This window comes from Pseudobutyrivibrio sp. JW11, from assembly GCF_900115355.1.
Taxonomy (GTDB): Bacteria; Bacillota; Clostridia; order Lachnospirales; family Lachnospiraceae; genus Pseudobutyrivibrio; species Pseudobutyrivibrio ruminis.
This window is the reverse complement of record NZ_FOWB01000002.1, coordinates 115,343-173,013: the sequence shown is the minus strand read 5'-3', so window position 1 is coordinate 173,013 and position 57,671 is coordinate 115,343. Positions and strand designations below refer to the sequence as shown.

The 57,671-nt window shown below is 37.9% G+C and carries 53 protein-coding genes and 1 other RNA gene (2 of these 54 running past the window's edge); 7 read left to right on the top strand and 47 right to left on the bottom strand.

The features are described from left to right. The 10 genes from BM102_RS03030 to BM102_RS02985 all read right to left on the bottom strand — a co-directional run. Positions 1-478, bottom strand: partial view of an OadG family protein gene (locus BM102_RS03030; protein ID WP_090478816.1) — the 5' portion only. It extends 248 nt beyond the left edge of the window; the window shows 478 of its 726 coding nt (coding positions 1-478); it begins with the start codon at positions 476-478; its stop codon lies off the left edge, out of view. An 18-nt stretch (positions 479-496) separates the two neighbouring features. After that, entirely contained in the window at positions 497-1,831 is a 1,335-nt protein-coding gene (locus BM102_RS03025) for a carboxyl transferase domain-containing protein (RefSeq protein ID WP_090478813.1), read from the bottom strand. Between the two features lie 201 nt (positions 1,832-2,032). Next, entirely contained in the window at positions 2,033-2,605 is a 573-nt protein-coding gene (gene scpB / locus BM102_RS03020; protein ID WP_044934581.1) for an SMC-Scp complex subunit ScpB, read from the bottom strand. Between the two features lie 20 nt (positions 2,606-2,625). Next, on the bottom strand, positions 2,626-3,381 hold the full coding sequence (locus tag BM102_RS03015; RefSeq protein WP_090393911.1) for a segregation and condensation protein A: 756 nt from the start codon (positions 3,379-3,381) through the stop codon (positions 2,626-2,628). Positions 3,382-3,510: 129 nt separating this feature from the next. After that, complete coding sequence (locus tag BM102_RS03010; protein WP_090478811.1) at positions 3,511-4,716, bottom strand: NADP-dependent isocitrate dehydrogenase; 1,206 nt, start codon at positions 4,714-4,716, stop codon at positions 3,511-3,513. Between the two features lie 130 nt (positions 4,717-4,846). Beyond that, positions 4,847-7,252, bottom strand: coding sequence for a leucine--tRNA ligase (gene leuS / locus BM102_RS03005; RefSeq protein WP_090478808.1), 2,406 nt, complete (start codon positions 7,250-7,252; stop codon positions 4,847-4,849). An 88-nt stretch (positions 7,253-7,340) separates the two neighbouring features. Continuing rightward, a complete protein-coding gene (locus tag BM102_RS03000) occupies positions 7,341-8,540 on the bottom strand; it encodes a helix-turn-helix domain-containing protein (protein ID WP_090478805.1) in 1,200 nt (399 codons plus the stop codon). A 110-nt stretch (positions 8,541-8,650) separates the two neighbouring features. Next, a complete protein-coding gene (locus BM102_RS02995; RefSeq protein WP_090478803.1) occupies positions 8,651-9,466 on the bottom strand; it encodes an endo alpha-1,4 polygalactosaminidase in 816 nt (271 codons plus the stop codon). Beyond that, the gene (locus BM102_RS02990) at positions 9,453-10,685 is read right to left on the bottom strand and encodes a hypothetical protein (protein WP_090478800.1); all 1,233 of its coding nucleotides are present in this window, start codon (positions 10,683-10,685) and stop codon (positions 9,453-9,455) included. The genes BM102_RS02995 and BM102_RS02990 overlap by 14 nt, the downstream gene beginning before the upstream one ends. A 21-nt stretch (positions 10,686-10,706) precedes the next feature. Continuing rightward, positions 10,707-11,426 carry a DUF3592 domain-containing protein gene (locus BM102_RS02985; RefSeq protein WP_090478795.1) on the bottom strand — a complete coding sequence of 240 codons (720 nt, stop codon included), beginning with the start codon at positions 11,424-11,426 and terminating at the stop codon, positions 10,707-10,709. A gap of 120 nt (positions 11,427-11,546) precedes the next feature. Between BM102_RS02985 and BM102_RS02980 the strand changes: the two genes are divergently transcribed. After that, positions 11,547-12,515 (top strand): tRNA dihydrouridine synthase, encoded by a 969-nt coding sequence (locus tag BM102_RS02980; RefSeq protein ID WP_090478792.1) that lies wholly within the window; start codon positions 11,547-11,549, stop codon positions 12,513-12,515. On the opposite strand, the gene BM102_RS02975 is transcribed toward BM102_RS02980, so the two are convergent. Beyond that, positions 12,509-12,775 (bottom strand): zinc-ribbon domain-containing protein, encoded by a 267-nt coding sequence (locus BM102_RS02975; protein ID WP_049960262.1) that lies wholly within the window; start codon positions 12,773-12,775, stop codon positions 12,509-12,511. The genes BM102_RS02980 and BM102_RS02975 overlap by 7 nt on opposite strands. Before the next feature lie 137 nt (positions 12,776-12,912). Then, positions 12,913-15,009, bottom strand: coding sequence for an elongation factor G (locus BM102_RS02970; protein ID WP_044934600.1), 2,097 nt, complete (start codon positions 15,007-15,009; stop codon positions 12,913-12,915). A 172-nt stretch (positions 15,010-15,181) separates the two neighbouring features. Between BM102_RS02970 and BM102_RS02965 the strand changes: the two genes are divergently transcribed. Together BM102_RS02965 and aroA are read left to right on the top strand one after the other, a co-directional pair. After that, positions 15,182-16,282: a prephenate dehydrogenase gene (locus tag BM102_RS02965; protein ID WP_044934603.1), complete on the top strand. Its 1,101-nt coding sequence runs from the start codon at positions 15,182-15,184 to the stop codon at positions 16,280-16,282. After that, a complete protein-coding gene (gene aroA / locus BM102_RS02960; protein WP_090478789.1) occupies positions 16,282-17,556 on the top strand; it encodes a 3-phosphoshikimate 1-carboxyvinyltransferase in 1,275 nt (424 codons plus the stop codon). Before BM102_RS02965 ends, aroA begins: the two co-directional genes overlap by 1 nt. 25 nt (positions 17,557-17,581) lie before the next feature. On the opposite strand, the gene BM102_RS02955 is transcribed toward aroA, so the two are convergent. The 16 genes from BM102_RS02955 to BM102_RS02880 all read right to left on the bottom strand — a co-directional run bounded on the left by BM102_RS02955 (position 17,582) and on the right by BM102_RS02880 (position 32,255). After that, complete coding sequence (locus BM102_RS02955; protein WP_044934611.1) at positions 17,582-18,361, bottom strand: ZIP family metal transporter; 780 nt, start codon at positions 18,359-18,361, stop codon at positions 17,582-17,584. A gap of 91 nt (positions 18,362-18,452) precedes the next feature. After that, positions 18,453-18,827 carry a hypothetical protein gene (locus BM102_RS02950; RefSeq protein WP_090478787.1) on the bottom strand — a complete coding sequence of 125 codons (375 nt, stop codon included), beginning with the start codon at positions 18,825-18,827 and terminating at the stop codon, positions 18,453-18,455. 6 nt (positions 18,828-18,833) lie between these two features. Next, positions 18,834-20,111 carry a methyl-accepting chemotaxis protein gene (locus BM102_RS02945; RefSeq protein WP_090478784.1) on the bottom strand — a complete coding sequence of 426 codons (1,278 nt, stop codon included), beginning with the start codon at positions 20,109-20,111 and terminating at the stop codon, positions 18,834-18,836. Positions 20,112-20,300: 189 nt separating this feature from the next. Further along, a complete protein-coding gene (locus BM102_RS02940) occupies positions 20,301-20,810 on the bottom strand; it encodes an SEC-C metal-binding domain-containing protein (protein WP_033154184.1) in 510 nt (169 codons plus the stop codon). 109 nt (positions 20,811-20,919) lie between these two features. Continuing rightward, positions 20,920-21,993: a C40 family peptidase gene (locus tag BM102_RS02935; RefSeq protein ID WP_090478781.1), complete on the bottom strand. Its 1,074-nt coding sequence runs from the start codon at positions 21,991-21,993 to the stop codon at positions 20,920-20,922. Positions 21,994-22,083: 90 nt separating this feature from the next. After that, positions 22,084-23,001 carry a bifunctional riboflavin kinase/FAD synthetase gene (locus tag BM102_RS02930; RefSeq protein ID WP_090478778.1) on the bottom strand — a complete coding sequence of 306 codons (918 nt, stop codon included), beginning with the start codon at positions 22,999-23,001 and terminating at the stop codon, positions 22,084-22,086. A 3-nt stretch (positions 23,002-23,004) separates the two neighbouring features. Next, a complete protein-coding gene (gene truB / locus BM102_RS02925; protein WP_090478775.1) occupies positions 23,005-23,919 on the bottom strand; it encodes a tRNA pseudouridine(55) synthase TruB in 915 nt (304 codons plus the stop codon). Continuing rightward, the gene (locus BM102_RS02920; RefSeq protein ID WP_090478772.1) at positions 23,920-24,897 is read right to left on the bottom strand and encodes a DHH family phosphoesterase; all 978 of its coding nucleotides are present in this window, start codon (positions 24,895-24,897) and stop codon (positions 23,920-23,922) included. Positions 24,898-24,922: 25 nt separating this feature from the next. Continuing rightward, positions 24,923-25,309 carry a 30S ribosome-binding factor RbfA gene (gene rbfA / locus BM102_RS02915; RefSeq protein ID WP_033154189.1) on the bottom strand — a complete coding sequence of 129 codons (387 nt, stop codon included), beginning with the start codon at positions 25,307-25,309 and terminating at the stop codon, positions 24,923-24,925. Further along, entirely contained in the window at positions 25,309-27,936 is a 2,628-nt protein-coding gene (gene infB, locus BM102_RS02910; protein ID WP_090478769.1) for a translation initiation factor IF-2, read from the bottom strand. Before infB ends, rbfA begins: the two co-directional genes overlap by 1 nt. A 15-nt stretch (positions 27,937-27,951) precedes the next feature. Next, positions 27,952-28,257 carry a L7Ae/L30e/S12e/Gadd45 family ribosomal protein gene (locus BM102_RS02905; RefSeq protein WP_102048062.1) on the bottom strand — a complete coding sequence of 102 codons (306 nt, stop codon included), beginning with the start codon at positions 28,255-28,257 and terminating at the stop codon, positions 27,952-27,954. Continuing rightward, complete coding sequence (rnpM, locus tag BM102_RS02900) at positions 28,247-28,513, bottom strand: RNase P modulator RnpM (protein WP_090478766.1); 267 nt, start codon at positions 28,511-28,513, stop codon at positions 28,247-28,249. Before rnpM ends, BM102_RS02905 begins: the two co-directional genes overlap by 11 nt. Next, positions 28,513-29,694, bottom strand: a complete 1,182-nt coding sequence (nusA, locus tag BM102_RS02895; protein ID WP_044934634.1) for a transcription termination factor NusA — start codon at positions 29,692-29,694, stop codon at positions 28,513-28,515. Before nusA ends, rnpM begins: the two co-directional genes overlap by 1 nt. 18 nt (positions 29,695-29,712) lie before the next feature. Beyond that, positions 29,713-30,183 carry a ribosome maturation factor RimP gene (rimP, locus tag BM102_RS02890; protein ID WP_033154192.1) on the bottom strand — a complete coding sequence of 157 codons (471 nt, stop codon included), beginning with the start codon at positions 30,181-30,183 and terminating at the stop codon, positions 29,713-29,715. 155 nt (positions 30,184-30,338) lie between these two features. After that, complete coding sequence (locus BM102_RS02885; RefSeq protein ID WP_090478763.1) at positions 30,339-31,517, bottom strand: phosphoribosylaminoimidazolecarboxamide formyltransferase; 1,179 nt, start codon at positions 31,515-31,517, stop codon at positions 30,339-30,341. A gap of 24 nt (positions 31,518-31,541) precedes the next feature. Continuing rightward, a complete protein-coding gene (locus BM102_RS02880; protein WP_074788974.1) occupies positions 31,542-32,255 on the bottom strand; it encodes an IMP cyclohydrolase in 714 nt (237 codons plus the stop codon). Positions 32,256-32,404: 149 nt separating this feature from the next. Between BM102_RS02880 and BM102_RS02875 the strand changes: the two genes are divergently transcribed. Continuing rightward, a complete protein-coding gene (locus BM102_RS02875) occupies positions 32,405-33,898 on the top strand; it encodes a diguanylate cyclase (RefSeq protein ID WP_090478758.1) in 1,494 nt (497 codons plus the stop codon). A 48-nt stretch (positions 33,899-33,946) separates the two neighbouring features. Here the strand turns inward: BM102_RS02875 and BM102_RS02870 are convergent, their stop codons facing one another. From BM102_RS02870 to BM102_RS02825, 10 genes are all read right to left on the bottom strand, one after another. Beyond that, complete coding sequence (locus tag BM102_RS02870; RefSeq protein ID WP_090478755.1) at positions 33,947-34,723, bottom strand: flagellar filament capping protein FliD; 777 nt, start codon at positions 34,721-34,723, stop codon at positions 33,947-33,949. A gap of 128 nt (positions 34,724-34,851) precedes the next feature. After that, positions 34,852-35,610: an imidazole glycerol phosphate synthase subunit HisF gene (gene hisF / locus BM102_RS02865; protein ID WP_090478753.1), complete on the bottom strand. Its 759-nt coding sequence runs from the start codon at positions 35,608-35,610 to the stop codon at positions 34,852-34,854. A gap of 37 nt (positions 35,611-35,647) precedes the next feature. Further along, positions 35,648-36,253 carry an imidazole glycerol phosphate synthase subunit HisH gene (gene hisH, locus BM102_RS02860; RefSeq protein ID WP_090393891.1) on the bottom strand — a complete coding sequence of 202 codons (606 nt, stop codon included), beginning with the start codon at positions 36,251-36,253 and terminating at the stop codon, positions 35,648-35,650. Next, the gene (locus BM102_RS02855; protein ID WP_090478750.1) at positions 36,250-38,169 is read right to left on the bottom strand and encodes a midas domain-containing protein; all 1,920 of its coding nucleotides are present in this window, start codon (positions 38,167-38,169) and stop codon (positions 36,250-36,252) included. Before BM102_RS02855 ends, hisH begins: the two co-directional genes overlap by 4 nt. A gap of 64 nt (positions 38,170-38,233) precedes the next feature. After that, positions 38,234-39,157, bottom strand: a complete 924-nt coding sequence (locus tag BM102_RS02850; RefSeq protein ID WP_044934656.1) for a chemotaxis protein — start codon at positions 39,155-39,157, stop codon at positions 38,234-38,236. 34 nt (positions 39,158-39,191) lie between these two features. Continuing rightward, on the bottom strand, positions 39,192-39,950 hold the full coding sequence (locus BM102_RS02845) for a hypothetical protein (RefSeq protein WP_090478747.1): 759 nt from the start codon (positions 39,948-39,950) through the stop codon (positions 39,192-39,194). 84 nt (positions 39,951-40,034) lie between these two features. After that, complete coding sequence (locus BM102_RS02840) at positions 40,035-41,546, bottom strand: sensor histidine kinase (RefSeq protein WP_143085454.1); 1,512 nt, start codon at positions 41,544-41,546, stop codon at positions 40,035-40,037. Beyond that, positions 41,524-42,213 carry a response regulator transcription factor gene (locus tag BM102_RS02835; protein ID WP_033154202.1) on the bottom strand — a complete coding sequence of 230 codons (690 nt, stop codon included), beginning with the start codon at positions 42,211-42,213 and terminating at the stop codon, positions 41,524-41,526. The genes BM102_RS02840 and BM102_RS02835 overlap by 23 nt, the downstream gene beginning before the upstream one ends. 28 nt (positions 42,214-42,241) lie before the next feature. Next, a complete protein-coding gene (locus BM102_RS02830; RefSeq protein WP_090478744.1) occupies positions 42,242-42,856 on the bottom strand; it encodes a hypothetical protein in 615 nt (204 codons plus the stop codon). Between the two features lie 67 nt (positions 42,857-42,923). Then, positions 42,924-44,159, bottom strand: a complete 1,236-nt coding sequence (locus BM102_RS02825; RefSeq protein WP_090478742.1) for an MFS transporter — start codon at positions 44,157-44,159, stop codon at positions 42,924-42,926. 106 nt (positions 44,160-44,265) lie between these two features. Here BM102_RS02825 and BM102_RS02820 point away from each other — a divergent pair, with 106 nt between their 5' ends. Beyond that, a complete protein-coding gene (locus tag BM102_RS02820) occupies positions 44,266-45,348 on the top strand; it encodes an endonuclease/exonuclease/phosphatase family protein (protein ID WP_090478739.1) in 1,083 nt (360 codons plus the stop codon). Positions 45,349-45,350: 2 nt separating this feature from the next. Here BM102_RS02820 and BM102_RS02815 read toward each other — a convergent pair whose 3' ends face one another. From BM102_RS02815 to BM102_RS02800, 4 genes are read right to left on the bottom strand one after another with little or no spacing between them, the layout of a single operon-like run. Next, positions 45,351-46,562, bottom strand: a complete 1,212-nt coding sequence (locus BM102_RS02815) for an AAA family ATPase (protein WP_090478736.1) — start codon at positions 46,560-46,562, stop codon at positions 45,351-45,353. 24 nt (positions 46,563-46,586) lie between these two features. Further along, positions 46,587-47,417, bottom strand: coding sequence for a hypothetical protein (locus BM102_RS02810; RefSeq protein ID WP_049960265.1), 831 nt, complete (start codon positions 47,415-47,417; stop codon positions 46,587-46,589). Positions 47,418-47,424: 7 nt separating this feature from the next. Beyond that, positions 47,425-48,660 (bottom strand): DUF5716 family protein, encoded by a 1,236-nt coding sequence (locus BM102_RS02805; protein WP_074788988.1) that lies wholly within the window; start codon positions 48,658-48,660, stop codon positions 47,425-47,427. 18 nt (positions 48,661-48,678) lie between these two features. Further along, positions 48,679-52,188, bottom strand: a complete 3,510-nt coding sequence (locus BM102_RS02800; protein WP_090478732.1) for a DUF5717 family protein — start codon at positions 52,186-52,188, stop codon at positions 48,679-48,681. 163 nt (positions 52,189-52,351) lie between these two features. Between BM102_RS02800 and BM102_RS02795 the strand changes: the two genes are divergently transcribed. Next, entirely contained in the window at positions 52,352-53,440 is a 1,089-nt protein-coding gene (locus BM102_RS02795) for a pyridoxal phosphate-dependent aminotransferase (RefSeq protein ID WP_090478729.1), read from the top strand. On the opposite strand, the gene BM102_RS02790 is transcribed toward BM102_RS02795, so the two are convergent. Both BM102_RS02790 and BM102_RS02785 read right to left on the bottom strand, forming a co-directional pair. Then, positions 53,429-54,427 carry a glycoside hydrolase family 25 protein gene (locus BM102_RS02790; protein ID WP_090478727.1) on the bottom strand — a complete coding sequence of 333 codons (999 nt, stop codon included), beginning with the start codon at positions 54,425-54,427 and terminating at the stop codon, positions 53,429-53,431. The two genes, BM102_RS02795 and BM102_RS02790, sit on opposite strands and share 12 nt — an antisense overlap. 5 nt (positions 54,428-54,432) lie before the next feature. Beyond that, positions 54,433-54,957, bottom strand: coding sequence for a GNAT family N-acetyltransferase (locus BM102_RS02785; RefSeq protein ID WP_090478724.1), 525 nt, complete (start codon positions 54,955-54,957; stop codon positions 54,433-54,435). Positions 54,958-55,089: 132 nt separating this feature from the next. Here BM102_RS02785 and BM102_RS02780 point away from each other — a divergent pair, with 132 nt between their 5' ends. Then, the gene (locus BM102_RS02780) at positions 55,090-55,737 is read left to right on the top strand and encodes an HAD family hydrolase (RefSeq protein WP_090478721.1); all 648 of its coding nucleotides are present in this window, start codon (positions 55,090-55,092) and stop codon (positions 55,735-55,737) included. Positions 55,738-55,748: 11 nt separating this feature from the next. On the opposite strand, the gene BM102_RS02775 is transcribed toward BM102_RS02780, so the two are convergent. The 3 genes from BM102_RS02775 to BM102_RS02765 all read right to left on the bottom strand — a co-directional run. Then, complete coding sequence (locus BM102_RS02775) at positions 55,749-56,879, bottom strand: D-alanyl-D-alanine carboxypeptidase family protein (RefSeq protein ID WP_090478717.1); 1,131 nt, start codon at positions 56,877-56,879, stop codon at positions 55,749-55,751. 123 nt (positions 56,880-57,002) lie between these two features. Beyond that, positions 57,003-57,344, bottom strand: a transfer-messenger RNA (tmRNA) gene (gene ssrA, locus BM102_RS02770). Between the two features lie 7 nt (positions 57,345-57,351). Then, positions 57,352-57,671, bottom strand: the 3' portion of a protein-coding gene (locus BM102_RS02765) for a Maf family protein (RefSeq protein ID WP_044934687.1). The gene runs 223 nt beyond the window's last position; the window shows 320 of its 543 coding nt (coding positions 224-543); its start codon lies beyond the right edge, outside the window; it ends in the stop codon at positions 57,352-57,354.

Genomic DNA, 57,671 nt, shown 5'->3' with positions numbered 1-57,671 from the left:
CAATAAGGATACCCATTACTGTATTCAAAGCAGCCTTCTGCATTGTCTCACCTAAAGTGTATACTGGCTCGATATTCATTGCAGTTGGAGTAGATGCATCTAATGTACTGTAAACAAAAGTCATCTTTAAATCTCTTTTTGAGTAATCTCCAATAAGTGTTGCAGTGATTGTCTTACCAGATTTCTCGACATTAAATTCGCCGATTCCAACATATTCATTGGACTCATCGTAACAGTCCTTGTAATCCTCAAGAAGTGTTACAAGTGTTGCACCATCTTCATATGACGAAATATATGAAATATTGTAGTCAATTGCTGCTTCATCAAGTGTTGAAAGCTGTGTAAGCATGCTAGACAATTCTGATTGATAGTCAGCTTCTGTGCGACCACCTAATGTATCATCCTTTTGGCCGCCACACGCCATCAAACCAAGAGCAAGCGCTAAGGTGCATAAGCAAATCTTTAATTTATTCTTCATATGTTCACCTTCCTGCTCTTAAAAGAACATTTCAAATCCTGCAATAATATATTTTCTAGCATCTGCCATTGAAACGATTCTATCGATATGTCCGTGAGCAGCTGCTGTAAGGGCACTATCCTGAAGCTCAGCGTAATCTTTTTCGATTGCTGCAGCATCTGTACCATTATCTGCAAGAATCTTTGCAGCCTTAGAAGCTTCCATTGCTCCAACAGATGTGCTATCAAAAGCATAAACTAAATCTGCACCAAGTGACTTAGAATTCATAAGTACATAAGGTGTGCCGTAGCCCTGCTTTGTAATAAGATTAATCTTTGGAACGCTAGCATCTACAAAGCGCTGTGTCATTTGTGAAAGAGCTCTTGGAAGTCTCTTTTCCTGACATGTGCAAGACTTGAAAGCTGCAACATTAGTAATTGAAAGAACTGGGATTTCATACATATCACAAAGATCTACGAAATCAGCAGCCTTCTCACAGCCAGCAGCTGAAAGAACAGCTTCGCCATCAACCTCTCTATTACCAACAACGCCGATAGTAACACCATCAAGCTTAATAAGACCTGTTACCATTTCTTTAGCAAAACCAGCCTTAAGTTCAACAAACTGTCTGTTATCAGCAAGCTCTGTAGCAACTGCAGCTGCATCTGTAAGCTTACTCTCAAGGCCTTCTGCTGCTCTATTAAGATCATCACTTGCTTCTACGATGTCGTTTGGAATCATAGAAATAACCTGTCTCATAGATGAAACAACCTCTGCAAGTGAACCATGCATATCTACTGTACCAGCTTCTTCAAACTGGAATGCAGCTGAAGAAGTATCGCATTTATCAGAACTGTTTCCAGAAATTGTATCTGGTGAGTTAATGAAAAGCTTTGCTCCATCAACCATAAATGTGAAATCTGCAAGTGCAGGTAATACTGAAAGACCTCCACCACAGTTGCCAGCTACACAAATAAGCTGTGGAATAACCCCTTTAACATCAGCGGCTCTTTCAATAACAGAACCAAGTGCTTCAAGTGCATCGAACGACTCCTGAAGACGAACTCCACCACAATCAATAAAGCCGATTACTGGTGCACCAACCTTAAGTGCCATGTCATATACAGAAAGAATCTTTTTAGCGTGCATTTCGCCAATTGTGCCACCCAAAACATCGGCATTCTGGCTAAATACGAATACTAAAGTTCCATCCACAAGACCATGTCCAATAATTACTCCGTCTGATGGTTCCTTTTTCGCATCAAGGTTAAAATCAGTGTTGCGACTTGTTACTAATGACTGAAGCTCAACAAAGCTGTTATCATCAAGTAACGCGTTAATTCTAGCCTGAGCCTGACTTAAATCATTACCCATCTTATACCTCCATTTATATAAATTATTTCAAAATTTCTCGCAAGTTTAATGATAACCATTTTTAGCCCCCATTTCAATGCGAATGTGTTAAAAAATTGTCATAAATTTATGTTAAAAAGATTGGTCATTATTTTCCTTGAAAAATAGGCACAAAAATAGCCAATCCAAGGGATGGATTGACTATATAAAACACATGTAAAATTAAATGGTAACTTCTACATTGCTAGCCTCATTTTCTGCCTCGATTTTGAACTCTTCAATTTGAGTTTGAGAAAGCTCTGGAAGCTCTTCAATTGAACTTACACCAAAAGAACGAAGGAACTCTTCTGTTGTTCCAAAAAGCATAGGTCTACCAGGTGCATCGAGACGGCCAAGCTCTGTGCAAAGGCCAAACTCAACAAGCTTTGAAACAGCAAAATCGCAGGAAACACCACGAATCTTTTCGATTTCTGATTTAGTGATTGGCTGTTTGTAAGCAATAATAGAAAGAGTCTCTAGCAAAACATCAGTAAGAACATATTTCTTAGGTTGCTTTGCTATACGAATAAGATATTCGTAAATATCAGGGCTAGTGCACATCTGATAAGCCCCATCGATTTCTGTAATTGTAATACCTCTATTTTGTTCTTTATAGCTATTTTTTAAAGATTCAATAGCTTCAACTACCTGCTTTTCTTCTATTTCAAGAGCCTTTGCTATCTTAGATGGCTCAACAGTGCCACCCATTGCAAAAAGAATTCCCTCAACTATGTTTTCGATTTCTTTTAATTCCATAATACCCCTTCAAAAGCTGTCTAGGCAGCAATCTTTGATTCTATAAGAATATCTGTAAATGTATCTTCCTGAGTAATATTAATCTGACCAGCCTTCATCATTTCAAGAATGCAAAGGAATGTAACGATAACCTCTGTCTTTGAATGAGCTGCCTCAAGAAGATTTCTAAAACTAAATGTATTGTGAGCCTTTGCAAATGCAATGGTCCATTCCATTTTCTGCTCTAGGCTAACTTCTTCTTTTTTGATTTTACCGAATGTAGAACGAATTGGATCTCGGCGATTATCCTGTCTCTTAAGAACTTGATTAAAAATGTCGTTAAGCTTGTTAAGAGTTAAGTCGCTCATGAGCTCCTCTAAATCAACTGGCTGCTCATATTTGAGAACTTCCTCAGGAATAGTAGGCTCCTTGTAGAATACAAGGCTAGCATCCATCTGTCGGTCTCTAAGCTGGTAAGAAATTGTTTTGTACATTTTGTATTCCAATAACTGCTGTACCAACTCTGCACGAGGATCCTCAGCTTCCTCTCCATCCTCTTCTTTTTCTTCACGAGGGAGAAGCATACGGCTTTTGATATCCAAAAGTGTGGTGGCCATGAGCAAGAACTCGCTCATGACATCCAAATCACTTTGGTCCATAGCACGGACATATTCCATATATTGATCAGTAATCTCAACAATAGGAATATCGTAAATATCAACTTTGTTCTTATCTATCAGGTGAAGAAGCAAATCCAGCGGCCCCTCAAATGCCTGAAGCTTAACATTCATTTCCAAGTTTTTCTCTCCCTATAGTCCACAAACATAAAATGGTCTCGTACGCCTAGACCACGTATGAGACCATTATAAAAGACTATATTGTGTATGTCAACACGATATACCACTATATGTAGTTGTCAGACAATTTTAAAGCGACTCTAAAGTCTTGCGGATTTCAATGATGAAATCACGAGAATTCAGGACTGTTGGGTTCTCGATAGATGTGATAAGCGCCAAGTCTTTGGTCATCTTACCATCTTCAATTGTCTTGATACAAGCCTGCTCAAGCTTATCAGCAAATGCTGAAAGCTCTGGAATATTGTCTAATTCACCGCGCTTTCTAAGAGCACCTGTCCAAGCAAAGATTGTAGCTACAGAGTTTGTAGAAGTCTCTTCACCTTTTAAGTGCTTGTAATAGTGACGCTGAACAGTACCGTGAGCAGCTTCATACTCATAATAGCCAGCTGGTGAAACAAGTACTGATGTCATCATGGCAAGTGAACCAAATGCAGATGAAATCATATCTGACATAACATCACCATCATAGTTCTTGCATGCCCAGATGAAACCGCCTTCAGATTTCATTACACGAGCAACCGCATCATCGATAAGTGTATAGAAATATTCAATTCCTGCCTTATCAAATGCGTCCTTATATTCTTTATCAAAGATTTCCTGGAACACATCCTTGAATCTATGATCGTATTTCTTTGAAATAGTGTCTTTAGTAGCAAACCAAAGATCCTGCTTTGTATCTAAAGCGTACTTGAAGCAACTATGAGCAAAACTTTCGATAGAATTGTCAAGATTGTGCTGACCCTGAACAACGCCAGGACCATTAAATGTATGAACAAGAGAACTCTCTTCTGTTCCGTCTTCAGCTGTGTATACAAGCTCAACTTTTCCAGCTCCTGGAATTCTCATTTCAGTGTTCTTGTATACATCACCGTAAGCATGACGAGCAATTGTAATAGGCTTCTTCCAAGATTTAACATTTGGGTCGATGCCTTTAACAACGATAGGTGCACGGAAAACTGTGCCATCAAGGATTGCACGAATTGTACCGTTCGGACTCTTCCACATTTCCTTAAGGTTGTATTCAGTCATGCGTGCAGCGTTAGGAGTAATGGTGGCGCACTTTACAGCAACACCATATTTCTTTGTAGCTTCAGCTGACTCCACTGTAACCTTGTCATCTGTCTCGTTTCTGTGCTCTAAACCTAAATCATAATACTCAGTCTTTAAATCAATGAATGGAAGAAGTAGCTCGTCCTTAATCATTTGCCAAAGGATACGAGTCATCTCGTCTCCGTCCATCTCAACCAAAGGTGTCGTCATCTGAATTTTGCTCATACATTATCTCCTTAACCAAGTCCGCCAGTTACACTCTCAAGCATTGTATTTCTACGCTCAACAACACGTTTCGCTTTAGAAATACAATAGCTTGATAGCTACTGGCTCATTTAACAATTAAAATACAGTATTACTTAACCACGAGGTTTACGATTTTGTTTGGTACGTAAATCTCTTTAACAAGGTTCTTGCCATCGAGAGCTTTTGCTACATTTTCATCAGCCTTAGCGATTGAAAGAGCTTCATCCTTATCGCATCCGTTAGGGATTGTGATTGTAGCTTTAAGCTTTCCGTTAACCTGAACAGCAATCTCAATTGAAGATTCTACAATCTTCTTAGGATCAAATTCTGGCCACTGTGCAAGTGAGCAGTATCCCTCACCGCCAAGTTCTGCATACATCTCTTCACAAAGATGTGGTGCAAATGGGCTGAGAATCTTTACAAGAAGCATAAGGTTATCCTTTGTAATATGACCTTCTGCTACGATATCGTTAAGGAGTCCCATCATTGCAGCAATAGCTGTGTTGAACTTCATAGCTTCGATATCTTCTGTAACCTTCTTTATTGTCTTATGGATTCCTGTTTCAATCTTTTCGCTATTTGCTTCATCTGTAATGATGTCTGTAAGACCAGCAAATCTCTCAAGGAATCTCTTACATCCACGAACTGAAGCATCTGACCAAGGAGCAGCTGCGCCATAGTCACCCATGAATAATACGTATGTACGAAGTGTATCAGCACCGTATGCATCTACGATATCAAGTGGATCGATAACATTGCCACGAGACTTAGACATCTTCTGTCCGTCCTCGCCAAGGATCATACCCTGAGCACTTCTCTTCTTATATGGCTCTGGAGTATTAACAACACCAAGGTCATAAAGGAAGTGATGCCAGAAACGTGAGTAAATCAAGTGACGAGTAACGTGCTCCATACCACCGTTGTACCAATCTACTGGCATCCAGTAGTTGAGCTTTTCTCTAGCAGCAAATTCGTTGTCATTATGTGGGTCGATGTAACGAAGGAAGTACCAAGAAGAACCAGCCCACTGAGGCATAGTATCTGTCTCGCGCTTTGCAGCGCCGCCACACTTAGGACATTTGCAATTTACAAAGCTTTCTACTCTAGCAAGTGGAGACTCTCCATCTGTACCAGGCTCAAACTTCTCCATTACAGGAAGCTTAAGTGGAAGCTCCTCATATGGAACTGCAACATCGCCACATGTAGGACAATGTACGATTGGAATAGGCTCGCCCCAGTAACGCTGTCTATTAAATGCCCAATCCTTCATCTTGAACTGAACACCAGCCTTACCACATCCTAGCTTTTCAAGCTCCTGAATCATTCTATCGATTGAGTCCTTTTTGTTGTTAAGACCATTAAGGAACTCAGAGTTAATCATGTTTCCTTCGCCTGTGTAAGCTTCTTTTGTAACATCTCCACCCTCAATAACAGGGATGATATCGATACCAAACTTAGTAGCAAAATCCCAGTCACGCTGATCATGAGCAGGAACGGCCATGATTGCACCAGTACCGTAGCCCATCATTACGTAATCTGAAATGAATACAGGAATCTTCTTTCCTGTGATTGGGTTGATTGCATCAAATCCCTCAACACGTACACCAGTCTTATCCTTTGAAACAAGCTGTGTACGCTCAAACTCAGACTTCTTCTGGCACTCTGCTCTGTATGCAAGGATATCGTCCATGTTAGAAATCTTGTCTGCATATTTATCAATATATGGATGCTCAGGAGCAATAACCATAAATGTAACACCGCAAAGTGTATCTGGGCGTGTTGTGTAAATCTCAAGCTTATCTTCGATTCCTTCAAGTGTGAAGTTTACGAAAGCACCCTTTGATTTACCAATCCAGTTAACCTGCTGCTGCTTAATATTCTCTGGGAAATCAAGACCATCAAGTCCCTGAAGAAGCTTATCAGCGTACTCTGTGATACGAAGATACCAAACGTCCTTTTCCTTCTGGATAACGTCTGTATCGCAGATATCACATTTACCACCCTGTGAATCCTCATTTGAAAGTACTACCTTACAATGTGGGCAGTAGTTAACAAGAGTCTTATCTCTGAAAACAAGGCCCTTCTCGAACATCTTAAGGAAAATCCACTGAGTCCACTTGTAGTAGTCCTCCTGTGTAGTGTCGATTGTACGACTATAATCAAAAGAGAATCCTACACTCTTAAGCTGAGTAGTAAATTTCTTGATATTGTCATCTGTAATCTTTCTTGGATGAGTGTTTGTCTTTACAGCGTAATTCTCTGTAGGAAGACCAAATGCATCAAAACCGATAGGGAATAATACATTGTATCCCTGCATTCTTCGCTTTCTAGATACTACCTCAACTGAAGAATAAGCCTTGATATGTCCAACGTGCATACCAGCACCAGATGGATATGGGAACTCTACAAGACCATAGAATTTTGGCTTATCAGAACCATCAACAGCTTTGAAAATCTCGTCCTTTTCCCAAGCTGCTTGCCATTTTTTCTCAATAGCTTTAAAATTATGTTTCATTTTCTCACCTCGTAATCTATACAACTACCCGAAATTATAATAAAAGCTGTAGAGTTTTGCAATGAAAACATCTACAGCTTTTTAATAATTATCGCTCTTTTCCTGTGGTGACACGACCTTCTTCCTCGGGGTCATATCCTGTCCAAATGTCGTCACCAAAATTGTAATAATAAATGCTAAATCGCTCTAATGTATTACCCTCAAAAACATATGAAGATAAATCTTTCAATAAATAATCTTTATATTTTACCAGATGCCCTCCATTAACAAGGCTATCCGGATATGATAGATATACATAAACAATTTTATTATCATCGTCATCAAGTAACGCATACTCATATACGCTACTATGACCATCAGATGTGATATACGCAGGATAATTATAAGACTCCTCGTCATACAAAATCTCGTTTATATGATAGTCACTATCCTCCTTAATAGTGTCATAGATAGTACATTTAATTTCAGATAAACGTTCTACTTCCTTATCATAATTCTCATCTGTATACGTGGCCTCTAAAATTATGTCGCCATTTGTATCAAAAAGCCCTGTTTTAAGAAAATACTCATAGTCCGAGGATAACATATCAGACACATCGTCAGGAAATATTAATAAACTACTGTTTATATCTCCTCCGTATTCCTCTAATATGTATTCTTTATCATAGTTTTCAATTCCCGTTTTATGTACATAAGGTTGCGACATTTCATAAAAGCAAAGAACATATATAAATAAAAACACAAGAATAAATCGCAAACTAAATATAGCAAGAACTCCTACAATAACTTTTACAACTAGACCAAAATGCTTTTTCTTCGCCAGCTTCTGCAAAATGCCATTAGTATACAAAGTGGTTATTGCCATACCAACAAAGCCAAGAAAAGAAAAAAGAATAGCCAAAGCCCTCATAAAATTGGGCTCATAATTAATGCATTGAAGCGCTATTGCAAGAGTAAGTAAAAAGGTTCCCACCAAGCTAAAGCCTCTCACCCAATTAAGAAGATTAGTTTTTTCTGCATCTGCATAATCAGCCATTTTCTCAGCAACATCATGTAATTCTTGATTCATCATATCGCTTTTTCTTTCACCTTCAATTATCTCGCGAACATCTACATCAAAGAAGTCAGCAATCTCTACCAGTAAAGATATATCTGGCAAGTTGCTTCCGGTCTCCCATCTTGATATAGTTCTTGAGCTCACATTGAAAACCTGGGCAAGCATTTCTTGAGTCATTTGTTTTTCATTTCTAAGCTGTTTTAAAAACTTGCCAATTTTCTGTTGATCCAAAGTGAATTTCCTCCTTTCGTTGATAATTGAAGTATAAAATATAAGCTAAAAATTAACAGGACACAAAACGAGAGTGCCCTGTTTTAAGCCATTAGACAAGGTTGTCTAACTTATTTTAATTCAAGCGAATGTGATATATATGGGATATAACCCATTTTGCTAGCATAGTTATACGCCTCTTCTTCTACCTCAGAATCATTTGTATATTCCAGTACATATGCATCTTTATTATCATCCAAGACCATATTTAAGTAATCACTAAAATACTCTCTGTCTTCATCGGAATTAACTCCAAAGGAATCGTTATCCCAATCTATACAGGTGTATACACTCTCCTGATTAACTCCATCAAGAATGGCATCCAAAGAATAATAGCGATTATAATACTCGGTTACATAGGAATCCCCACCGTTGATAAGAACATATCCGCCTTTATCTTTTAAATCCTCCAGTATGTTTGATACTCCAGAAAAGATTTCTTCTGTAGGATACTGATAATAAACGTCACAATTATCTACGAAGAATCCGTCTACGCCCTTATCCATAAGCTCATCAGCTTTAGCAGAAATAAATTCCTGCCATTTTACCTGGGATACATCAACCCACTGTTCATCCTCCCAGTTTTCATATGTTCCTAGAGTTATATCTTCATAATCACTGTAATAATCTCTAAAATTCTCAATAGAACCTATATTAAGATACGTATAAACGATATGACCATCAACTTGTAAGCTTGAAATCTCTTCAGAAGAATAATATTGAGCATCGATAACAATTGTAGATGGTAAATCTCTGTCCTCTAAATCCTCAGGATTAGCCCCTATGTATACGCCATATTCATGGGAAGGCTCAATGCTGCCACAGCCAAGAAAACATAATAATGTTGATAAGCAAACAGAAACAATACAAATCTTACTGAACTTCATCTATGTAATATACCTCTACGCCAAAAATATCTTTTGCAATATATAATCTAAGTTCATCCTCATAACCTTCGGTGGCCAGATAATAAATGTCATCAGTAACACTTAATTCTTCATCCTCGAATGATTCAGAATCCACTGTCAAATAGTGAGTGTCAGGCCCTCTATTATTGTGATGAACTTCGGCATCGACAATAGTTAGCTTTTCCGCTGATTCAACCTCTGCTGTAACTACAGATACTGAATCAGATAAAAGCCACCCACTATATACTCCAAGAATTGCCACACAAATATAAAAATACTTTTTATATTCTCTTTCTTTTGGAAGAACGCCAAACAGTAAAGTGACAATAACAGCAAAGCCAATAATTTCAATCGTAAATACGATATAATTTACATGATTAATATTTAAGAATACTTTTAACAAGCCAAACAGAGAAGACACTGCGGCGCACCAGATAGGTACTTCTCCTGATGCATACATGCTTTTATCGTAATTAGTTTTGTCCTTATGCTCGAAAACCATGTAATTTCTAAAGATGATAAAGTATATCCAAGCACCAATAATACAAAAAATATAAATCATGCAGAATAATTTAGTGTCGATAATCAATGAAATGCATGGCACAGCAAACAATACAAATCCTAAAACATAATTTATAGTCTGCAAAATATTTACTTTATTTCTTCTAGAATCCTTTTCTTCTTTTGTAATGGATTTGTCAGTGGACCAATTATCCTCCACGAAATAATCGCCAACTGATTTATTAGCATCCTCTTGGATATGAGCATCTACTTCCTCTGCACTAGAAATCTCCTCGGCAAATCTTCTGGCGTTTACCATATTAAGCTCAAGACCTACAAGCTTTTTACCTTCGTAATCATATAAAACAATACATTCATCCTGTGGAGATAGCTTCACAGGACGAATCTCATATCTAGCTATATCAGATCTACGAAAGCTCTTTGATGAGCCAATAAATGGTCTATATAAATATTCCTGTCCTTCTCTGACGATATATAAGCTACGTCTATAGTATTCTAATATTATGAGTCCGCCTAAAAGCGCTATTATTATAGCAGTTCCAAAACATACTGACTGTCCATTTTCAGGGCTTATAAATAGGCCTAGAATAGCTAATCCAATTGCAGCTATCTCAACAAAAATACCCAAGCCTATGACGATACCAGACTCATGTACTTTATAATCATATTCTGTCATTGAATTATATCCTCCCGCGTATTAGGTGTAATCTCTTACTATGTCTGCAGCCTTATCTACAGCATCTACGTAATATTTTTTGAAATTATTAGGATTCACATAAATATCAATAGAATCTCCAATCTTATAAGAATCCCATGGATTAAAATCTAAAACATTGCTTTTAAATTTATAAATATATCCATCAGTAGGATTCTTATATTTGCAATAAATTCTAAAAGGATGTCTACCATTAATTGTTATGCTGTAATCCTGATCCATAGATTCGATTTCACCATAAATATGCTGGCCACTTTCCAGCAATCCTGCTTTCTTTTTCTTGTTAAGAATACTAACAATAAGAATAATGTAACCAATTAAGGCAAAGAGACCACCCAATCCTACAAACATCAATGTAAAGAATAAATCGCCATCATTTGTATGAACATCAGTAGGATTATCAGGATCAATAAGCAAATCTATTTCTTGTCCCTCATACATACTACTTGAATAGAAATCTAAGTGAACATCTTCGTAATACTCTCCATCATATTCATAGGATACGTATACATCGTAATCAGTTTCATCTGTATGTTCCTCAATAACGATATCTTCAATTACACCATTCACTTCAACTGCGGATTCTTTGAACTGAGACGTTTTAACATTGGTTATAATACCAACAATAATGATAATAGTTCCAACAAGCGCGAAAATACCACCAAAGATGGCCATGAAATACTTTGTCATAAACTTATTCATAAATACATTCCTCCCGTTAAACAAAATATATTTTCGTATAATACTTAAAAGAATTCAAGTATTGTCATATAAAAATTTTATTCTATTGCAATTCCTCCATGTGCCTAATAAAATACCCATATGAAGAAATTATATTTAGCTCCACTTGAGGGCGTAACAGACAGCATTTATAGAAATACTTTTTGCAAATATTATGGCGGCGTAGATAAGGTTTACACCCCATTCATATCTCCTAATTCTACTTTTAAATTTACGACAAGAGAATTCAAAGATATTGATCCTGATAAAAATGATGTCAATATCACCGTTCCTCAATTATTAACCAATAACGAAGATCATTTTTTATGGGCAGCTGCTGAAATAGCAGCTTTAGGCTTTAAAGAAATCAATTTTAACCTTGGTTGTCCAAGTGGTACTGTTGTTGCCAAGAAAAAAGGTTCCGGACTTTTGTATTACCCTGAGGAATTAGATATGATGCTTGATAGCATCTTCAACAGACTTGAAACAGAATGTGCAATCAAAAATGCTAAGGTACCAAATATTTCAATTAAAACTCGCCTTGGCAAGGTAGAACCAGAAGAATTCTATGAAATACTTGGTATTTATAATAAATATCCTATTTCAGAATTGACTATCCATCCAAGAATTCAATCAGATTATTATAGAGAGCCAATCAGAATGGAATTCTTTGATTATGCAATGGCAAGTTCCAAACACCCTATTGTATATAATGGAGATTTGACTTCCGTTAATGACATCAAACTAATCGAGGAAAAATATTCTAACGTAAATGCGATAATGCTTGGCCGCGGTTTGATTTCAAATCCAGAATTAGCGTCAAACTACAATAATCAAATAGATAACCAAACTATTGATTTAGATACATTCAAAAAGTTCCACAATGAATTACTAAATCAATATGTCGAAATCCTTTCAGGTGAAAAGCCTGTATTACACCGTATGAAAGAGTTCTGGTCTTTCTGGCAATCAAATTTTAATAACTGTGAAAAAGCAATCAAAAAAATCAGAAAAGCAAACAAAATCCAGGAATACAAAGATTACGTTGCTCTTCTGTTAAATAATTACTGATTAACTGCTATAGCTTCTGGAGCTACAATTGCTTCTTTAGCTATAGCTTTTGTTATAATTCCACCTCTTTCGCAGATTGGGCAAACCTCATAATATGTTGACGACAACGGAAGAACCGGAACAAAGAATAATGTAAAATACAGCCTATTTCTTACAATCTTGTAATGGGAAACATTGTTACAATGTGGACATTTGTACAACTGACGATTGTCTACTCCCATCTCTTTATTCATTCTTCTTGTACCAAATAAAATTAACATAACTTTTCTCCTTTGAATTGTTTATCTAGGTAGTATAATAATACTTACTATATGCAAAGTCAATACTAAAGTTGCAATTAACTGCTAAAAAAGAGGCTACCATTCGGTAGCCCCTTAGTTTACCTTTTATATGTTATTTATTCCTCATCAACATCCTTAATCTTGTTAGCACGACGCTCAACTTCTTTTGCTTGAACATCTGATGGAACCTGCTCGTAACGAGCTAATTCATAAGAGAATGTTCCATATCCACCTGTCATAGAACGAAGTGTTGTGTCGTATCCATAAAGCTCTGCCATAGGAACCTCAGCAAGTACTTCTGTCTTGCCAGCTGTTTCTGTAGGATTCATTCCAAGCACACGGCCACGGCGTTTGTTCAAGTCGCCCATAACGTCACCTGTGTAAGCATCAGGAACTATAACCTTAAGAGTTTCAATTGGCTCTAACAGGATAGGATTAGCCTTCATAATACCATCCTTGAAAGCACCCTTTGCAGCTACTTTAAATGCCATTTCAGAAGAATCAACTGGATGATAGCTTCCATCATAAAGATTAGCATGAATTCCAACTACAGGATATGCTGCAAGTGGACCAGCAAGTACTGCTTCCTGCAAGCCTTTTTCTACAGCTGGGAAATAGTTCTTTGGAACAGCACCACCAACAACTGATTCTGTAAAGTTATAATGCTCTTCCATATTTCCTGAAGGCTCGAAAGTCATCTTAACGTGTCCATACTGACCATGTCCACCAGTTTGCTTCTTATACTTGTATTCAACATCAGCTTTACCTCTGATTGTCTCTTTAAATGCAATCTTTGGCTGGCTCAGTTCAATATCAACTTTATACTTTTCATTGAGCTTTTGAACAAGCATATCGATATGTCTGTCGCCAATACCATAGATAAGTGACTGACTATTTTCGCCATCGTTAACTACTTTTAAAGTTAAGTCTTCGGCGCAAAGCTTAGCAAGGGCCTGAGCAATCTTATCCTCATCACCCTTATTTTTTGCCTTATATCTCTTGTATGTATAAGGTGTAGATAAAGGTGTTCTGATGTAAAGGATTGGATTAGCCTTTGTAGAAAGAGAATCAGTTGTAGCAACCTTTGAAAGCTTAGATAGAGCACCGATATCACCAGCGTGAAGCTCAGGAACTTCCTCTGCCTTACTACCTGTTAAAATGTAAAGCTTGCCGATTTTCTCTTCTGTTTCCTTATGCTTGTTATAAAGCAAATCATCAGTTTTAAGAACGCCGGAATTAACCTTAATCAATGAATACTTTCCAACAAATGGATCTACGATAGTCTTGAATACGTATGCACTCTTTGGCTTAGCAAAATCATAATTTGCTTCGTAAACCTCATTCGTATTTGCGTTAATTCCAGAAACCTTGCGATCCTCTGGACTAGGAAGATATTTTACAACGTCTGTAAGCATTGTGTACTGTCCGCGATTTGTAAGATTTGAGCCCATCATAACAGGAACAATGTCGCCTGTGCCTACATTTGCACGAAGAGCCTGACGAATTTCATCCTCTGAAAATTCTTCGCCGCCAAAATATCTATCCATGAATTCCTCTGATGTCTCGGCAACAGATTCCATCAAAGCCTCACGATATTTCTCTAAGTATTCCTTGCTATAATCAGGTACATCGCAATGTTCTACAGTGCCATCTGCCTTCCAGCGCTTTCCGATTTGCTGTATAACATTTACATAGCCAACAAACTCTCCATTTTCACGAATTGGCAAATGGAAAGGAGCAATCTTTTTGCCATACAAGCCTTGAAGTTCTTCAACGATTTCTCTATAGCTGGCATCATCTATATCCATGTCAGTTACAAATACCATTCTAGGAAGATTAAACTTATCGCACATCTCCCAGGCTTTTTTTGTACCAACTTCAATTCCGCTTTTTCCAGATATAACAATAATAGCTGCGTCAGCTGCACTAACAGCTTCCTCAACTTCTCCAACAAAATCAATGAATCCTGGTGTATCTAGGAAATTAATCTTGGTATCGCCCCATACGATAGGTGCTAAAGATGTGTAGATAGAAAACTTGTTTTTTTGTTCCAATTTGTCATAGTCACTAATGGTATTACCAGCCTCGATAGTGCCCGGCTTGCTGATTTGACCAGCTAGAAAAGCCATTGATTCGATGAGACTGGTTTTGCCCGCCCCGCTGTGACCAAGTAACACAACATTTCTAATCTTGTCCGTAGTAAAAACCTTCATGTGCCGTACCTCCCAATAGTTATTTGACGCCTTAACCCCGCCGCGCCATGTTGTTTATAAAACTTATAATTATTATATTTAATATTCAGACTATTTACAATGAGTAAATGTGATATTATAAAAGAAAATAATCGCTTTAAAGTGTGAAAGTGAATTAGAGGTGAGGGTAATTATGAAAAGTAAAACAATAGGATTTGTTGGGCTAGGTTTAATTGGAGGTAGTATCGCAAAAGCGATATTGAAAACATATCCAAACACTAGAATTCTTGCAACAGCTTCAAGAGAATCAACTATTGAAACAGCATTTGAAGAACGACTTATAGATAATAACGGATTGCTTAAGATTCACCAGTTTGGTCAGTGTGATATTATTTTTCTCTGCTCTCCTGTTAAAGTCAATTGTGACTATTTAAGAAAACTTAAAGACGTAGTTAAGCCTGATTGTATCATCACAGATGTTGGCTCAGTAAAAGGGGATATTACTGCAGTTGCCAGAGAACTTGAAATGACCAATCAATTTATTGGTGGACATCCAATGACAGGTTCTGAATTAACAGGTCTCGAGCACTCTTCTGCTTCACTTTTAGAAAACGCTTATTATATCCTTACAGCTGATTCAGAAATGAATGCAGATACATACTCTCAGTTTGCAGATTATATAAAAAGCCTTGGAGCCATTCCTATCCAGCTTACTCCTGAGGAGCATGACGAGGCTACCGCTACTGTATCCCATCTACCTCATGTTGTTGCAGCGGCTCTTGTAAATCTTGTAAACGATACTGACGATGACCGTAAAATATGCAAAACCATTGCAGCAGGCGGTTTTAAAGATATTACAAGAATCGCATCAGGTTCACCTACAATGTGGCAGCATATTTTCCTAAGTAATAAGGATGCAGTGCTTAAACTGATAGGCGATTTCAAAGATGAGTTGAGCCAATTCGAAAATGCGATATCTTCATCTGATCCTGATGAGATAATAAATCTTTGGACAAAAGCAAAGGATTATCGTGATTCTATAACTATTCCAGACAGTGCCCACTCACGATTCTTCGAACTGTACTGTGATATCGACGATAAACCTGGTACACTTGTAGGAGTGCTTCAATTGCTTGCCAATGCAGAAATAAGTGTTAAAAATATTGATATCATTCATAACCGTGAGTTTGAGCCTGGTGTTCTTCGAATCGAATTCTACACCCAGGATGCTTTAGATAAGGCCCGCACAGTTCTTACTCACAACAATTACTATACTAGACAGAGGACAAATTAATGGCTATTACAAAAGTAAAAAGCTTAAAGGGCGAAATAACAGTTCCAGGTGACAAGTCTATTAGCCACCGCGGTGTAATGTTTGGAGCTATTTCCGAAGGAATTACTGAGCTTACAGGATTCCTGGATGGTGCAGACTGCCGTAGCACAATCAGTTGCTTTAAGGCTATGGGCATTGATATAACGCAAGAACATGATCATGTAGTTATTCATGGAAAGGGTCTAAAAGGACTATCCGCTCCTTCAAAAATGCTTGATGTAGGAAACAGTGGAACTACCACCAGATTGATTTCAGGAATTCTTGCAGGCCAAAAATTTATTAGTTCTTTAAATGGTGATGAATCTATACAGAAGCGACCTATGGGACGTATCATAACCCCGCTTACAAGTATGGGTGCTCATATCAAATCAATTAAAGATAATGGTTGTGCTCCTCTAGAAATAGGAGGCGCTCCTCTTCATGCAATCCACTATGACTCACCTGTTGCCAGCGCCCAGGTAAAATCCTGCGTGCTTTTGGCTGGATTGTATGCAGACGGTGTTACTTCAGTAACTGAGCCAGTTATCTCTCGAAATCATACAGAATTGATGCTAAAGGGATTCGGCGCCGATATCAAATCAGAAGGATTAACAGCATCTATAACTGGTGGTCCAAGACTAATCGGCCAAAAGATTACTGTTCCTGGGGATATCTCCTCTGCTGCTTATTTCATTGTTGCAGGTTTAATTTGCCCTAATGCAGATTTACTTATCAAAAACGTAAATACGAATCCAACCCGTGCAGGCATTATTCAGGTTGCAAAGAATATGGGCGGAAACATTGAATTATTAAATGAGCGCATAGTTTCAGGAGAACCAGTTGCTGATATTCATGTAAGCACAAGCGATTTACATGGTTGCGAAGTATCCGGTGAAATCATACCTACTCTTATTGATGAACTTCCTGTCATCGCTGTTATGGCAGCATGTGCAAAGGGCACCACTGTTATAAAGGATGCAGCTGAGCTTAAAGTAAAAGAAAGTGACCGTATTGCTACAGTCACCGAAAATCTTAAAAATATGGGTTGTGATATCACACCAACAGAGGATGGCATGATAATTATTGGAGGGATTCCTTTACATGGAGCATTGATTAGCACATACAAAGATCATCGTATTGCAATGTCTTTCGCTATTGCAGGCCTTGTTGCCGATGGTGAGACCTCATTTGATGATGAAGGATGCTGTGTAATCTCATATCCAGATTTCTTTGAAACATTAAAAGCACTATCGTAAATGCGATAGTGCTTATTTTTAATCATCAACCTAGAGCAACATCAAGAACCATCATCAAAACAAAACCGATAGAAAAAGCAATAGTTCCCAGGTTCGAATGTTTTCCTTCAGACATTTCAGGAATCAACTCTTCTACAACTACATACATCATTGCACCAGCAGCAAATGAAAGGAAATATGGCATTAACGGAACAACTAATCCTGCCGCTATAATTGTAATAAATGCAGCAATAGGTTCTACTATACCTGACAAAACGCCCCATAAAAATGTTTTATGCTTAGGCATACCTTCAGATAAAAGAGGCATCGATACAATTGCTCCTTCAGGAAAGTTCTGTATCGCTATACCTATAGCAAGCGCCAAAGCTCCAGTTGCTGTAATTCCTACTTGGCCTGATTTAACACCTGCAAAAACAACACCAACAGCCATGCCTTCTGGAATATTATGAAGAGTTACTGCTAATATTAATTTTGTGGTCCTTTGCAATCTACTACGAGGACCTTCGTCCTGCTTATCCATATGCATATGAGGTGTAACGCAATCCAGGAAAAGCAAAAACCCTGTACCAATAAGAAAACCTATAGCAGCAGGCAAAAAAGATAGCTTGCCTAGATACTCACTACTTTCAAGCGCCGGGGAAAGTAAACTCCAAAATGAAGCAGCAACCATTACTCCAGCTGCAAAGCCTGTAAGAATCTTTTGTAATCTATCAGAAATCTCATCTTTTAGTATAAATACCATTCCAGCACCAAGGCTTGTTCCAACGAATGGTATTAAAATTCCAAGTATTATATTTATGTTCATATTAGCACCAAAAGCCCCTCCCTATTCAAACTATAAATAGATTAACATAAGGGAGGGGAATCTTATCAAAAAATAATGTTGTTGAGAAATTTTATTGGAAGAATGCCATTTCTTCCTCAAGAGTATGCGCAACCTTATTTAAGCTGGCCGCTTTAGTGGTAAGAGCCTCCATTGTATCTGCTAATTCTGTCATAGAAGCTCTCGTTTCTTCTGAGCTTGCTGCATTCTCTTCTGAAATAGAAGAAAGTGAAGAAATAGTATCTGAAATCAGATTACTTGCTTCTTCTGTTTTATGTACGCTAGATACGATATCTTTAGTCAATGTAATAGATTTATTGATATCTTCAATCAAGTTGTCAACCTGCTCAATTGTTCTATGAATAGTATGACGTTGAGTAGTCATAGTCTCCTGAACCTGTCCTGCCTCTTCCATTGTCTTATTAGAATCAGAAGAAAGCCCCTTCATAGCCTCTTAGATATTTTGAGCTGCCTCAGCAGATTGATCAGCTAATTGTCTTATTTCATCAGCAACGACGGCAAAGCCTTTACCAGCCTCACCAGCTCGAGCAGCCTCGATACTTGCATTTAATGAAAGCAAGTTTGTCTGCGCAGCGATTGCATCAATAATAGATACTGCTTCGCTAATTGTTGTAACAGCTGTATTTGTGTTACCGATGAGTTCTACAATGCCATCAATTGCATTAATACTTTCCCTGGTAGTCATTCTAAGCTCTGTAAGCTTATCCTGGCTTGCTTTTGAATTCTCCTGCATTGAATCAGCAAGGTTTTGCATCTCCACTGCATTGGCTGTAATCATTTCTACTGCATCATTAATACTATTTACAGATTCTACTGCATCCTGCAATGACTGGGCCTGATTTTCAGCCCCTGTTGCAACCTGACCAACAGCTATACTAACGCTTTCTGTAGTATCTGTAATAGTCTTTACTGTATTAGATAAATAGCTAGCAGATTCATCCACTTCATCAGAAGATATTCTTGCGTTTCCGATAACAGATCTAATTCTGGCAGCCATATCAAACAAAGCCGATGACATTTCACCTAATTCATCATTTCTGTTTTTAACCTTATCGCTAAGAACAATCTCCAAATCACCAGTTGACATCTGACGAACAGCCTTAACATTTTCATCGATAGCTTCTATGATTTTTATAGTATATATTATTGCAAGAACAGTAAATAATATAACAATAGCTAAAGCTAACGTTACTGTCCATGCAACTCTCTTGCTAATATAATGGGTAATTTCTATCTTCTTTAAACCAACAAAAGCCATACCATATACATTGCCAGAATCATCAACTAATGGCTGATATGCAACATAGTATGGTTCGTTATCAATCATTACATTCTGAGCTTGATAGCTTTGCTTGCCATTTAAAACTGTAGCAATAACAGCGTCCCCTGCCTTCGTGCCAACAACCCCAGGAATACTTGAACGTACTCTAGTGTCTCCTAGAAAGAACGTGTAATCATATCCTGTTTCAGCAGACATCTCTTCTTCTAATGTAGATGACTCATCTACTTCAACGCCATCATAAGTGTAGTCAAGGACCTGTGCATATGAAGTACAAGTAGCCATTACACCCGTTTCGACCTCGTATTCCATACCTCGTCTTAAGTTGGTACACCCAACAATAGTAGCAGCCGTACCAACACAGGCTAGTGATACTACAACCAAGCCAATTAGCATAATCCTCAAAGACGCTCTTTTGCTTTTCTTATCCATATTCGACCTCCGTGTTTTCTCCCTTCTGGTCGATTGAACAGTATTACTTTCCTTAGCGAGTAAACCGACTATTTGGATTATATCTAAAATGTGAGTATATTCTGTGTATATTCTGTTAATTCTGACAAATGTGCGACATTTTGAAAATAAAAAAGCACATCCAATTACGGATGTGCTAAATTTCGTGAATTATTTCTTGTTCATGCAGCAGTGCTTATATTTCTTTCCTGAACCACATGGACATGGATCATTACGTCCAACCTTTTTCTCTGAACGTATGATTGTGTGCATGTTCTTAGCTTCCTTTGTAAGAGCCTTTCTCTTGTCCTCATCAAAGATCTGCTCCCACTGTGGAAGGCCATAAAGCCAATCAGCCTTTGCATCAATCATGTTCTTGAAAAGCTTTTCCTTATCGAACTTAAGAGAAACTACTGTATCCTCTTCCATTGTCTCGATAGGGTTTGGTGTAACGAGGGATTCATTGATGCCATCTAAGAAACCAACCATAGGCATAACATCAATTTTATATTTCTCAGCAAGCTCCTTAACAGTACCCTTTACTTCTGTATCAGGATCGTCAAGTAACTGCTCGTAAATGCCTTTCTCTAAAAGAAAATAATTCTGCCAAAATCTCTGTAAATCAGCCTGAGACTGATTCTGATTGTAGGCAACCTTCTGCCAATTTTCTAGTAAACTCATATTATATTCCTCTCCAATTTGTAATCTAATCCGTGGCTAGCCACGCCTAAAATTATACCATACACAATAATAAAAGGCTAGATACTATGCTGTATCTAGCCTATGAATACTAATCATAAATTACACGAACACATTTGATAGGTGTACGGTATGTATAGTTGGAAATCTTGATTCCATCACGCTTGTTAGAAGCATGAACAATCTGTCCACCACCAATGTAAATGGCAACATGATTAATGTAGCTTCCCTTGCCGTAGAAAATTAAATCTCCTGGCTTTAACTCAGATGTAGAAATGGTTGTTCCTTCATTAGCCTGAGCCCTAGATGAGTGTGATAGATAAACACCATACTGAGCCATGATTTGCATTGTAAATCCAGAACAATCGCAACCATTAGTAAGGGATGTACCACCCCAAACGTAAGGATTACCAACAAACTGAAGAGCGTAATCACAGATAGCTGTACGAACGTCAGAAACGCCCTCACCATATCTAGCTTCTGTAAGTGTCATAGCAGTCTTAAGAGAAAGATCTACATCAACATATTCTGCTGATACATAACCTTCATCACCATCAACGTCTACTTTAATCCAGTCATCATCCTGAGTGTTATCAAGGATGGCTACTTCTTCACCATCAGCAAGCTGATAGATAATCTCACAATCAGTGTTAGGCTCCACACGAACACGAAGACCACCAGTATTTGATGTAGCAACGTATTCTGCAAGCTCTGCAGCCTTTTCCCAGGCCTCATCGCCAGTCAATAGATACTCAGATAAAACATATCCTTCTACCTCGCCTGACTTGATATAGCTCCAATCGCCCTCAGTGCTAACAATTTCGCAGGCAGCATTTGCTGGAAACTTACCAACGAGCTTTCCTTCTGTATCTGCTGACTCACGAATGTTTAAGTTTCCTTCTGAAACATTACAAATACCGATATTAGTGTATCCGTAAATATCACCGAGTGATTTTGCTGTAGCAACAGCATCTGAATCTGTAACCGAAAGTGATTCTAAAGAAGCTAAATCTACAGCTCCTGCGGTCATAACACCAGCAATAGCTGTGCTAGAAGCATCTGTGTCAGAATCAACATCTATATTATTTTTAGAATCAATACAATAATCAAAAATTAGTGCCGCGGCACAAACTAATGAGAAAGCTGAAATAATACGCTTTTTCATAGTACCTCCAAAGTAAAACTTTTAACGCAACACGCAAATTATAGCAATCAAATAGATAAATGTCAATATTTTGTAACATTTTCGCAATAATTATCTATTGAAGAATGCCTTTGCTGTAGCTTTATCCTTATTCATTTGATTTTTAAGCTCTTCTACTGAGCCAAATTTCTGCTCTGGTCTGATGAATGTATGGAAAGCAACTCTCACATATTTACCATATAAATCTCCGTTATAATCAAGAATATGTGTTTCGATTCCTACTATTTTTTCATCTTGAACAGAAGGTTTTGTTCCAACATTGGTAACCCCGTGATATATTCTTCCATCGAAATCAATGGAAGTTGCATAAACACCGAATTTAGGCACCAGCTTTATCTTTTCAGGCATGATATTGATTGTAGGAATGCCGATTTTAGTGCCTAAATGAGCACCATGAACAACCTCTCCCCAGACGAAATAGTCATACCCAAGCATATCATTAACTATATCAATATGTCCTTCCTTAAGCTCCTCTCGGATATATGTACTACTGATATCTCGATTATTCTTTTGAATTTTGTCATAAACTTTTAGTTCAAAGTCAAAATCCTTAGAAAGTTTTTTAAGAAGCTCAACATTACCAGCACCTTTGTAACCAAAAGTGAAATCTGCGCCAACAACCATATATTTCATATTGAGATTGTCGACTAATAGCTTTATAAAGCATTCTGGAGCAGTTTCCATAAGCTTTGAATCAAATGGGCATTCAACCAAATAATCCAGTCCATTATTTTCTAGCATGAATACTCTCTCTTTATTGGTAATAAGAGAAGGTGTTTTGTCGTCTGAAACAATAGCTCTTGGAGTATTTGTAAATGTCACAAGACATGAGCTTAGCCCATCCTTCGATTTGCTGATAATATCAGAAGTTAAAAGATGATGCCCCTTATGAATACCATCAAACTTACCTACGGTAATTGCCGTAGGAGTTGAAATTTTAGCGTCAAATAATGAATGTAAATATTCCATAGTTTATTCTGTTCCTTCAAGAAAGAACTTCTCCAGTGTAAAAATAGAATCCTTGTAGTTATATACTCCCAAAAACCTATTATCAGGCAAGTAAATCCTATATTTATTATCCTCTTCAAATGCGCTTACAGCTTCCGCAAATACGTGAGTATCCGGAATTGGTGCGCCATTTATTGCATGCTTAATAGCATCCTCAGTAGGAACAACAAATACTGTCCCCATTCCCTCAAAGGCATGATCTATAGGCATCATAATGCCGTCTATATTGCCAGCCTTTACAATTCGCTCGATTTCATCCAAAGTGTGGGCATCACTAATGTCAAACATACTTACCTTTGTACGAACAAGAGACTTCATGGCGCAGCCACAGCCTAAAAGCTGCCCTACATCATGACATATGGATCTGATATAGGTGCCCTTACCACAATGAACTCGTATTGTAACTAATGGCAATTCCATAGAAATAACATCTATGCTGAAAACCTTTACTGGACGAGGCTTTCGTTCTACTTCCTTGCCAGCTCTAGCAAGCTCATAAAGCTTTTTGCCATTAACCTTTAATGCAGAATACATAGGAGGAACCTGCATGATATCACCAATAAAGGAATCCAATGCATTTATAACCTGTTCCTCTGTCACATCTACAGATTTACGATTTAGAATACGACCGCTCATATCGTAGGTATCAGTCTCAATACCAAGCTGCATTACGCACTCGTAGACCTTATCTTTATCTGTAAGCATATCGCAAAGCTTCGTAGCTTTGCCAACACAAACCGGAAGCACACCTGTCGCATCTGGATCAAGAGTGCCAGTATGTCCGATTTTTTTTATTTTTAATATACCACGAAGCCTGGCAACCACATCAAATGAAGTATACCCGGCTTCTTTATAGACATTGATTATGCCACTATTCATTTAATATAATCCTAACTCTTTAAGCTGTTTTTCAATCATGGAAACGATATTATCGATAACATCCCATGGTTTGTCGGTATCTACTGAAAAACCAGCAGCTTTCTTGTGGCCACCGCCTCCATAAACACCTGTTATAACTGTTAAATCTACATCTCCAGTTGCTCTAGTGCTGCCCTTGAAATCTCCATCAGCAAGCTCATATAAAAATACAGCAACCTCAACGCCTGTTGTATCACGAAGCTGTTGAACAATGCCCTCTAAATGCTTGCTTTCAGCACCAAATTCTGCCATATCCTCCGCTGTAATAACAGCAGCTATTACCTTGCCATCAAGATAAGTTTTGCATCCCAGTAAAGCTTTGCCAAGCATACGATTTTGTACCATAGTCTTAGCAAAATAAGTATCTGTGCAAATCTTAGGATAATCTATGCCCTTAGTCATAAGGAAACCTGCAGCGGCCATAGTGGCTTCTGTAGTACAAGAATATTGAAAAACACCTGTATCATGGATAATTCCTAAATAAAGGCATTCTGCAATGTCCTTTGTAATTTTCTCCTTGCCAATTTGGTTGTAGACTAATTCGCATGTAGAACTGTCATCTGAAATAATGTAGCTAAATTCCGAAAATCCATTATTGCTGAAATGATGATCAATACATACTGTATGCTTCGCCTTCTCAAAGAAATTAAAAGCATCTCCAAGTCTTGAGCCCTCTGAACAATCAAGAGCTATATATAAATCGAAAACAGTGTCCTCAGAAACAGTATGTATATCCTGAATCTTATCAGCGTTCTTTAAAAATTTGAAAGTGTTTGGGATGGGATCAAGATAAACATGAGCTTCCACATTTGGATAATAAGTAACAATATAGTTGTACATAGCAAGGCATGAACCTACGCAATCTCCGTCAGGTCTGATGTGTCCGCTAATACCTACTGTCTTCGCATTTGTCAAAAGCTCATGTAAATTATCTATCATATTCCCGTCTCCAATTTAATGTATTTTAGTTTTCTTCGCCGTTCTGCTCTCTTTCATGAAGAGGAGCATTGACCTCATCAATAAGCTTGCTCATCTTTGCAGCATATGCAATAGACTGATCACTAACAAATGTAATCTCAGGTGTGTTTCTAAGATTTACTCTGTGAGCAAGCTCTCTGCGGATGAATCCAGCAGAGCTCTTAAGACCCTCGAGAGTCTTTCTAGCTGCTTCATCATCCCCAAGAACTGAAATATAAGCCTTGCATGTCTTAAGGTCAGGAGCAACCTCAACAGATACAACAGATGTAACTGGTGAAATGCGAGGATCCTTTACCTCAAGACGAATAATATTGCTAAGCTCACGCATAACTTCTTCGTTTATACGTGTATTTTTAACTGAATTTTTTCTCATTATCTAGGTACCTCTACCATGATGTAAGCCTCGATAATATCCATCTCCTGAACATCGTTGAAGTCTTCAATTACGAGACCACACTCAAAGTTTGACTTAACTTCCTTAACGTCATCCTTAAATCTCTTAAGAGAACCAAGCTTACCTTCGTGAATAAGCTCACCCTCACGAGTTACGCGGACCATACAGTCTCTTTGGAAGTAACCATCTGTAACATATGAACCAGCAATGTTACCAACACCAGAAGCCTTGAAAATCTGACGAACTTCAGCATGACCGATAACCTTCTCCTCGTAAATAGGATCAAGCATACCCTTCATAGCAGACTCTACATCGTTGATAGCATCGTAAATAACCTTATAAAGACGAAGATCTACGCCTTCTCTATCAGCTGTAGCCTTTGCCTGAGGATCGATACGTACGTTAAAACCAATGATGATTGCATTTGAAGCAGATGCAAGAACTACATCGGACTCGTTGATTGTACCAACACCACCGTGGATTGTCTTAACAACAACCTCTTCGTTTGAAAGCTTCTCAAGTGACTGCTTAACAGCCTCAACAGAACCCTGAACGTCAGCCTTAACAATGATATCAAGTTCCTTAAGATTTCCTGACTCAATCTCGCTAAAGAGTGCGTCAAGAGACATCTTTGACTTAGTCTGCTCAACAAGCTTGTTCTTGTGCTCTGCAACGAATGTATCTGCAAATGCATGTGCTTCCTTTTCAGAATCAAATGCCATTAATACTTCGCCTGCATTTGGAACCTCAGAAAGACCAAGAATCTCTACAGGAACAGATGGACCTGCGCTCTTTACGCGAGCACCAGTGTCATCAAGCATTGCACGAACCTTACCATGACAGCTACCGCAGGCAACAGGATCACCAACGTGAAGTGTACCCTTCTGAACAAGTACAGTTGCAACTGCACCACGTCCCTTATCAAGCTGTGCCTCAATAACAAGACCACGAGCCTTACGATTTGGGTTTGCCTTAAGCTCAAGTACTTCTGCTGTAAGAAGAATCATTTCAAGAAGGTTGTCGATACCTTCCTTTGTGTGAGCTGAAACTGGACAGAATACTGTGCTTCCACCCCAATCCTCTGGGATAAGCTGATACTCTGAAAGTTCCTGCTTAACTCTATCAATATTTGCATTAGGCTTATCAATCTTGTTGATTGCAACAATGATTTCGATTCCAGCAGCCTTTGCATGGTTAATAGCCTCTACTGTCTGTGGCATAACACCATCATCAGCAGCTACTACAAGGATAGCGATATCTGTTGAGTTAGCACCACGCATACGCATAGCAGTAAATGCCTCGTGACCTGGTGTATCAAGGAATGTGATATCCTGTCCATTAATAGATACTGTATAAGCACCGATATGCTGTGTGATACCACCAGCCTCACGGTCTGTAACCTTTGTATCACGAATTGCATCAAGAAGTGATGTTTTACCGTGATCTACGTGACCCATTACACAAACAACAGGTGGACGTGATGGGAAGTTTGATGTATCTTCTTCCTCTTCCTTAAGAAGCTCAGCGATAACATCTACCTTTTCCTCTTCCTCACAGATACAGTTGAATTCAAGAGCGATTTCCTCTGCCTTTTCGAAGTCAACTTCCTGGTTAACTGTAACCATTGTACCCTTCATGAAAAGAGTCTTAACAACTGCAGATGCCTGAACCTTCATCTTGTCAGCAAGATCCTTGATAGTAATTCTTTCAGGAATTGTGATTGTAAGAACTTCGTCCATGTTACGCTCTGGAGCCTTAGGAGCATTGTTCTTTTTCTTCTTTCCACCATTCTTTTCAAGATTGATGAAACGCTCCTGCTTCTTGCCGCCTAAGTTGTTCTCTCTATCGTTGTTCTTCTTTTTCTTATCATCGCGACGACCGCCCTTTGAATTTGAAGAAGGTGCCATATCGGGAGCAGATGCCTGCTGCGATGGACGATTGTTTCTTCCTGCTGATGGTCTGTCGTTGTTGCGATCATTGTTACGATCGTTATTTCTATCGTTTCTGTTTCCAGGTCTATTGTTGTCGCGTCTATCATTGCGATTGTCGTTACGATTATCGTTTCTATCTCTTCTATCGTTACGCTCTGGACGCTCTGAACGCTCTGGGCGCTCATTTCTATCCTGCTTCTTTGCTGGACGTGTGTTTTCCTGTCCATCAGCTGGCTTCTTCTTTGATACAAACTCTGTATCATTAGACTGTGCAGATGCACGCTGAGATGGACGAACTCCATCAGCAAATGAACGTGGTCTGATTGGTCCTCTAGGCTGCTGAGCCTGCTTCTCGCGATTGTTATCACGATTATCATTTCTCTCGCCTCTAGAAGAATTGTCAGAGCTACGACGTCTTCTGTCATCGCTACCGCGAGTAACAACGAAAACGTTCTTTTTCTTCTTTACAGGATTTCCGTCTTTGTCTACAGGACGTGGCTTCTTAGCCTTTGGAGCTTCGGACTTTGAGAAATTCTTGCGAATTTTATCAGCCATATCGTCCTCCACACCACTCATTGCTTTTGCTTCTATTCCATTAGAGCCAAGGAAAGCAATAATATCTTTGCTTTCTTTTCCAAGCTCTTTGGCTAATTCATGTACTTTAATTTTTGCCATCTAATATCCTCCTCATCAAGCTTTATCTATCTTATCAAGGATGCTTAAGGATAGATTTTCATCGCACACTACGATTGATGCCCGATATTCTTTTCCAATTGCATGACCTAAAGATTCTTTAGTTCCGTATTCTATGTATTTAACATCATAGAACTCACACGAATTTGAAAATGATTTCTTAGTGTTATCTGAAGCATCACCAGCAACTATACAAAGAAAACCACTGCCTTCTTTAATGGCTTGCTCGCAAGCGAATTCACCACTAACAAGAGCGCCAGCTTTCATTGCTATGCTAATCATATTAAGTGCTTTATCTGTCATTTTCTAACTCCGTATATAAAATATTAAATACCTCTTCATTGACTGCCTGTCTAAGAGATCTGTTTAAAGATTTTTTCTTTAAAGCAGCATCTAGACAAGATTTGTTTTTGCAGATATATGCTCCGCGGCCCTGTGCCTTATAGCTTTTATCAAGCTGAACGCCCTGTGCCGATTTAACCAATCGAAATAACTGGTTTTTAGGAAGCATCTGTCCGCATGAAACACATTTTCTAAGAGGTAGTTCTTTGACTTCCATTACTCTTCCTCAGACTCTGCAGCATCAGACTCTGCTTCAGCGTCCTCAGCGTACTCGTCCTCGTCGTAGTACTCATCCTCATCATAGTACTCGTCGTCATCATCGTAATCTTCTTCGTAATCAAGGAAATCACCAGCTTCCTTAGCCTGTGTTTCGCTCTTGATATCAATCTTGAAGCCTGTAAGACGAGCAGCAAGACGTGCGTTCTGTCCTTCCTTACCAATAGCAAGTGAAAGCTGATAATCAGGAACAACTACGCGAGCGCTCTTTTCATCAGCGTCAGCAACAACTGCAACAACCTTTGCTGGTGAAAGTGCATTTTCAATAAGGTATGCAGGGTTCTCATCCCACTCTACGATATCGATTTTCTCACCACGAAGCTCATTAACGATTGCGTTTACACGTGCACCGTTCTGACCTACGCATGCTCCAACTGGATCTACATCCTCGTCGTTTGACCAAACAGCAATCTTTGTACGGCTACCAGCCTCACGAGAGATTGACTTGATTTCTACGATACCATCGCGAACCTCTGAAACTTCCTCTTCGAAAAGCTTCTTAACAAGCTCTGGGTGTGTACGAGATACAAGAATACGTGGTCCCTTGTTTGATGTCTTAACTTCTACGATATAAACCTTGATACGGTCCTGTGGCTTGTAGAACTCGCCCTTAACCTGCTCAGACTCTGCAAGGAATCCCTCAAGCTTACCAAGGTTAACATGGATATTGCTTCCTGAGAAACGAGTAACAACACCTGTAACAACCTTGTGCTGAAGCTCATAGTACTCCTCGTAAAGAACCTTACGTTCTTCCTCGCGGATTTTCTGTGTGATTGTGTTCTTAGCTGCTGTAGCTGCGATACGGCCAAAATCCTTTGACTTAACCTCGATGTGAAGAACATCACCAATCTGATGCTTACCATTGATGTTCTGAGCATCAGCAAGTGAAATCTCCTCAACAGGATCCATAACCTCATCAACTACTGTCTTTGCAAGAAATACATGATAAGCACCAGTCTCTCTGTCGATTTCAACTGTAGCATTATCTGCCTTTCCATAATTGTTCTTACATGCAATAAGAAGTGAATTCTCGATTGTCTCGATTAACACGTCCATGCTGATATTTTTCTCTTTTGCGAGATCTGTAAGAGCATCCCAAAAATCATTTGTATTAGCTGCCATTATTTCCTCCTATTTCTACTAGAAATCTATTGATAATTTGATTTGTGCAACGTCTGATCTATTAAACACCTCTGTGCCATCTTCAAATTCGATTGTAAAAGTATCCTTATCGAAGGCCTTAAGTGTTCCAGTAAATTCCTTAGCACCATTAACCGGCTTGTATGTCTTAATATCAACATCAAGTCCAATGGCTTTTTCAAAATGCTTATCTTTCTTTAAAACTCTGCCAAGACCTGGTGAACTAACTTCGAAGATATATCCTTCGTCTCCACCAATCTGTGGCTCTGCGTCAAGTAAATCGTTCATGCGACGGCTTACATCTACGCAATCATCAATTGTGATACCACCTTCCTTGTCGATGTAGGCTCTAAGATAATAATCTGTGCCCTCTTTAACGTATTCAACGTCATAGAGCTCAAAGCCCATCTCATCAAGAATAGGAGTTATCAATTCTTCCGTACGTTTTTCGTAATCGGTGTGTTTTGACATAAATGTCCTCCTTATTCAGTTGTGCATGTTAAAAGTGAACAAACATAGTAAAAGAGAGAGCAAAAACGCTCTCTCTTTCAGTCGCTCTCTTCAATAACAATAATCATTATATCAGAATTATTTGATTTTTCAAGCTTTTTAGGGAAAAACCCATATTAATGATGGAATAGACGAAGTCCAGTAAACGACATAACCATTCCGTACTTGTTACATGTCTCGATAACATTGTCATCACGAACAGAGCCGCCTGGCTGAGCTACATACTTAACACCTGACTTATGGGCACGCTCAATGTTGTCGCCAAATGGGAAGAATGCATCACTTCCAAGTGCTACATCAGACATCTTATCAAGCCATGCACGCTTTTCTGCTCTTGTAAACTCGCTTGGTCTTGTCTTGAAAGTTTTCTGCCATACATCATCTCCGATTACATCCTCGAATTCATCTCCAATGTAAAGGTCGATTGCATTGTCTCTATCAGCTCTCTTGATTCCATCAACAAAATCAAGGTTAAGAACCTTTGGAGACTGACGAAGCCACCAGTTATCAGCCTTCTGTCCTGCAAGACGAGTACAGTGAATACGTGACTGCTGGCCAGCACCAATGCCGATTGCCTGGCCATCCTTTACGTAGCAAACAGAATTAGACTGTGTGTACTTAAGAGTAATCATTGCAATAGCAAGATCAATCTTAGCCTGCTCTGTAAGTTCTTTATTGTCTGTAACAATATTTGCAAAGAAGTTGTCATCAATAACAAGCTCATTTCTTCCCTGCTCAAATGTAATGCCAAATACTTCCTTACGCTCAAGCTGCTTTGGAACATAGTTTGGATCAATTTTGATTACTGCATAGTTGCCGTTTTTCTTAGCTTTAAGAATTTCAAGTGCTTCTGGCTCATAGCCAGGTGCAATGACACCATCAGAAACCTCTCGCTTAATAAGCTTTGCTGTAGCAACATCGCAAACATCAGAAAGTGAAATAAAATCTCCAAATGAAGACATTCTGTCTGCACCTCTTGCTCTAGCATAAGCATTTGCAAGTGGAGTAAATTCCATATCTAAATCGTCACACCAGTAAATTTTGCGCTCTACATTTGAAAGAGGAAGACCCACAGCAGCGCCTGCTGGTGAAACATGCTTGAATGATGTAGCAGCTGCAAGACCAGTAGCCTTCTTAAGCTCGGAAACTAACTGCCAACCATTAAAAGCATCTAAAAAATTAATATAACCAGGCTTACCAGAAAGAACCTCAATTGGAAGATCCCCATCTTCCATATAGATTCGTGAAGGCTTCTGATTAGGGTTACAACCATACTTTAATTCCAATTCTTTCATTACAAAATCCTCCAAAATACAAAATTATTTATTCTTGTTTACGATACGAGTTTCTACGGCACCACTAGCGATATCGATGTAGCGTACAAAAAGCGAAACCTTGTTATCTTCATTAAGGTTCTCCCAAATAACTGATGTAAACTCATCGATGTTTCCCTTTATTTCAATTGGTGTTGGCTCTCCCTCATATGAAGGAAGTGGATTGCCATCATTCATATATGTGTGAATAAATCGGCCTGAACCAGCCTTAGGATTAGAATAATCAAAAGTATATCTGTTACATGAATCGCTATCGCCCATGTTTGATTTAAGAATTGACATTAAATAATTGAATTCACCATTTTCGATGTGAATAAGACCTGAAATACGAGGTGTGAAATTAGGGCCGTCTGGCTCGAACTCACGAAGGCGAAGTGCTTGTTCAAATGTCTTGCCTTTCTTCATTTCGTCGTAGATAGTGTCTGTCTGGTCTCCGTTTGTAACAATGGTATCATTTCCAAGTACTCGAACTGGTGCATAGATAATAAGTGAAGGGTCTGTAAGCTTTGAAGGATCGAAAGCCTGTGTGCGAATGCCCTCACCGTCCTCTACGAATACTCTGTTTCTGGAATTCTCAGAACGCCCCATAATAAAATAAGCAGAGACAGCCTTGGTTCCGTCTTCTGAACGGCCAATGACAATGCCTCTGCCTGGATACGTGGTTTCTGATAATTCTCTTGCTAAAGATTTTACTACCATGGGTTCCTCCTTTAATACATTTTCCGCAAAAATTATAACCGAACAACATCTCAAAGTCCACCATATTTTGTTTGTTATTTCCATTTATATTCACAACTTTTTCAAACAAATGGATTAAGCTTTATATACATGATTATGAGGAGTATGTAATGAAGAACGTAACAAGTTATGAAGACTTTAAGCAAAAAAATTATAGAAAAATAAATGACTATATAAATAAATGTCTATGGATTGGAATATCTATAGGCCCTCTTATGGCCATCCCTATTGCACTGGGCATAATTCATAGCATAGATTATTTCGACTGTCTATTTTTATCTGGAATCATTCTACTACTTGCTGCAATACACCGTTTTGCTATGTACAAATTTCCAGATTCTAAAAATACAGCAATTTTTGCATTGGTTTCACTAGATATATTATTGTTTTTTTTGAATTACTCCCATTTTGCAATCAAGATTACATGGTTTTTGGTGCCTTTATTAAGCATATTATATGTAAATAAAACAATATATATGTTTTCATCACTATTTAATTATATGATGATGATCCTTGCAGCATATGAAACTGCCCCTTTCTATGCAGCTAGAAAAGCTGGAAACATAAGTCCAAAAATGGAATTCAGAGGCAGCATAACTGGATACACTATAGAAGCAATACTTATGTTTATTGTTGGATACGTAATACTCGAAGTATCTATAAACTATATGAAGCAGCTGATGGAGAAATTTCTGGAAATACGTGATCACGAAAAAGATATGCAAGAGCAAATGAAAACTCTTCGCTCAATGGCTGAAATTTATAATAACGTTAATCTTATAAACTTTATTAACTCTACGGAAATTTCACTGCGTGATGAAAACAAGGTTGAGCACAAAATAGAAATGCCACATCAGAATCACACAAAAATGACTCAATCTATTAAAAAATTTGTTGTACCTGAACAATTAGATGACTTTTGGAAATTTACGGATATCACCACAGTCCGAGCAAGACTAACAAATAAAAAGATTTTATCAAGCGATTTCATCAATGCTACATACGGTTGGTTCAGAGCTCAATATATTGCCGTTGATGAGACGGCAGATGGAATTCCAAATATCGTTATATTCACTACACGAAATATCGATGAAGAGAAACGCCGTGAGGAGCATCTGATAAACATTTCCTTAACTGATGAGCTTACAAGGCTGTTCAACAGACGTTGCTATGACGATGACGTAGAAGTATATAAGAAAGAAGGCCTGCCTGAAGACTTTGTTATCTTCTCAGTAGATGTTAATGGCCTAAAGAAAGCAAATGACACAATCGGACATGCAGCTGGTGACGAATTAATTAAGGGCGCCGCAGATTGCTTGCAATCAACTATCGGCTCCTTTGGTAAGACCTACAGAACCGGTGGCGATGAATTCTTGGCAATACTACACACTAACAATCCTGGGCAGATAGTAAACGATATAAAAGCGAAAGCGGCCCAATGGAGAGGTTTATTAGTAGATAAGCTTTCACTTTCAGTAGGATATGCAGCTTATGTAGATTCACTAGATGCATCTATAGAGGATTTGGAGCATAAAGCAGACAAGCATATGTACGAAGACAAAAATAGATATTACAAAGAAAATGGCATTGACCGCCGAAAATAAAGACATAAAAAAGCTGGCCCTTAAGGACCAGCTTTTGTTTACTATTAATTAGGTTGTTGTATTGAATTTACTTATCATATCATCAGCAGATAATGAATAATCTCCGCTGTTTGTATATGACTTACGGCCTGTAATGCTTGCAAGTTCATTGCTTGCATAGGAATTAGCCATTGAAGACTTTGTTGCTACCTGATAAGCATAGCTACCAGTTCCATTAAACAGATCCTTTACATAGGTCATATTAGCTTTATTCTTTAGGAAATCTTCATCAACATTAAGATGATTCTTATTATCTATGGTAATTCCAGCCTTTCCAAGGGTCTGGGCTGTCTTAGCTGAAGTTGTAACCATCGCTGCAACCTGAGAAAGAATTCCAGTACTCTCTGACTTCTGGCCACTATCTACAAGCTCATTATATGCATCTGCAAACCCCTTTATAGCGCTATAAATCTTATCTTTGTCATAGTCCTTTGTAACATTGCCTTCTTCATCAGTAGATTCAACTTCGTTCCAGATTGAATTCTTGCCTTTAGCTAAAAGCTTATCTGTAGCTTTGCTCAAATCTGACGAATCATTTCTAATCTCACTCAAATTAGAGTCTGCAATCTTAGACTTTTTAGATGTGTCAGACTTTAGGTTTCCATCATTATCATACTTTGAATAATATGACTTAACCAACTTTCCATATGAACCTGATTTAATCTGAGATAAGCTTGTTAGAGAGCCTTCTAATCCTCCAAACATTGAATTAATGCCCGAAGAATTGTTACCTCCAAACAATGAATATATAGAATTGTTTCCAAATGAATTAATAGTTAAAGACATAAACATCACTCCTTTGAAAATAAAACATGAACATCCTTGTTCTACTGTTTTGTCTCTTACTTACATTTATACTCAATAACATAATAACAGGGACATGTGAAACTTTTGTTAAAACATATCCCATCTTTTTATAATCTTACAGAAACCCCCTGATTCCTAAGATATTTCTTTAAATCAACGATTTCCAGTTCCTTATAATGGAATAAAGATGCCGCAAGAGCCGCGTCAGCACCACCAATTGTAAGAGCATCCTTAAAGTGCTCCATATTGCCAGCGCCACCTGATGCAATGACAGGAATATTTACAGCATCAGAAACAGCCTTAGTAAGTTCCAAATCAAATCCTGCTTTTGTACCATCACAATCCATAGAAGTAAGAAGAATCTCACCGGCTCCAAGCTTTTCGCACTTAATAGCCCATTCTACTGCATCTATGCCGCAATCTAATCTACCGCCGTGCTTATAAATGTTAAAGCCTCCATCAAGACGCTTCTTTGCATCAATAGCAACAACGACACATTGGCTGCCAAATTTATCAGCAGCATCTGAAATAAGACGAGGATTGTCAATTGCAGCAGAATTGACAGAGATTTTATCTGCTCCCTCACGTAAAAGAGCTTTAAAATCATCTACAGAACGAATACCACCGCCAACAGTAAAAGGAATAAATACCTGTTCTGCAACTCGACGAACCATATCCACAACTGTATTTCTACCATCAGATGAAGCTGTAATATCAAGAAATACTACTTCATCCGCTCCTGCTTTATCGTAAGCTGCTGCGATTTCTACAGGGTCCCCAGCATCTCTTAAATCAACGAAATTAACACCCTTAACTACTCTTCCATCTTTGACATCCAAACATGGGATAATACGCTTTGTAAACATAACAATTCTCCTATATAACAAACAACTAGCAACAGGATTAAATCTCTGCAAAGTTCTTCAAAATCTGAAGTCCTACAGATGATGACTTTTCTGGATGGAACTGACAAGCAAATATATTGTCTTTCTCAACAGAAGCATGAATATGACAACCATATTCAGTTGTAGCTGTAACAATAGAGTCATCCTTTGCTTTCAAATAATACGAATGAACAAAGTATACAAATGAACCCTCATCTATACCATTAAACAAACGTCCCTGATTTGGATAATCCAAAGAATTCCAGCCAATGTGTGGAACCTTTAAGCCTGGTCCATCAGGAATTCTCACAACCTCACCATTAAGTAAATGAAGTCCCTCAACCCCTGGAGATTCTTCGCTTGAATCAAATAAAAGCTGTAGGCCCAGGCAAATACCAAGAAATGGCTTGCCGCTGGCAACATATTCTTTTATAGCTTTATCAAGTTCGTATTTTTTAAGATGGTTCATAGCATCAGCAAAAGAGCCGACCCCCGGTAACACCACATGGTCGGCTTTTTTAATTACACTAAAATCCCTGGTAAGGACAGTTTCCTTACCAAGGATTTTAAATGCTTTTTCTACACTTTTAATATTTCCTGCATCGTAATCTAGTATTGCAATCATAAATCTGGTAAACCTAAGCTTCTCAGCACCTTTCTAAGTTCTATTGTATAGTAATGACGGTTTGGCTGATTATATATAGCTAAGGCTTCCTCTTCTGATAATCCGAAAGTCTCGGACAGTTCAGAAATTAAAGTAGTGCCATATGCATCATATTGGTCGGCAATACCATATTCTGCAGCATCATCCTTATATTTTTCGTATCTTCCAACACCAATGATTAAAGAATCCAATGCATAATTGTACTGCTCATACTGAATGAATGCTTCGTATTGCTGCTGACAAAGCTGCAAATCAGCAAGAGTTCTTGCTTGATTTCTGAGTAAGGCAACATCCTCATCAGATAAATCAAAACCATTAAGCTTTTCATATGCTGCTATATAATCGCCCGCTTCGAACAATTCATTAGCCTGTGCCATATGACGCTTAAGACCTGTAAAGGTCATCCCAACCATTACTACACCAATTATTGATATAGATAATACCAAAAATGTGGCAATAATGGAAATAGGAATTTTAGGAGAATTATCAGGTTCCTTTGGTTTCTTTTCTTTTTTAGGCTTTGGTTCCTTCGGTTTCTTCTCCTTAGCCTTCTCTTTCTTAGCAGCTTCCTTCTCTTTTTTGGCCGCTTCTTTTGCAGCTTTCTTTTCTTCTTTAAGTCGTTTTTTCTTTTCCTTTGGATCTTCCTCAGGCTCTGGAACTATTGGATTTCCATCTTCATCATAGGTAATCTCAACAGTGGTATTCTTTGCTGCTTCTTCTGCAAGCTCATCCTCATCAGGAGGTCCAAAAAGTATAAGTAAAAGCTTCTGGATAATAGGGTTAGGTTCTTTCTCACCCTTTTCACCTTTTTCTTTTTTATCTTTTTTCTTCTTCTTTTTCTTTTTACCTTTGCCTTCTTCTTCTTCTTCTTCTTCCGGCTCAGATTCCTCGGCAGATTCATCAATGTCTGCAGCTTCTCCAGCACCTTCTTCATCACCACTTAAAAGTGATTGAATATCAAGAAGGTCCTCATCGTCACCTTCAAGAAGGTTTTCGAGATCCAAATCGCCATCTCCTGATAAATCAGGCTCGTCTCCATCACCGTACTGAGCTTCATCTAAAGCATCCATCTCATCAGGAAGAAATTCTTTGAGGGAATCATCAAGTGGTTCTTCATCTCCTGAATCCTCGATAATATCATCTAATGACAAACCAAAATCATCTGAATCATCAGAATCTGCAGGACTTTCCTCATCTAAAGGAGCATCCTCGGGCTCTTCAATAAAGTTGGATAAATCTATTTCTCCATCATCTGGTATCTCTATAGGTGAATCATCTGCAGCTAAATCAATCTGAGGTTCATCATCTTCAAGAATATCCTTTAAGCTAAGCTCATCAGAATCATCTTCAGCTTCTTCTGTATCAGGCTCTAACGACTCAAATTCTTCTGAAGCCATTTCTTCCTGAGAATCCATTTCAGATTCGCCTTCGTCTTCGGCAACTGGTTCTGGTTCATCCAGTTCATCCTGTGCCTTATTGACAACACTTTTAATATTATTAAGAAGAGAATTAACAACACCTTCAGAATCAGGCAATTCACCTGTTTCCTGGAAAATGCGCTCTTCCTCGTCGATTTCCTGTTCAAAATTACTAATAAATAAATCTACATCATCAGTATCCAATTCTTCTTCAAATTGGCGCAAAAAATCCTCCTCGGAAAGAACCTTTCTGAGGTATGGATGGGAAGTCTTAGTCTGTGCCTGAGAAGAATCAATTCCTGTTGCAGTAAGAAAATCCTCATCAGGAGCAACAGCCTTGCGGCTCTCAACAACCTGCTGTTGCTTCTTCATAGCATTCTCCTGGACCTGCATAGCATCAGTCTTAGCCTTATTTATTGAATTCAGTAGTCCATCTAAGTAGTCCTCTGACTGAGACATCTACATGTCCTCCCTTAAATTTAATTAAGGGGTATGCAAAGCACACCCCTCAGTTTTAAAAATTTTAATTGCCTTTACGAGCGACTTCGTATTTAGCAACAAGCTCATCAACAACGGAAATAAGCTTACCAATTTCAGGCTTTGTAAGCTGAGCATCGGCACCAAGGCTTTCGCCCTTACGTCTAATCTCGTCGTTAATAAGTGATGAGAAAATAATAAGTGGAATGTTCTTCATGGTGTCATTTTCTTTAACGAGCTTGCAAAGTCTGTGACCATCCATAAGAGGCATCTCGATATCAGTGATAATAAGATGTACATCGTTAAGAACTGTACCTCTCTTGTGGAACTCAACAAGCTTGTCCCAACCTTCCTGACCGTTCATATTAACGATAAGGTTAGTGTAACCAGCCTTCTTCAAGCACTCAACAATAAGCTTTGAAAGAAGTGGTGAATCTTCACAAAGTAAAATAGGTGATTTACTACGATCTTTTGTCTCGTAATCATCCATTTCTGAAACCTTAAGACCAGTCTCAGGATTGATATCTGTAACAATCTTCTCGAAGTCAAGAATAACAACGAGTCTGTCTTCTAACTTGATAACACCTGTTGAAACTCCAGATTCATCAGAACTGATAGTTGCATCAGGCTTGATGATGTCTTCCCAAGAAACACGATGAATTCCGAGAACCTCATCAACGTGGAAAGCTGTATTCAAACTATTGAAGTTTGTAATGATGAATAAGCCGTCTGTATCAGCTTCATCTGTAATATTTAAGCACTTGCGAAGAGAAATGACAGAAATCATAATATCTCTTGGCATGAAGATACCTTCTATAGAAGGATGCGCATTAGGTAGAGGTGTTACTGGTTGATATAACAAAATCTCCCTAATCTTGGCAACGTTAATTCCATAGAAATTTTTGCCAACCTTAAATTCAAGTACTTCGAGCTCGTTAGTGCCCGACTCTAATAAAATATTAGTATCCATGCAAATCTCCTCTCATTTAAATCAATTATATGATTTATATGGTTGTCCCTCTTGTTGTGCCATCACTTGTAATGAATAATTCAAGTGAGGATATATTTTCTACTGACGAATCGCTGAATAGAAAGACCAAAATAAATGATTTTGATTCTCCAGCTGCCAGTATGCCATCATAGTTAGCTAAATCATTTGACAATGGTGTGTACTGGGTACTTGCTTTTGTTCCACCATTTAATGATAAATTGTATGTTCTTCCTGTATAATTTGAAAAATTAACAGATGAATCTGATGTATTTTTCGCTTCAATAGAAAGTACTATGTATTTTTTGCCAGAAACCTGTTGTAGAACAAAATTATTTGTTTTGTAATCGGAAGTCACATCAAACTCAGAGCAAGTAAATTCTACACCTGGTATCTCAATTGCATCAGTCATAGAATATCCTGCATCCTCAGAACCTTCTTCGTCAGTGCCTTCTTCAGTCTCATCTGTAACTATAGGTTCGCCAGTTTCTGGATCATATTCGACTTCTGTATTTTCCTCGTCAATTACCTCTTCTGTTTCCTCAGATTCAGCTTCATCAGGCTCATATTCATCATCCAACTCACCAGCTTTAACGCGGGCATTGGCAATTCCTGTTGTCTGATTTTTATTGAATTTTGAAACAGTTTTTGAGGCATAAGCTGTGATTACCGCCTCTTCTTCCTCTGTCATAGTGTACAAAGGTTCACCACAAGCGGTGAAAAGTAGAGAAAAACACATAACCGAAATCAAAAGGAAAAATCTTTTAATTTTCATGCTATCTCCTAGAAGAATAAACTAATCATTAATGGTATGTTAGCATTAATATGTGTATTGTTCAACACAAAAAATCAGAAAATTCTATGAATTTTGTTTGATTTTTGTGTCTTTTGTCAAAGTTAACTCAAACCAAAATTCAACTCCATTTGGCAAGTTTTCTACACCAAATTTTTCATGCATCAAATCCATTGTAGCTTTAACAACTGACAATCCGATACCACTGCCGCCATATTCACGGCTTCTAGCCTTATCAGCTTTGTAAAACTTCTCCCAAATGTGCTTGATGTCCTTCTTGGCAATGTTATTTCCGGAATTGAATACACTAATTCGAACTTTGCCTTTTTTAACAAAATCATATCTTACATTAATGATGTTTTCATTTAATACATAGTGAATTGCGTTACTAATAAAGTTAGTAATAACCTGCTCCACTAAGAATTCGTCTGCATGAACCACACAAGGTTCTTTGTTGATAAATGAATAGGTAATATTCTGAGCTTCGAAATTGATTTTATTGCTATCAACAACACTATCAATCATCTCTGTTACGTCAAAATCAACCATATCCATATTCATCTGACCAGCTTCAAGCTGATTAAGAATGAGCATTTCTCTAACCAAACGGTTCATCTTGTTTGCTTCATCAATGATGATATCAAGATAAATCTGACGGCTGTTCTCATCCTCCATAATGCCCTCCTGCAGACCCTCGGCATAGCCTTGGATAAGGGCAATTGGTGTTTTAAGCTCGTGTGAAACATTTGATACGAATTCTTTTCGCATGTTTTCATTTTCTTCACGAACTTCAAGATCGTGTTTCAGGCTTTCATTAGCAGTACGAAGCTGGCTAATTGCACGTTTTAATGTAGTAGACATTTCATTAACATGCTCACCCAAATCATCCATCTCATTATATATAACCTGAGGCGTGTACTTTGCTTCGAAATCGAAGTTTGAAATACGCTTCGTTATATCAATTATGTTAAATAATGGCTGAGTAAACTTAGCAATCGCAAAATGACTAAATACTGTAGTCATAAGAATCGCAATCATAACCATATATAGGAAAAACTTGTTTGTGATTGAACTGGTATGCTCCATTGCAGATAAAGTAGCTCTAATAAAAACGATACTACCATCAGGGAGCAATCCTAATAGAACAAGATAATCATCCTCTGAACCTGGAAAAGCCTGCTTAAAAATCTCGTAATTATCATTCTTGTTAATGACATCTACAGATTCATCGTTTGAAAACATTGAATAATTGAGTTGATTCAATAAAATCTCAGAATTAGTATTAGACGAAATTAAAGGCTCTCCGCTAGCGCCTGTAACAACGCAATTTACAGAAAACCTATCAAATAAGGCTGCTATTTCTGCTTCATAATCTTGTCCGTATAAAACACCCTCATTGCACTTATTAGACATGATATCGTAGAGCTCTACCATATCATGTCTCTTTGTTAAAACATAATAATCGCCTAAAAAGCAGGATGATAGAATACTAACAATAACAAGTGAACCAAGTATGATTGTAACTATCAATCCTACAATTTGGCGATTAATTTTATTAGACCTTTGCGTCGACTTCAAATTTATACCCCATGCCCCAAATAGTCTTGATGTAGTTTCCCTTATCGTCTAACTTACTACGAAGCTTTTTAACGTGAGTATCGATTGTTCTAGCATCTCCAAAGTAATCATAGTCCCAAACATGATTGAGAATCTTTTCTCTTGAAAGAGCAATTCCTTCATTATTGATGAAGTAATAAAGCAACTCGAATTCCTTAACAGAAAGCTCTACAGGAGTACCATCGTTAGTTGCTACATGTGCATCAACATCCAGCTGAATGCCACCAGCTTCAACAACCTTCTTGCCGATTGAATCATCTGTGCTTCTTCTAAGAACTGCATTAACTCTGGCCATAAGAATCTTTGGAGAAAATGGCTTATTAATGTACTCATCAGCACCAAGCTCAAAACCATTAAGAACATCATTTTCCTCGCCCTTAGCTGTAAGCATAAGAACAGGTATAGAAGAAGTCTCTCTGATTTCTTTCAAAACGGCAAACCCATCAACTTTTGGCATCATAACATCCAAAATGATAAGTGATATCTCGCTGTCCATATAGAACATGTCGAGAGCCTGTTCCCCATTTTCGGCCTCTATGACCTCGTAATCCTCTCTTACCAAATAATCCTTGATAAGTTTTCTCATTCGGCTTTCATCATCAGCCACAAGAATTTTGTTTTTAGACATAACACCAACCCCAATCCTTGAAATAATATTATTGTTGTTCCTGTTCCTTCTCCCTGATAGCTTCTTCTCTTTCGGTAAGATCCTGCTCCCAAGAAGAATACTTGTCGATTAGCTTTTCTTCGTAATCGAGTATGGTCGGGCTGTTTATTGTGGTACTCACATAAAACATTCCCAAAACGCAAAGCAACAATGCAATGCAAAAAATTAATAGGACTTTGTTGATAGCTTTTAGTCTTTTGATTTCTGAGGAATCATTTGTGACTTTAGCCACAACTTTTTTATCGGCTTTTTCCTTCTTAGCTTTAGATACTTTTTCATCAGAAGATGAATTTGTATCTTCTGTTTTTTCTTCTGGTGTCACGTCTTTAGGGGGTTCTTCTAAAGAATAAACAGGAGGAATATCCTCTGGCGTAAAAACCTCTGAATCTAAAAGATTCTGCCTAAGCTGAGCTAGAAAACTCATACCGATTTCAGTGGAAAACATTCGCTGATTCAAAAGCTTTTTATATACAGTGAGCACAGCATTCTCATCGCTGTCTTTGATCTGCCCCAAGATATACTCAACTGCCTTAAGCTCTTTGGCGGCTTTTTTTGCTTTATTCTCATCATCGAAGATGTATCCACCAATATTATACTTAGCCATATCAATCCTTTAAAATAATTGTATATAATTATTTTAGCAATTTGTACCAAAAAAATCTATCTTTTATTTAATTATTTTCGCAGATTTTTGCTAAACCGAATATAGCTATTACCACTCCTGCAAAAGTGATGATTGTACCAAACCATAAAGCAGGTGTTACACCAATAATTCTAATTAATACACCGCCAAGTAAGCTTGAAAGTAAATTACTAAATGTCATAGCTATAGTTACAAAAGCCTGTCCTTTAACAGCATCCTGCTTATTCATGATTTCATCTACAAAATGAACAGATGCTGGTATGAAAATTGCAAAAGCCAAAGCTTGGAACAACATACTGAAATATAAAAATCCAACAGATGTTGCCAAGGTTGTAACAAGAATTTTAACAAAATAAAATACCGCAGACACACTAAGAAGCTTTTTGGTGCCAAATTTATCCTTAAGCTGATTAAAGAAAATCATAGCAGGAAGCTCTACGATTGCCTGTAGTGCTAGGAGCCCTCCGTTGCTTGCCTCGTTTCCTCCAACATTGACGGTGATTTGATATAAGAAATTGTTTATCAAAACATGTCCAAAATAAAAGCAAACAACACCAATTAAAAATACGAAAAACATCTCATATTTACTAATAAAATTCTTTACTAATTCTAAACTGAAACTATCTGATTTTGATTCTTCGGAAAACGGATCATAATCTTCATTAATTTCAATTCCCGAATTCTTTAATTCTCTATATATAAGAATGATTACAACAACAAAGGCTGCAGAAACAATAAATCCAAGAATAGTTACTGCCCTTTCAGATGTAAGAGTCATGAAATTTCCAACAAGCAAACTCATTATAAAAAAGAAGAAAGACCCGCTTGCTCTGGCAACTCCAAAGTTCATTTTCACATTGTATTTTTCAATATGGAAATTAAGCGCATTTAAAAATGGCTGTATTACTGTGGCAACCATAGCTCCAATAAAGAATGTGAAGCTAGTTCCAAAGCCCTTAGAATTTGTTCCTATAGCAAAGAATAAATCCAAGGTAACAACAGCACCAAGCAAAGCTAAAACATCTACCACATCAAAGCTAGCAGCTTTATCTGTCAGATATGAAACAACCTGTTGTAACACTGTAGCTACTAAAAAGGCGATAGCAAATAAAGCACCTATCCCAACTGTGGAATAACCTCTGTTAGATAAATAAGCTGAGCCCATGCTGATTGTGCAGCATACCATCATCCAGTATAGACCCTGAGCTATTATGTAGTATAAATTCAGTCTGTACTCTCTTGACTCTTTAATTTGAAAAATCATGTCTAACTCCTTAAAATTATTTTAATATATTATGAATTTTAGAATTCTAACAAGCTTTTATGATATATTATTAATGAATTTTTAAACATCTGAAAGGAAAGAATATATGGCAAAAAAAGTTTTAAAAACCATTCTTATTATTCTACTAATCATCGTTCTTTTACTTGTCGGATATGTAGTTTATGTATTCGCTTCGTATTATCGTTTAGACGATAATCTAGAACTCGAAATCGAAGGTTCAGCATCTACAGATACTCTTTCTATCGGAGAAACCTATCGAATATCATCTGCAAATCTTGGATTTGGTGCATACTCTGCAGACTATTCATTCTTCATGGATGGCGGCACAGAGTCATGGGCATACTCAAAAGAAGCTGTGTACGATAACATCAATGGCTCAGTAAATAGCGTTATGTCATTAGACCCAGATTTAATGTTGTTCCAAGAAGTAGATATCGATTCTACAAGAAGTTATCACGTAAATCAGAAAGATCTTATCATTTCAGATTTAGCTGATGCTGATATAAGTGATGTAAACTACACTTTCGCGCAAAATTATGATAGTCCATTCTTGATGTATCCTTTTACTCAGCCTCACGGTAAGTCAAAAGCTGGACTTTTAACAGTTTCACCAGCCACAATAACAAGCTCTATCCGTCGCTCTCTTCCAATCGAAGAAGGCTTATCAAAGTTCATCGACCTGGATAGATGTTATTGCAAAAACTATATTGATCTTGATAACGGCAAGCAGCTTGTTTTATACAATGTTCATTTGTCTGCATACACTACAAATCCATCAACTGCAGAAAACCAGGTTGTCATGCTCAACGAAGATATGACCGCTGAGGTTGAGGCTGGTAATTACGTTATTGCCGGTGGCGATATGAACAAAGATATGCTTGGTGATTCATCTGCATATTTTGGAACAACCAGCGAAGCTAATTGGGCTCAGCCATTCCCAGAAGATTTATTATCTGATGGCTTTAGCGTTGTAGGTCCACTTGATGAAGCAAATCCTGTTCCATCATGTAGAAACGCCGACACACCATACACCAAGGATTCCTTCGTATTAACAATCGATGGTTTCATTGTTTCTTCAAATGTTAAGGTTGAATACTCAAATGTATTAGATACAGGCTTTGCGTATTCAGACCACAATCCAGTCTATATGGACTTCATTTTAGAATAATATTAAGCATTCTTTTTGGCACTGCTTGAGCTTGTGCCACAGAGCTTATCAACTGATTTGATGATTTCCTGAATCTCAGGTAGATAGTGCTCATGGTTAATCATGAGCCTATCTATTTCATCTCTTTCTTCTTGAACAATCCTTCGATGGTCATCCAATCTATCCCTAATCTTCTTTCTTCGCATAACAAGTCTATGTCTGCATTCTGACATATCCTGTTTATCAACAAGGGCATTTACCTGATTCAACCAAATCTTATCATCAGCAAGTCCAATCTCACCTAAAATTCTCTCCAATTTAGAATTGTAAAACTCAAGGTCCTCATTGTTTTGAATATATCTTTGCTGGTCTCTAAGTTTATCTTGATATTGTTCCCAAACGTACTGAAGCTCGGCTGAAGTTTTGACAAAATATCTATCTTTCGAATACTCAACTGAATTGGTCACATTAACGTATTTCATTCTTTCTACGTTGAGCATACTAATAGCCTGATTTAGATGAACAATGGCAACTTTGTTTTCTCTGGCAATTGTATTCTGACGAACAAAAACAATAAATCCGCTAACAGCGCAGATAAATAAAACTATAAACACCCAGATAGAAATATCTGCCTGAGCTGCATTGTACATAGCAAGCAATAAAATAAGCAGCGTCATAAAGGATGCAAGAATGGCAACGGCCATCTTTCTAAAGAGTTTAATCTGACCCTGAAGCTCTTCTCTTTCGATTTCCCATCGACTTTTTTCACCTTCAAGATAGGCAAGATTTCGCTTAAGCTTTGCCTGATATATTTCGTCTGATGCAAATCGATTAATGATTTCAGGCATATCAGCCTCATCATCAGAAATCACTTCGTATTGTTCATCTGTAATGTTTCTCTGGATTGATCTTGCATTAACAAGATTGTTTTCCAATTCGCATATACGTGACGCAGTATTACGAAGCTCCTTTGCTTTTTCCTTTGGCAGATTCTCTATAGCCTTTATATCATTAAGATAACGAGTAACAATTCGATACTCCATCTTTTGGCGTTCCATAGCCTTAGTGGATGCAATAATCTGCTCGCAGGAATCCAAAATATAATGTTCAAGCTTCTTTGGATCTTCTTCCCAACTATCGATCCCTTCGATTTGGGAATAAACTCTGTTAAAAGCATCATCAATTTTAGCTGCTCTAAGTTCTTTTTTCTTTTTTCTACTTGAAAAAAATCCCATACATTTCTCCCTTTAGGATATTAATTAAATCCTGCAGATTTTTATATATTCTTCTTTCCAATTATTGATAACATTTTGAATTGTTTCCTTTGACACTTGTGATGATTCACCATAAAGCAAATCATTTATAGCGCTATCAAAACCAACAATATCTTCTTTGATTGTGGACCTGGAAACAATCTGCAAAACTTCCTCTACATCGCTTCTAGGAACTTGATATTTAGCAACATACTCCTCAAATCCAAGCTTATCCTTGCCACAGCGAGCTGCGTATAAAAGACAATAAAGTGTCTGCTTCTTTTGATTGCGTTTATAGCCTTCATCAAAGCATTTGCTGGCCTCATCAAAAAAGAAAAGCTTTGCAAAAGCACATCCTAAATTGTGATAAACATCTCCTTCAACGGTGCGAGGCATTGTCTTTGCAACATCCTCAGCAAGTAGAGTCTCGTACTCATAGATGGCATCTACAAGCTTGTTGCCAAGCATTAGTCTATCAGCTCTAAGCTTACGTCTTTCAGCCTCCGATTTGTTTTCAAAGGTTGAAATAATAGAAAGTGCATCCTTAATCTCTTTATTTGAAGCATATCCATTGGCGCTTAAAATATGGCCTACAAAAATATGTAAAGGCGAATTGTTTTGCACCATTGACTGAAGCTCGCTAGCAAGCTTAGGAAACTTAAGCTCTCTGCCAATCCAATTACAAAGCTCCGTGTTCATCAGCTTAGTAGAAAGCAAATAAACATTATTTAGCATGTAATAGCTAAGCTCCTCAAGAGAATATACATTCAAAGACACTTCTTCTATGTAATAAGGTGTAGCTGCTATTGAATTTTTGCAATAAATCAATGTACTCATAAACTACCTACTTAATTGAAATAGTGTGTTCCCAGCTTTTGCCAGAGGATGGAGAAATTTCTCCGAATCCTAAATCCGTAATTACGATAGATACAGCCACATCAGAAATAGGACTTGCTTCTATTCGAAGACGAGTGGTTCTGTTTTCTCTTTTTGGCATATCTGTTAATTCAAGAACCTCTGTGTGAGCTTCCCTTGATTCTGGCCTTTGGATATAGAATTCAAGCTCTGGCTCACCATCCAGAATTACTTCACACTCTCCCTTTGCATCGTACCAGCTTTGTCCGGCATCGATAAGGGTGAAAAATTTCATAACATTATTTTCTAAAATCTTTATTGAAAGATTAAGCTTTAAATCGTTGTCACCAATGTAAATGAAAGGCCAATCGCGTTTGCCATCCTTGGTGTAGCCTGCATAACATGCGCCCTTTGAATAAAGGTTCTTTCCCATGAACACCTTACGGCCCTTGCAAAGTCTAGCAAGGCTGACCTTCATCCACTCGCCATCAAAGCCGTCACCAACAAGATAAACTGATGAAAACAAAGTACTTCCAAAAGTATCTGCTATTATCTCATCAAACTTTTCATCTCGATTGTCGGTAATATCTCCATGATTAACTACATCAAGTGTAATCATCTGAGGACGAGTGCTTTGATTACGATTCAACACACACGAAATCATGTTTGAACCGCTGTAATCAAAAAGGGCTACGCTATATAAAAACAACTCTGGCCTCTGTGATAATGCATAAAAGTAAAAGCATTCGTTGCGGTCGATAAGCATAAGCCTATTGGAATCTATGGATAGTCTGGAGATGATATAATTCATCAATTCCATGACCTCAAGATTTACCTGATCCACACAAACCACAAGCTTTTCAATATCCCCCATGGCAGCCATAGGACCTGGAATAGCAAAAAGCTTATTAAAATATATAACCATAAGCTCTCTGGCTTGAAAGCTTTCTCCATCAACAAAAACTTCCTCATTCTTGAGAGCCAAAGTATATAAATCGTCTACAAGCATAGCCTCCTTTGTGCGGCTTTTGCTAATAGCTTCATCACCAAAAAACCATTGTCCCATACCGTATCGCTTAGCAAGTACTGTAGGGATGGAATAATTTTCCTCACCAAGAATCGTGCTGACTGTAGCCGGCTCATCCATATTTGATTTATAAATACTAAGAACTGTGCTTCTGGCACTAATATCTATGCCAAGATAAGCCCCCTCAGAATTTCCCATATAAATCCTCTTTCACCATTAAATAATAGTAAATAAATCTCTTGTAACAGCATCCAAGCCCTGATAAGTCTTAAGGTCAGCAGCAAGCTCTCCTGCTTCCTCGTATAGGTTGTGGCGGCTGATACTATTCATTAGAGCGAATCGGCCATTCTTAACATCAGGCTCTTCACTCATAACTATTGTGTCGCTCTTTAAAGGATCTTCTGAAAGCTCATCACAATAGATTTCGTATCTAAGCTCGTCACCATAAAACAGGATAAACTGCTTTACATACAATCCGTCGTACATTTCAATCATATCCTCCTCAAGAGGCTCCTGACCGTTGATAGAGTATGTGATAACGACAGATTTTCTTTTATCAGTAGCAATTTCTATGAAATGCTTGTCATACAAGTGATATTTAATTTTTAGTTTCTCATTACAATTAACAAAGAATCCAAAATACTGGTTACGCAAAATGGCATCCGCCAAAAGCATATCCAACATGCTCATATCATCTTCATCTAGGTCTTTCTGTAGACAAAGATACTTAAGAAGAGCGATTCGCATACTTTCGTTAACTGTAAGGCCCTTTTTATATCTATTGTAAATATGTGAGAAAATCTCTCCTGGCACTTCCTGGTGCTCAGACAAATAACTATGCGCTTCGTATGTAAGGAAAGCCTCGACAATCATTTTGTTGTTCTTTCTAGCAACATATGAATCAAAGACTTCCATTATGCCATCGCAAAGGAAATCCCTATACAGAACCTGTGTAAGAATTCTTTCAGAGAATTCCACAACATCTTCACCGCGTTCATAAGCGTTGTTGTAAATCAGCATCATGACGTCTGTTGGACCAACGTAGAATTTGATGAGATACTTAATCATATCTCCATGTACAAATCCCTTTTGTACCAAATGAGCAGTCATCAGGATAAGGAAATCATCTGTTTTTTCAGAATCCTGATTTATCATAAACTGACACAGCTTTGTGGCAACCTCTGGCCTTAGCTGAGAACCGTTTGTGTGCTGAAGCATGTAGTAGGCTTCCTCGTATTTGCTACGGCTGACAAACACCTCAAGAACATCAGCAATCACCTCTGCTCTAAGAGATTTCAGATCTGCCTCATGCATAAAATGACGCTCTATCAAAGCATCCTCTTCGTTTTTACGAAGTACCTTGATAATCTTTGGATACATGCTACGCAAATAATCCAAAGAAATCTGCTTAGAATCCAGTAACATTTTGATGCTTTCTGAATCTTCCAGATTGTTTAAATCCATAAGAACGAAAGCCATGCTCTGTGGCGCCAATTCCTTAAGGGTATTGAAATATGCAGTAGCATCTATAACGTCTTCCTTAAAGTATGCTTCATCATCTACAAAAAGATAACCATCATTATCCTCAAGGAAGAAAACACCTTCGCTGCCTATGTAGTTAACATAAGCTTTATGATCTGAAACATTAGCAATCACAGGTGTTTTGAACTCATCCTGATATAAGAAAATTCTACGTATATCCGGGTTGATAACGGCCAGCTTCTTTTTGAATGCCAGCTCTGAAACAAGCTTTGCAACCTCTTTATCAAAAATCCCAAGCTCCATGAGACGCTGATAACATACAGCAAGATTGTCATCCAAACGACCAAGTTTTAGCTGCTCAAGTGCAAAGGTTTCTATAGCTGATTCATAATGATCATAGGTATCACTATCTTCTGCCCTGTGCAAAATAATATTGGCATAAAGAAGTGCTTTCTTTTCATAAGAAAGATCGTTGTTGTATTTAAAGAACATAGTAAGAAGCTGTGGGAACCTATCTACAGAATAGGTAGGCATAGCTTCCATATATGCCTCAAAAATACCAGATACATGAAGGTTTGCTTCGATAGCCATTTTAAACCACTTGAAGAATTTTTCTTCGATGTAGTTTGCCTTTAAAAGATAGGTAACAATGGCAAGCAAAAACTGTAAATCAGGATAGATTTCATAGCAGGCTTCGATAATAGGAAGCGCTTTAGGATTGTAGGTCCTCTCAGATTCAATAACATGAATCATCTGAATAGCAATATCTTTTGAAATTGCATTTTTCTTTCTCGCCCAATTAAGGACTTTAATTGTAAGTTCGTCAAAGGATGATATTAAATATGGATCCTGGACAAAAATATAGTAAGCCTCAATGTAAAGAAGAGGCGAATCAAATCCTCTTGATACCCAGTCTGAAATATCCCTGAGCTTTGCAGTAGGATTCTTTATGTATTCCTTTCTCAGGAACATCAAAAACCAGAAAAGCCTAACATCATCAGGATGCTCAAGATAAATAGACTCTATGTTGCCAGTAAGCCTATCCACGTATGATTCTTCCCTTTCGATGAGGGTGCAAATATACAGAAGAAAAGCCCACTGTGTGCTGCTTTTATCTTCGATAGTTCGCTTTAAATCTTGAATAATCCAAAGAGCTTCTTGCTTTTGATTGTTTGTAACATAAACCAACGCTCTCATCAAAAGAGTAAAATTGTCTTCTTCGTCCTCTTCTGAAATGGAATCTAATACAGAAAGTGTTTCCTGACACCACTGGCCTGTAGTGATTTTGCGAAGTCTAAAGTCTTCGTAGAGACGACAAGCCTTAAGAATCTGCATATCCTTCTTATGCTTTTCAGAATCTAAAGTGGCATCCTCTTTTAAGGATGATGCGATAATAGTGATTTCCTTATGAATGCCTCTGTAATCAAATGAAATCTTGGCGTAGTTGAGGCCTTCGTGCATTCTATCTTTGTGAATGTAATAATTCATATTGAAGATAGAGCCAAGGAAAAAGTCAGATGTAATATGTTCTTTTTCAACTGACACAAAATCAGCATCGCATGAAACTTTAACATCGATGTAGCCCCACGTAGAACGAACAATTTCTATTTCACCACGAATGTTTTCATTAACCTCGTAGTATTTGTCACATCTCTCCTGCACATCAAAGGACATCTTTGGCTTTAGTCCTGTAGAAACAAGGAATTCGTCTACATTAACAGCAGCAATCGGAGCTGCTTTGAAGCCACGATATAATAATCTGGTGCGTTTATCTAAATCAGAAATGAACTCAGCGAATCGGTCTGAATAGAACACAGAAACAGCTTCGCTGAAATGATTTTGAGCAAGCTCTGCAAAAGCCTTTAAATCATGAATTTCCCCAACAGAAGTGATTAAAGGTCGAGTAGCGTATGTAATGGTAAAAGGAATGTGCTTTTCAATTCCTACCGCTACAATAATGAACTCACCTGAAAGAGCCTCTCCTGATTTGTAATTGAAATCGTCCACTTTATATTCGATACGAACGTTTTCCTTGTCAAACCAAGGGTCGCTAACCTGCACGTATGGATTTGTACAATAGACTACGCCCCTAATTTTAACGTTGTTAAGACTCTTAAAGAAGAAACTGCCAGTAAATGTATCGCCCACATAGCATGTCTCTTCTATCTGTTCTCTTTCAAATTCTATATTTGGTTTTAAGTCATCGAATTTATCCTCTGATATTCGATAGATTCTTTTTCTCAAAACATTCTTCCTCTACATTCCAAGGATTAGGTATACACCCACTAATCCTAGCATATTCTTTTCAAATTATAGCACAACATGTTGTGTTTTCAAACGAAATAGAAACAAAAAGATGGATATTTGTTAAACGTGGTGCTACTATATAAAAAACGAGGTGATAGGCATGATTAAACACAAAGACCACTTCCATGGAAGTGATTTAGAAAAAATTGAACAAATCTACGGAATTAAAAAAGAAAACATCATTAGCTTCTCTGCTAATGTTAATCCACTTGGGATTTCTCCTAAATTAAGAGAAGGAATCAAGGAGCAAATCGATTGCATTACAACATACCCTGACAGAGATTACGTACAGCTTCGTCAGTGCATTGCAAACTACTGCTCTACAGAGGTTGAAAACATAATTGTAGGAAATGGTTCAACAGAGCTGATTTCCCTTTTCATCAATATTCAGCAGCCTAAAAAGGCTCTTATTTTGGGACCAACATACTCAGAATACGAACGCGAAATCGCTTTATGCGGAGGCAAGACTATCTACTATCCTCTTCGTGAAGAAAATGATTTCGTACTTGATCCAGCTCATTTTATAAGCAAGTTATCAGAAGATATCGATATGCTTATTATTTGTAATCCAAACAACCCTACCGGTACTGCAATTAACGTCCATGACATGCGTCTTATTCTTGATGCCTGCAAGGAAAGCGATATTTTTGTAATGGTAGATGAAACATACGTGGAATTTGCAGAAAATGTAAAAGAAATATCTGCAGTCAGCCTTACCAGAACCTATACAAACATCGCAATACTGAGAGGAACTTCAAAGTTCTTTGCAGCCCCTGGTCTTCGATTAGGCTATGCTATTTGTTCTAATTCTGATTTAATGCAGATTATGAACCAGCGTAAAGATCCATGGTCAATTAATTCAATCGCTGTAATAGCTGGCACTCTAATGTTTACTGATGAGGATTACATTCAAGAAACAAGAGATTTAATAAAATCAGAAAGAGACCGCTTGTTCAAGCTGTTTGATGAAAGTAGCCGTTTCAAGCCATATAAGCCACAGGGCAATTTCATGCTTTTAAAAATATTAGAAGACGGCATTACAAGTGGGGATTTATTTGACAGATGTATTCGTCAGGGTCTCATGATCAGAGATTGTTCTACATTCCCTTATCTTGGCGAAAAATACATTAGAATTTGCTTTATGAATCCAGAAGATAATACAAAATTGGCTAGCCTTTTATTGGGCTAGCCAAATATCTAAATCGACATTTCCATTTATTCCATTTACACTACCAGTTTCAGAGTACTGCCATATGTCAAACTCATATGGCCAGTAAAACTCTTTGTTATAACCAGCAAACCATTTCTTGTAATCAGTAAGCTGAGTAAAATCTAAAAGCATCGCTCCCATTTCAGTATTATGATAAATCATTGAATCATATCCTGCATTCTGGACAGCCTCTAAAAATGTAATAGTAAGCGCTGTTCTATCTTCTACTGTAAGGCTATTTGTTCTAGCCTCGCTGTCGCTTACCTTTTCTACGTCAAATACAATTGGAAGCTGAAGTGTATATCCATCTAAAAGATTAAGAACAGTGGATGCTTCCTCTAATACTTCCGCCTGGGAAATAGCCTGCGAAAACACATAAACTCCAACATCAAGGCCTGCTGCTTGGGCGCCTTCGATGTTTTCGATACATTTTTCATCTACAACGATTTTGCCTGTGCCATATCCTCTGTAGACAGCTCTGACAAATACAAACTCAACACCATCTGCAGCAACTGCCTCCCAATCGATATCCCCCTGATGAGAAGAAACATCTATTCCTTTTCTAGAAACAACCTGTCCGTCCACTACATATGAATAAATGCCATTTTCATCTTCCTGAAGATTATTAATATCGAATGAATTCTTAGGAAGTGAATCATTAATTGGGACAAAGTTGTATTTGGAATTTGCTGCAACAACAATATATTCAGGGTATAGCGACTTCAAAACAGAAATAATTGTGTTTCCTTCTTCAAGTGATTCTTTGATAGAATCAAGAACACTTTTCTGGCCCTCAGCCTTTGCCTCGTCTACAAGCTCCTCAACCTGAGCACTGGAATAAGTCTCACCTTCTTGAACCTGTATTCTGCTATGTGTATCAGCAACTATGTAAATAATGCCGACTGCAATTAAAGTAAAAAATATTGATAATGTAGATACCAATATATATCTAAGCGCTCTTTTCATAACCACTATTTGCTAGGCATATCATTCAAATCACCGATTTGTTTTCTATACCACACAATCCCTTTCCATTCTCCGAATTTGTAACCTATATCTGTAAAATGACCTACCTCCTCAAATCCCAAAGCCTGGTGGAACTTGATGCTAGGCTCATTGTCATCTGTAATAACTCCGTACATGAATTTATATCCCATATCAGAAAGACGCTTCTGAAGCTCACCATATAAGGCCTTTCCTATTCCAGATTGCTTAGGAACATCTGGTGCCGTATATATAGTAGTCTCCACTGAATATTTATATGCATCATGATGACGAACTCTACCACCGTATGCCATACCAATCACTTTACCTTCAGAATCGCAGGCAACGATGTAAGGATAATCCTTCTTTGTTTCAATAATGGACTTCTGATAATCCTCAACCGAGCCGTTTACCTCTGTGAAAGTAACAAAAGTATTTGTAACATAGTATCCGTAGATGTCGCAAATGGCAGCGGCATCGGCAATTTCAGCCTCTCTGATATAAAATTCCATTGCATGTCCTCCTAAATTAGCCGGTAAAAAAATCATAACAAAGGCATACTAATAATTCAATATTTTTCCTTTACAAATACCTATAATAGCTATATAACAATTAGAAGAAACTAGAAAGAAAAGGTTAATACAATGAAATACGACACAATACTATTTGATTTAGATGGTACACTTTTGTACACACTTGAGGATTTAACTGATTCCATTAATCATACACTTACAGAATACGGATTGCCAACTCACCCAATTGAAAACGTCAGACGATTCGTTGGAAACGGACTTAGAATGTTGGTTGTAAGAGCATTACCTGATGGCGAAAAATACGATAAATTCGACCAGTTTTTCGCTGACTTTGTAGATTACTACAACAGTCACAACCGTGTAAAAACAAAGCCATATGATGGCATCCTAGAAACTACTAAAGAACTATATGAAATGGGTATCAAAATGGCAATCGTTACCAACAAGGGGCAAACAGCCAGCAACTCATTACTAGATGATTTCTTTAAGCCATATATTAATATTGTCATCGGTGATGATGGAAGTCACAAAAGAAAGCCTGATCCAGAGCCAATCAATCTAGCTCTTGAAGCATTAGATATAAAAGATAAATCGTCAGTTTTATATGTTGGTGATTCTGATGTAGATGCTGCCACTGCAATTAACTCAGGGCTCGATTATATCTTATGTACATATGGATTCCGCGATATGGAAGATTTAAAGGAATTTTCACCTGTCGCATTTATCGATTCAATCAACAAAATCAAAGAATATCTATAAAAAGAAAAGGCCTACTGCGTGTAGGCCTTATATATATCTACGTGATCATAAATGCATCTCCAAGAGCTTGAAGACTTTGCTGTACAGCATATGTATTCAGTTCCATCATCAGCTATCATAGAGCTGACAGCACAGTTTCCAGATTCATCAACATATCCTGTCTTAGCACCCTCAATAGTGCCTCCAATATCCTTATCCTCAATTCTACGCAAAAACCAATTAGATATTGTAATTCCCTCAGGATTAACATTTGTAGCTGTAGAATTATAAACCTTAGTGGTAAGAACCTCTTTGCATAACTCATTGTCCAATGCCGCCATCATAATAATTGACATATCATATGGAGTACTATAATGCTCATCACTATGGAATCCAACTGGATTAGTAAAATGTGTACCAGTAAGTCCTAATGCTGAAACCTCTTCATTCATCATAGTAACAAAGCTATCTACATCTCCTGCTACATACATAGCCAGCTGAGCCGCAGCATCGCCACCTGAAGGAAGAATCGTTCCATAGAACAAATCCTTTACAGTAACCTCTTCATCCTCAACAAAACCAGAAGTAGAACCACCACCTGCATATGAATAATCAATAGCCTCGTGGGACATGGTAACAGTTTCATTTAGCTGCTCTTCTGTTAGATTGTTTGCTGCCACAAGCACAGTCATAACCTTTGTCATAGATGCTGGAACAATCTTTTCATAGGAGTTTCTAGTACCAACTATTTCCTTTGTGTCATTGTTTATTAAAATAGCATATTCGCTGACCACATCTCCACCAATAGAAATAGTTGACTCTGTTTCTGATGCCGAGTATACGCCAGAAGAACTACTTGTTTCTTCTGATTCAGTCTCTGTAGTATCCTGGCTAGATTCTGTAGAAGCACCTGTTGTCACCTTAAGGCCAGTAGTTTCCTCCTCTTCAGACTCAGAAGCAGACTCAGAAACACTTTCCTCTGCAGCAACTCGCATAGTATCATCAGTACCTTTTATATGGGAAACAATTAGACCACCGATAATAACGATGGCTAAAGAAATTGCTCCAAGCTCAGAATAAACCTGGATTCTTCGTATAAGTTTTCTTCTTTTACGATAAGCTCTACGCTCCTCGTTTGTCATGTGTCGTGTAGATTTTGCCATAATATTACTCTCCACCCTTTATGATTTAATTCTAACATCCGAAAGGAGCCCCGACAATTTAGAACGTAATTTCTGTTAAATATAACGAAAGTCCCATTTCACAATGTGAAATGAGACTTAAAAAAGTGGACTAGACGGGAGTCGAACCCGTGTCCAAAAGCCAATTCCCGGCCCTTCTACGAGTGTAGTTTGTAATTTTACATTCCCTCCACACAGCTCTTACAAACAAGATATGTGCTTTAGTAGCTTCATGATACGCCCACTATCGCAAAGCTTTGATAGCGTCGTTTCCTACAGAGTCGAAGTCTGGGTCCTAAGGTGTAGGTGCCCTAGGTCAGACTGCCGCAACTAGGCAGCGTATGCTAAATTATCTTCAGCGTTTAATTTTAAGTTTGGCCATTTAACCCATTACCGTGGGACTCGCTTCTTCCGCTGCATGACCCCTGTCGAAACCATTACTAGCCCTTACAGTTTACAGCGACCTATAAACTTTAGCCAAAGGTAAACCAACAACGTTATTGTAATCACCTTTAATCTCCTTAACTAAAACAGCACCTTTGCCCTGAATACCATAGGCGCCAGCCTTATCCATTGGCTCACCTGTAGCGATGTATTTCTTAATCAATTCAGGACTGTTCTCATACATAACAACTTCAGTACATTCTGCGAATGTATTGATATTTCCTGTCTCGTCAACGATAGCCACTCCAGTATACACCTGATGAGTATTTCCTGACAAGCGCGAAAGCATTAAAAATGCATCTTTTTCATCTTTGGGCTTTCCAAGTATCT

Coding starts and splice junctions, on each gene's coding strand:
- BM102_RS03025 (WP_090478813.1), bottom strand. CDS start 1,831: ATGGGTAATGATTTAAGTCAGGCTCAGGCTAGAATTAACGCGTTACTT.
- scpB (WP_044934581.1), bottom strand. CDS start 2,605: ATGGAATTAAAAGAAATCGAAAACATAGTTGAGGGAATTCTTTTTGCA.
- BM102_RS03010 (WP_090478811.1), bottom strand. CDS start 4,716: ATGAGCAAAATTCAGATGACGACACCTTTGGTTGAGATGGACGGAGAC.
- leuS (WP_090478808.1), bottom strand. CDS start 7,252: ATGAAACATAATTTTAAAGCTATTGAGAAAAAATGGCAAGCAGCTTGG.
- BM102_RS02995 (WP_090478803.1), bottom strand. CDS start 9,466: ATGAAGTTCAGTAAGATTTGTATTGTTTCTGTTTGCTTATCAACATTA.
- BM102_RS02990 (WP_090478800.1), bottom strand. CDS start 10,685: ATGACAGAATATGATTATAAAGTACATGAGTCTGGTATCGTCATAGGC.
- BM102_RS02985 (WP_090478795.1), bottom strand. CDS start 11,426: ATGAATAAGTTTATGACAAAGTATTTCATGGCCATCTTTGGTGGTATT.
- BM102_RS02980 (WP_090478792.1), top strand. CDS start 11,547: ATGAAGAAATTATATTTAGCTCCACTTGAGGGCGTAACAGACAGCATT.
- BM102_RS02975 (WP_049960262.1), bottom strand. CDS start 12,775: ATGTTAATTTTATTTGGTACAAGAAGAATGAATAAAGAGATGGGAGTA.
- BM102_RS02970 (WP_044934600.1), bottom strand. CDS start 15,009: ATGAAGGTTTTTACTACGGACAAGATTAGAAATGTTGTGTTACTTGGT.
- BM102_RS02965 (WP_044934603.1), top strand. CDS start 15,182: ATGAAAAGTAAAACAATAGGATTTGTTGGGCTAGGTTTAATTGGAGGT.
- aroA (WP_090478789.1), top strand. CDS start 16,282: ATGGCTATTACAAAAGTAAAAAGCTTAAAGGGCGAAATAACAGTTCCA.
- BM102_RS02955 (WP_044934611.1), bottom strand. CDS start 18,361: ATGAACATAAATATAATACTTGGAATTTTAATACCATTCGTTGGAACA.
- BM102_RS02950 (WP_090478787.1), bottom strand. CDS start 18,827: ATGAAGGGGCTTTCTTCTGATTCTAATAAGACAATGGAAGAGGCAGGA.
- BM102_RS02945 (WP_090478784.1), bottom strand. CDS start 20,111: ATGGATAAGAAAAGCAAAAGAGCGTCTTTGAGGATTATGCTAATTGGC.
- BM102_RS02940 (WP_033154184.1), bottom strand. CDS start 20,810: ATGAGTTTACTAGAAAATTGGCAGAAGGTTGCCTACAATCAGAATCAG.
- BM102_RS02935 (WP_090478781.1), bottom strand. CDS start 21,993: ATGAAAAAGCGTATTATTTCAGCTTTCTCATTAGTTTGTGCCGCGGCA.
- BM102_RS02930 (WP_090478778.1), bottom strand. CDS start 23,001: ATGGAATATTTACATTCATTATTTGACGCTAAAATTTCAACTCCTACG.
- truB (WP_090478775.1), bottom strand. CDS start 23,919: ATGAATAGTGGCATAATCAATGTCTATAAAGAAGCCGGGTATACTTCA.
- BM102_RS02920 (WP_090478772.1), bottom strand. CDS start 24,897: ATGATAGATAATTTACATGAGCTTTTGACAAATGCGAAGACAGTAGGT.
- rbfA (WP_033154189.1), bottom strand. CDS start 25,309: ATGAGAAAAAATTCAGTTAAAAATACACGTATAAACGAAGAAGTTATG.
- infB (WP_090478769.1), bottom strand. CDS start 27,936: ATGGCAAAAATTAAAGTACATGAATTAGCCAAAGAGCTTGGAAAAGAA.
- BM102_RS02905 (WP_102048062.1), bottom strand. CDS start 28,257: ATGACAGATAAAGCACTTAATATGATTAGCATAGCAATGAAAGCTGGC.
- rnpM (WP_090478766.1), bottom strand. CDS start 28,513: ATGGAAGTCAAAGAACTACCTCTTAGAAAATGTGTTTCATGCGGACAG.
- nusA (WP_044934634.1), bottom strand. CDS start 29,694: ATGGCAGCTAATACAAATGATTTTTGGGATGCTCTTACAGATCTCGCA.
- rimP (WP_033154192.1), bottom strand. CDS start 30,183: ATGTCAAAACACACCGATTACGAAAAACGTACGGAAGAATTGATAACT.
- BM102_RS02885 (WP_090478763.1), bottom strand. CDS start 31,517: ATGAAAGAATTGGAATTAAAGTATGGTTGTAACCCTAATCAGAAGCCT.
- BM102_RS02880 (WP_074788974.1), bottom strand. CDS start 32,255: ATGGTAGTAAAATCTTTAGCAAGAGAATTATCAGAAACCACGTATCCA.
- BM102_RS02875 (WP_090478758.1), top strand. CDS start 32,405: ATGAAGAACGTAACAAGTTATGAAGACTTTAAGCAAAAAAATTATAGA.
- BM102_RS02870 (WP_090478755.1), bottom strand. CDS start 34,723: ATGTCTTTAACTATTAATTCATTTGGAAACAATTCTATATATTCATTG.
- hisF (WP_090478753.1), bottom strand. CDS start 35,610: ATGTTTACAAAGCGTATTATCCCATGTTTGGATGTCAAAGATGGAAGA.
- hisH (WP_090393891.1), bottom strand. CDS start 36,253: ATGATTGCAATACTAGATTACGATGCAGGAAATATTAAAAGTGTAGAA.
- BM102_RS02855 (WP_090478750.1), bottom strand. CDS start 38,169: ATGTCTCAGTCAGAGGACTACTTAGATGGACTACTGAATTCAATAAAT.
- BM102_RS02850 (WP_044934656.1), bottom strand. CDS start 39,157: ATGGATACTAATATTTTATTAGAGTCGGGCACTAACGAGCTCGAAGTA.
- BM102_RS02845 (WP_090478747.1), bottom strand. CDS start 39,950: ATGAAAATTAAAAGATTTTTCCTTTTGATTTCGGTTATGTGTTTTTCT.
- BM102_RS02835 (WP_033154202.1), bottom strand. CDS start 42,213: ATGTCTAAAAACAAAATTCTTGTGGCTGATGATGAAAGCCGAATGAGA.
- BM102_RS02830 (WP_090478744.1), bottom strand. CDS start 42,856: ATGGCTAAGTATAATATTGGTGGATACATCTTCGATGATGAGAATAAA.
- BM102_RS02825 (WP_090478742.1), bottom strand. CDS start 44,159: ATGATTTTTCAAATTAAAGAGTCAAGAGAGTACAGACTGAATTTATAC.
- BM102_RS02820 (WP_090478739.1), top strand. CDS start 44,266: ATGGCAAAAAAAGTTTTAAAAACCATTCTTATTATTCTACTAATCATC.
- BM102_RS02815 (WP_090478736.1), bottom strand. CDS start 46,562: ATGGGATTTTTTTCAAGTAGAAAAAAGAAAAAAGAACTTAGAGCAGCT.
- BM102_RS02810 (WP_049960265.1), bottom strand. CDS start 47,417: ATGAGTACATTGATTTATTGCAAAAATTCAATAGCAGCTACACCTTAT.
- BM102_RS02805 (WP_074788988.1), bottom strand. CDS start 48,660: ATGGGAAATTCTGAGGGGGCTTATCTTGGCATAGATATTAGTGCCAGA.
- BM102_RS02795 (WP_090478729.1), top strand. CDS start 52,352: ATGATTAAACACAAAGACCACTTCCATGGAAGTGATTTAGAAAAAATT.
- BM102_RS02790 (WP_090478727.1), bottom strand. CDS start 54,427: ATGAAAAGAGCGCTTAGATATATATTGGTATCTACATTATCAATATTT.
- BM102_RS02785 (WP_090478724.1), bottom strand. CDS start 54,957: ATGGAATTTTATATCAGAGAGGCTGAAATTGCCGATGCCGCTGCCATT.
- BM102_RS02780 (WP_090478721.1), top strand. CDS start 55,090: ATGAAATACGACACAATACTATTTGATTTAGATGGTACACTTTTGTAC.
- BM102_RS02775 (WP_090478717.1), bottom strand. CDS start 56,879: ATGGCAAAATCTACACGACACATGACAAACGAGGAGCGTAGAGCTTAT.